Source organism: Polaromonas potterensis (genome assembly GCF_033446725.1).
Lineage (GTDB): Bacteria > Pseudomonadota > Gammaproteobacteria > Burkholderiales > Burkholderiaceae_C > Polaromonas.
The window spans coordinates 450772-505743 of the sequence record NZ_JAWQLX010000003.1; the positions used below are offsets into that span (position 1 = coordinate 450772).

General features: G+C 61.3%; 60 protein-coding genes, 1 tRNA gene, 1 pseudogene and 1 riboswitch (1 of these 63 only partly in view). Of the genes and pseudogenes, 22 read left to right on the plus strand and 40 right to left on the minus strand.

Features of this window, described 5'->3' with window-relative positions; all coding sequences use genetic code 11:
- The first annotated feature begins 113 nt into the window (after positions 1-113).
- On the plus strand, positions 114-350 hold the full coding sequence (locus R6254_RS08175) for a hypothetical protein (protein WP_318405864.1): 237 nt from the start codon (positions 114-116) through the stop codon (positions 348-350).
- Here R6254_RS08175 and R6254_RS08180 read toward each other — a convergent pair.
- The 20 genes from R6254_RS08180 to R6254_RS08275 form a co-directional block, all read right to left on the minus strand.
- Positions 329-405, minus strand: a tRNA-Met gene (locus R6254_RS08180). The two genes, R6254_RS08175 and R6254_RS08180, sit on opposite strands and share 22 nt — an antisense overlap.
- A 27-nt stretch (positions 406-432) precedes the next feature.
- A complete protein-coding gene (gene rplQ / locus R6254_RS08185) occupies positions 433-834 on the minus strand; it encodes a 50S ribosomal protein L17 (RefSeq protein ID WP_318405866.1) in 402 nt (133 codons plus the stop codon).
- Between the two features lie 83 nt (positions 835-917).
- Complete coding sequence (locus R6254_RS08190) at positions 918-1907, minus strand: DNA-directed RNA polymerase subunit alpha (protein WP_318405867.1); 990 nt, start codon at positions 1905-1907, stop codon at positions 918-920.
- A gap of 95 nt (positions 1908-2002) precedes the next feature.
- Positions 2003-2626 carry a 30S ribosomal protein S4 gene (gene rpsD / locus R6254_RS08195; protein ID WP_318405869.1) on the minus strand — a complete coding sequence of 208 codons (624 nt, stop codon included), beginning with the start codon at positions 2624-2626 and terminating at the stop codon, positions 2003-2005.
- Positions 2627-2762: 136 nt separating this feature from the next.
- Positions 2763-3167: a 30S ribosomal protein S11 gene (gene rpsK / locus R6254_RS08200; RefSeq protein ID WP_077592475.1), complete on the minus strand. Its 405-nt coding sequence runs from the start codon at positions 3165-3167 to the stop codon at positions 2763-2765.
- 17 nt (positions 3168-3184) lie between these two features.
- A complete protein-coding gene (gene rpsM / locus R6254_RS08205) occupies positions 3185-3550 on the minus strand; it encodes a 30S ribosomal protein S13 (protein WP_188709716.1) in 366 nt (121 codons plus the stop codon).
- 25 nt (positions 3551-3575) lie between these two features.
- Positions 3576-3689, minus strand: coding sequence for a 50S ribosomal protein L36 (rpmJ, locus tag R6254_RS08210; RefSeq protein WP_011481465.1), 114 nt, complete (start codon positions 3687-3689; stop codon positions 3576-3578).
- A 26-nt stretch (positions 3690-3715) separates the two neighbouring features.
- Complete coding sequence (gene infA / locus R6254_RS08215; RefSeq protein WP_318405892.1) at positions 3716-3934, minus strand: translation initiation factor IF-1; 219 nt, start codon at positions 3932-3934, stop codon at positions 3716-3718.
- 3 nt (positions 3935-3937) lie between these two features.
- Positions 3938-5257 (minus strand): preprotein translocase subunit SecY, encoded by a 1320-nt coding sequence (secY, locus tag R6254_RS08220; protein ID WP_318405893.1) that lies wholly within the window; start codon positions 5255-5257, stop codon positions 3938-3940.
- A gap of 22 nt (positions 5258-5279) precedes the next feature.
- Positions 5280-5711 (minus strand): 50S ribosomal protein L15, encoded by a 432-nt coding sequence (rplO, locus tag R6254_RS08225; RefSeq protein WP_318406089.1) that lies wholly within the window; start codon positions 5709-5711, stop codon positions 5280-5282.
- A 12-nt stretch (positions 5712-5723) separates the two neighbouring features.
- Entirely contained in the window at positions 5724-5906 is a 183-nt protein-coding gene (gene rpmD / locus R6254_RS08230; protein WP_077592479.1) for a 50S ribosomal protein L30, read from the minus strand.
- 11 nt (positions 5907-5917) lie between these two features.
- Positions 5918-6436: a 30S ribosomal protein S5 gene (gene rpsE / locus R6254_RS08235; RefSeq protein ID WP_318405895.1), complete on the minus strand. Its 519-nt coding sequence runs from the start codon at positions 6434-6436 to the stop codon at positions 5918-5920.
- 17 nt (positions 6437-6453) lie between these two features.
- Positions 6454-6819, minus strand: a complete 366-nt coding sequence (gene rplR, locus R6254_RS08240) for a 50S ribosomal protein L18 (protein WP_318405897.1) — start codon at positions 6817-6819, stop codon at positions 6454-6456.
- Positions 6820-6830: 11 nt separating this feature from the next.
- Positions 6831-7364, minus strand: a complete 534-nt coding sequence (rplF, locus tag R6254_RS08245; protein WP_318405898.1) for a 50S ribosomal protein L6 — start codon at positions 7362-7364, stop codon at positions 6831-6833.
- 24 nt (positions 7365-7388) lie between these two features.
- Positions 7389-7784 (minus strand): 30S ribosomal protein S8, encoded by a 396-nt coding sequence (gene rpsH, locus R6254_RS08250; protein ID WP_318405900.1) that lies wholly within the window; start codon positions 7782-7784, stop codon positions 7389-7391.
- 17 nt (positions 7785-7801) lie between these two features.
- Positions 7802-8107 carry a 30S ribosomal protein S14 gene (rpsN, locus tag R6254_RS08255; RefSeq protein ID WP_318405902.1) on the minus strand — a complete coding sequence of 102 codons (306 nt, stop codon included), beginning with the start codon at positions 8105-8107 and terminating at the stop codon, positions 7802-7804.
- 7 nt (positions 8108-8114) lie between these two features.
- Positions 8115-8654, minus strand: a complete 540-nt coding sequence (gene rplE / locus R6254_RS08260; RefSeq protein ID WP_318405903.1) for a 50S ribosomal protein L5 — start codon at positions 8652-8654, stop codon at positions 8115-8117.
- Between the two features lie 2 nt (positions 8655-8656).
- A complete protein-coding gene (gene rplX, locus R6254_RS08265; RefSeq protein WP_318405905.1) occupies positions 8657-8977 on the minus strand; it encodes a 50S ribosomal protein L24 in 321 nt (106 codons plus the stop codon).
- A 9-nt stretch (positions 8978-8986) separates the two neighbouring features.
- The gene (gene rplN, locus R6254_RS08270; RefSeq protein WP_007869247.1) at positions 8987-9355 is read right to left on the minus strand and encodes a 50S ribosomal protein L14; all 369 of its coding nucleotides are present in this window, start codon (positions 9353-9355) and stop codon (positions 8987-8989) included.
- Between the two features lie 295 nt (positions 9356-9650).
- A complete protein-coding gene (locus R6254_RS08275) occupies positions 9651-11237 on the minus strand; it encodes a glycerol-3-phosphate dehydrogenase/oxidase (RefSeq protein ID WP_318405913.1) in 1587 nt (528 codons plus the stop codon).
- A 123-nt stretch (positions 11238-11360) separates the two neighbouring features.
- Between R6254_RS08275 and R6254_RS08280 the strand changes: the two genes are divergently transcribed.
- The 4 genes from R6254_RS08280 to R6254_RS08295 all read left to right on the plus strand — a co-directional run bounded on the left by R6254_RS08280 (position 11361) and on the right by R6254_RS08295 (position 15015).
- Positions 11361-12128 (plus strand): DeoR/GlpR family DNA-binding transcription regulator, encoded by a 768-nt coding sequence (locus R6254_RS08280; protein WP_318405915.1) that lies wholly within the window; start codon positions 11361-11363, stop codon positions 12126-12128.
- A 24-nt stretch (positions 12129-12152) separates the two neighbouring features.
- Entirely contained in the window at positions 12153-13646 is a 1494-nt protein-coding gene (gene glpK, locus R6254_RS08285; protein ID WP_318405917.1) for a glycerol kinase GlpK, read from the plus strand.
- A 79-nt stretch (positions 13647-13725) separates the two neighbouring features.
- Positions 13726-14553: a pyrroline-5-carboxylate reductase gene (gene proC, locus R6254_RS08290; RefSeq protein WP_318405919.1), complete on the plus strand. Its 828-nt coding sequence runs from the start codon at positions 13726-13728 to the stop codon at positions 14551-14553.
- A gap of 228 nt (positions 14554-14781) precedes the next feature.
- Positions 14782-15015 carry a hypothetical protein gene (locus R6254_RS08295; protein ID WP_318405920.1) on the plus strand — a complete coding sequence of 78 codons (234 nt, stop codon included), beginning with the start codon at positions 14782-14784 and terminating at the stop codon, positions 15013-15015.
- A 107-nt stretch (positions 15016-15122) separates the two neighbouring features.
- Here the strand turns inward: R6254_RS08295 and ubiA are convergent, their stop codons facing one another.
- The 3 genes from ubiA to R6254_RS08310 all read right to left on the minus strand — a co-directional run bounded on the left by ubiA (position 15123) and on the right by R6254_RS08310 (position 17774).
- The gene (gene ubiA / locus R6254_RS08300; RefSeq protein WP_318405922.1) at positions 15123-15980 is read right to left on the minus strand and encodes a 4-hydroxybenzoate octaprenyltransferase; all 858 of its coding nucleotides are present in this window, start codon (positions 15978-15980) and stop codon (positions 15123-15125) included.
- Positions 15981-16144: 164 nt separating this feature from the next.
- Positions 16145-16672, minus strand: coding sequence for a Dps family protein (locus R6254_RS08305; RefSeq protein WP_318405924.1), 528 nt, complete (start codon positions 16670-16672; stop codon positions 16145-16147).
- Between the two features lie 118 nt (positions 16673-16790).
- The gene (locus R6254_RS08310; protein WP_318405926.1) at positions 16791-17774 is read right to left on the minus strand and encodes a LysR substrate-binding domain-containing protein; all 984 of its coding nucleotides are present in this window, start codon (positions 17772-17774) and stop codon (positions 16791-16793) included.
- Between the two features lie 786 nt (positions 17775-18560).
- Between R6254_RS08310 and R6254_RS08315 the strand changes: the two genes are divergently transcribed.
- Entirely contained in the window at positions 18561-19049 is a 489-nt protein-coding gene (locus R6254_RS08315) for a DUF6650 family protein (RefSeq protein ID WP_318405928.1), read from the plus strand.
- Positions 19050-19057: 8 nt separating this feature from the next.
- On the opposite strand, the gene recG is transcribed toward R6254_RS08315, so the two are convergent.
- Positions 19058-21193, minus strand: coding sequence for an ATP-dependent DNA helicase RecG (gene recG, locus R6254_RS08320; protein ID WP_318405930.1), 2136 nt, complete (start codon positions 21191-21193; stop codon positions 19058-19060).
- 17 nt (positions 21194-21210) lie between these two features.
- On the opposite strand from recG, the gene queA reads away from it, so the two are divergent.
- From queA to R6254_RS08335, 3 genes are read left to right on the plus strand one after another with little or no spacing between them, the layout of a single operon-like run.
- The gene (gene queA, locus R6254_RS08325) at positions 21211-22278 is read left to right on the plus strand and encodes a tRNA preQ1(34) S-adenosylmethionine ribosyltransferase-isomerase QueA (protein WP_318405932.1); all 1068 of its coding nucleotides are present in this window, start codon (positions 21211-21213) and stop codon (positions 22276-22278) included.
- A complete protein-coding gene (gene tgt / locus R6254_RS08330; protein WP_318405934.1) occupies positions 22272-23423 on the plus strand; it encodes a tRNA guanosine(34) transglycosylase Tgt in 1152 nt (383 codons plus the stop codon). The genes queA and tgt overlap by 7 nt, the downstream gene beginning before the upstream one ends.
- A gap of 38 nt (positions 23424-23461) precedes the next feature.
- Positions 23462-24466: an aldo/keto reductase gene (locus R6254_RS08335; RefSeq protein ID WP_318405936.1), complete on the plus strand. Its 1005-nt coding sequence runs from the start codon at positions 23462-23464 to the stop codon at positions 24464-24466.
- Here the strand turns inward: R6254_RS08335 and R6254_RS08340 are convergent, their stop codons facing one another.
- The 4 genes from R6254_RS08340 to R6254_RS08355 all read right to left on the minus strand — a co-directional run bounded on the left by R6254_RS08340 (position 24467) and on the right by R6254_RS08355 (position 29017).
- Positions 24467-25549 carry a serine endopeptidase gene (locus R6254_RS08340; RefSeq protein WP_318405938.1) on the minus strand — a complete coding sequence of 361 codons (1083 nt, stop codon included), beginning with the start codon at positions 25547-25549 and terminating at the stop codon, positions 24467-24469.
- Positions 25550-25559: 10 nt separating this feature from the next.
- Positions 25560-26423 (minus strand): DUF2145 domain-containing protein, encoded by an 864-nt coding sequence (locus R6254_RS08345; protein ID WP_412103131.1) that lies wholly within the window; start codon positions 26421-26423, stop codon positions 25560-25562.
- 22 nt (positions 26424-26445) lie between these two features.
- Positions 26446-26898 (minus strand): hypothetical protein, encoded by a 453-nt coding sequence (locus R6254_RS08350; protein WP_318405940.1) that lies wholly within the window; start codon positions 26896-26898, stop codon positions 26446-26448.
- A 178-nt stretch (positions 26899-27076) separates the two neighbouring features.
- Positions 27077-29017, minus strand: a complete 1941-nt coding sequence (locus R6254_RS08355) for an MFS transporter (RefSeq protein ID WP_318405942.1) — start codon at positions 29015-29017, stop codon at positions 27077-27079.
- Positions 29018-29279: 262 nt separating this feature from the next.
- On the opposite strand from R6254_RS08355, the gene R6254_RS08360 reads away from it, so the two are divergent.
- A complete protein-coding gene (locus tag R6254_RS08360; protein WP_318405943.1) occupies positions 29280-30011 on the plus strand; it encodes a helix-turn-helix domain-containing protein in 732 nt (243 codons plus the stop codon).
- Between the two features lie 37 nt (positions 30012-30048).
- Positions 30049-30137, plus strand: a riboswitch (glycine riboswitch).
- A 211-nt stretch (positions 30138-30348) separates the two neighbouring features.
- Positions 30349-31704, plus strand: coding sequence for a D-amino acid dehydrogenase (locus R6254_RS08365; RefSeq protein ID WP_318405944.1), 1356 nt, complete (start codon positions 30349-30351; stop codon positions 31702-31704).
- Here the strand turns inward: R6254_RS08365 and R6254_RS08370 are convergent.
- The 3 genes from R6254_RS08370 to R6254_RS08380 all read right to left on the minus strand — a co-directional run bounded on the left by R6254_RS08370 (position 31665) and on the right by R6254_RS08380 (position 34872).
- Complete coding sequence (locus R6254_RS08370; RefSeq protein ID WP_318405946.1) at positions 31665-32945, minus strand: FIST signal transduction protein; 1281 nt, start codon at positions 32943-32945, stop codon at positions 31665-31667. The two genes, R6254_RS08365 and R6254_RS08370, sit on opposite strands and share 40 nt — an antisense overlap.
- An 18-nt stretch (positions 32946-32963) precedes the next feature.
- Positions 32964-33797, minus strand: coding sequence for a PhaM family polyhydroxyalkanoate granule multifunctional regulatory protein (locus R6254_RS08375; RefSeq protein ID WP_318405948.1), 834 nt, complete (start codon positions 33795-33797; stop codon positions 32964-32966).
- A 250-nt stretch (positions 33798-34047) separates the two neighbouring features.
- On the minus strand, positions 34048-34872 hold the full coding sequence (locus R6254_RS08380; protein ID WP_318405950.1) for an enoyl-CoA hydratase/isomerase family protein: 825 nt from the start codon (positions 34870-34872) through the stop codon (positions 34048-34050).
- A 79-nt stretch (positions 34873-34951) separates the two neighbouring features.
- On the opposite strand from R6254_RS08380, the gene R6254_RS08385 reads away from it, so the two are divergent.
- Positions 34952-35365 (plus strand): VOC family protein, encoded by a 414-nt coding sequence (locus R6254_RS08385; protein ID WP_318405952.1) that lies wholly within the window; start codon positions 34952-34954, stop codon positions 35363-35365.
- Between the two features lie 23 nt (positions 35366-35388).
- Here R6254_RS08385 and R6254_RS08390 read toward each other — a convergent pair whose 3' ends face one another.
- Positions 35389-36405 (minus strand): fumarylacetoacetate hydrolase family protein, encoded by a 1017-nt coding sequence (locus tag R6254_RS08390; protein ID WP_318405953.1) that lies wholly within the window; start codon positions 36403-36405, stop codon positions 35389-35391.
- 134 nt (positions 36406-36539) lie between these two features.
- On the opposite strand from R6254_RS08390, the gene R6254_RS08395 reads away from it, so the two are divergent.
- The 3 genes from R6254_RS08395 (at position 36540) to R6254_RS08405 (ending at position 38913) form a co-directional block, all read left to right on the plus strand.
- Positions 36540-37421, plus strand: a complete 882-nt coding sequence (locus R6254_RS08395) for an IclR family transcriptional regulator (protein WP_318405954.1) — start codon at positions 36540-36542, stop codon at positions 37419-37421.
- Positions 37418-38461 (plus strand): DUF3108 domain-containing protein, encoded by a 1044-nt coding sequence (locus tag R6254_RS08400; RefSeq protein ID WP_318405955.1) that lies wholly within the window; start codon positions 37418-37420, stop codon positions 38459-38461. Before R6254_RS08395 ends, R6254_RS08400 begins: the two co-directional genes overlap by 4 nt.
- A gap of 170 nt (positions 38462-38631) precedes the next feature.
- The gene (locus tag R6254_RS08405; RefSeq protein WP_318405957.1) at positions 38632-38913 is read left to right on the plus strand and encodes a BTH_I0359 family protein; all 282 of its coding nucleotides are present in this window, start codon (positions 38632-38634) and stop codon (positions 38911-38913) included.
- 15 nt (positions 38914-38928) lie between these two features.
- Here the strand turns inward: R6254_RS08405 and R6254_RS08410 are convergent, their stop codons facing one another.
- Positions 38929-39993, minus strand: coding sequence for an AbrB family transcriptional regulator (locus tag R6254_RS08410; RefSeq protein ID WP_318405959.1), 1065 nt, complete (start codon positions 39991-39993; stop codon positions 38929-38931).
- A 74-nt stretch (positions 39994-40067) separates the two neighbouring features.
- Here R6254_RS08410 and R6254_RS08415 point away from each other — a divergent pair, with 74 nt between their 5' ends.
- Positions 40068-40874 carry a ChaN family lipoprotein gene (locus R6254_RS08415; protein ID WP_318405961.1) on the plus strand — a complete coding sequence of 269 codons (807 nt, stop codon included), beginning with the start codon at positions 40068-40070 and terminating at the stop codon, positions 40872-40874.
- A 110-nt stretch (positions 40875-40984) separates the two neighbouring features.
- On the opposite strand, the gene aptA is transcribed toward R6254_RS08415, so the two are convergent.
- Complete coding sequence (gene aptA, locus R6254_RS08420) at positions 40985-42325, minus strand: omega-aminotransferase AptA (RefSeq protein WP_318405962.1); 1341 nt, start codon at positions 42323-42325, stop codon at positions 40985-40987.
- A 111-nt stretch (positions 42326-42436) separates the two neighbouring features.
- Here aptA and purU point away from each other — a divergent pair, with 111 nt between their 5' ends.
- From purU to R6254_RS08435, 3 genes are all read left to right on the plus strand, one after another.
- The gene (gene purU / locus R6254_RS08425; protein WP_318405964.1) at positions 42437-43309 is read left to right on the plus strand and encodes a formyltetrahydrofolate deformylase; all 873 of its coding nucleotides are present in this window, start codon (positions 42437-42439) and stop codon (positions 43307-43309) included.
- 151 nt (positions 43310-43460) lie between these two features.
- Positions 43461-44345 (plus strand): LysR substrate-binding domain-containing protein, encoded by an 885-nt coding sequence (locus tag R6254_RS08430; RefSeq protein ID WP_318405966.1) that lies wholly within the window; start codon positions 43461-43463, stop codon positions 44343-44345.
- 152 nt (positions 44346-44497) lie between these two features.
- Entirely contained in the window at positions 44498-46000 is a 1503-nt protein-coding gene (locus R6254_RS08435) for an FAD-linked oxidase C-terminal domain-containing protein (protein ID WP_318405968.1), read from the plus strand.
- 34 nt (positions 46001-46034) lie between these two features.
- On the opposite strand, the pseudogene R6254_RS08440 reads toward R6254_RS08435, so the two are convergent.
- A pseudogene (locus R6254_RS08440) lies at positions 46035-47834 on the minus strand (carboxyl transferase domain-containing protein); the annotation flags it as partial.
- A gap of 155 nt (positions 47835-47989) precedes the next feature.
- Positions 47990-48535: a bactofilin family protein gene (locus tag R6254_RS08445; RefSeq protein WP_318405970.1), complete on the minus strand. Its 546-nt coding sequence runs from the start codon at positions 48533-48535 to the stop codon at positions 47990-47992.
- Between the two features lie 168 nt (positions 48536-48703).
- On the opposite strand from R6254_RS08445, the gene R6254_RS08450 reads away from it, so the two are divergent.
- Positions 48704-49015, plus strand: coding sequence for a hypothetical protein (locus R6254_RS08450; RefSeq protein WP_318405972.1), 312 nt, complete (start codon positions 48704-48706; stop codon positions 49013-49015).
- A gap of 10 nt (positions 49016-49025) precedes the next feature.
- Here the strand turns inward: R6254_RS08450 and putA are convergent, their stop codons facing one another.
- Positions 49026-52100 carry a bifunctional proline dehydrogenase/L-glutamate gamma-semialdehyde dehydrogenase PutA gene (putA, locus tag R6254_RS08455; RefSeq protein WP_318405974.1) on the minus strand — a complete coding sequence of 1025 codons (3075 nt, stop codon included), beginning with the start codon at positions 52098-52100 and terminating at the stop codon, positions 49026-49028.
- A gap of 96 nt (positions 52101-52196) precedes the next feature.
- Here putA and R6254_RS08460 point away from each other — a divergent pair, with 96 nt between their 5' ends.
- Complete coding sequence (locus R6254_RS08460; protein ID WP_318405975.1) at positions 52197-52676, plus strand: Lrp/AsnC ligand binding domain-containing protein; 480 nt, start codon at positions 52197-52199, stop codon at positions 52674-52676.
- A 145-nt stretch (positions 52677-52821) separates the two neighbouring features.
- A complete protein-coding gene (locus R6254_RS08465) occupies positions 52822-53379 on the plus strand; it encodes a DUF3617 domain-containing protein (RefSeq protein WP_318405977.1) in 558 nt (185 codons plus the stop codon).
- A 60-nt stretch (positions 53380-53439) separates the two neighbouring features.
- Here R6254_RS08465 and R6254_RS08470 read toward each other — a convergent pair whose 3' ends face one another.
- The 3 genes in view from R6254_RS08470 to R6254_RS08480 are tightly spaced (at most 9 nt apart) and all read right to left on the minus strand, a layout consistent with a single transcriptional unit that may run on beyond the window.
- Positions 53440-53757, minus strand: coding sequence for a DUF2149 domain-containing protein (locus tag R6254_RS08470; protein WP_318406091.1), 318 nt, complete (start codon positions 53755-53757; stop codon positions 53440-53442).
- 2 nt (positions 53758-53759) lie between these two features.
- On the minus strand, positions 53760-54257 hold the full coding sequence (locus R6254_RS08475) for a MotA/TolQ/ExbB proton channel family protein (protein WP_318405979.1): 498 nt from the start codon (positions 54255-54257) through the stop codon (positions 53760-53762).
- Between the two features lie 9 nt (positions 54258-54266).
- Positions 54267-54972: the 3' portion of a ChaN family lipoprotein gene (locus tag R6254_RS08480; RefSeq protein WP_318405980.1), read on the minus strand. The gene runs 173 nt beyond the window's last position; only the last 706 of its 879 coding nucleotides appear in the window; its start codon lies beyond the right edge, outside the window; its stop codon occupies positions 54267-54269.

Consider the following 54972-nt stretch of genomic DNA (forward strand, 5'->3'; position numbering starts at 1 on the left):
TGCTCAGATCGGAGGCAGATCCAGCGTATGCCGAGCGCTGGCGCTCATGTCTGCTACGGGCCATTCATCATCAAGCACGCTTGATTGATTGATGACGCTAAGAGCGTGAAATGATGCAAAAAAACGAAAATCACGTGGTATCAACGATCTATAACGCCAACAGAAGGCGAGAAATAGATGAAATAAAAACTCATCACCACGCGTTACGGGCGAGACTAAAGTCATTGGACCCAGAATCACTGGCCACAGAAATGACAAATATGAGCCAGAAAGCAAAACGCCCACATGAAGTGGGCGTTTTGGGTACCAGACCTGGTGGTCTGGAGGTTGGTTGCGCGGGCAAGATTTGAACTTACGACCTTTGGGTTATGAGCCCAACGAGCTACCAGGCTGCTCCACCGCGCGATATGTATTTATTATAGCTTACTTTTCTTACTTTGCTTCGGCCACATCAGCTGTAGTGTCTTCCGACACATCAGGACGATCAACCAGTTCAACCAAAGCCATAGGCGCGTTGTCACCCACACGGAAACCCATTTTCAGGATACGTGTGTAGCCACCAGGACGGGCCTTGTAACGTGGGCCGAGTTCGGCAAACAGCTTGACGACCATGTCGCGATCACGCAAGCGATCAAACGCCAGGCGCTTGTTGGCCAGTGTTGGCTCTTTCGCCAATGTGATCATGGGCTCAACAACGCGACGCAGTTCTTTGGCCTTGGGCAAAGTGGTCTTGATGGCTTCATGCTGAATCAGAGAATTCATCATGTTGCGAAGCATGGCCAGCCGATGTGAGCTGGTCCGATTGAGTTTACGAAGTCCGTGTCCGTGACGCATGGTGCTTTCCTTTCAATTTTGTAGTTCAAGTAGCCGTATCAGGTACTACCTGTGCACGCCCTCCCGAAGGAGGATATTTTCAATTACCGCTTGTCGAGACCTGCAGGAGGCCAGCTTTCCAGCCGCATCCCAAGTGTCAGGCCACGAGAGGCCAATACTTCTTTAATTTCATTCAGTGACTTGCGACCTAGATTTGGCGTCTTGAGAAGTTCGTTCTCGGTACGCTGGATCAGATCACCAATGTAATAAATGTTCTCTGCTTTCAAGCAGTTGGCCGAGCGGACCGTCAGTTCAAGTTCATCTACAGGACGCAGCAGGATGGGGTCAAATTGCTGCGAGCTGCGCTGAACCGGCGCATCGAAAGCAGCCAATTCGTTGCCTTCGAGTTGCGCGAACACCGCGAGTTGCTCAACCAGGATTTTAGCCGAAGCGCGAACCGCATCTTCTGCCGTCACCGCGCCATTGGTCTCGATTTCGAGAACCAGCTTGTCGAGGTCGGTACGCTGCTCAACACGAGCGCTTTCAACGGTGTAGCTGACACGCTTGACCGGCGAAAACGAAGCATCCAGAACGATGCGGCCAATCGACTTGGTCGATTCGTCGCCATAACGACGCATGGTGCCAGGAACATAACCGCGGCCGTTTTCAACCTTGATCTGCATGTCGATCTTGCCGCCGTGCGACAGATTGACGATGACATGTTCAGGGTTGATGATTTCAACGTCGTGCGGCGTCTGGATATCGGCGGCAGTCACAGGACCGTCGCCATCCTTGCGCAGGCTCAGAGTAACTTCGTCACGGTTGTGGAGCTTGAACACCACACCCTTCAGATTCAACAGAATGTTGACGACGTCTTCCTGCACGCCATCGATGGAAGAGTACTCATGCAAGACACCGGCGATGGTGACTTCGGTCGCAGCGTGGCCGACCATGGAGGACAGCAAAACACGACGCAGGGCATTGCCGAGCGTGTGGCCATAGCCGCGCTCAAAAGGCTCGAGAGTCACCTTGGCGCGGTTAGGCGCAAGCTGCTCAACGTTAATTGTTTTGGGTTTCAGTAAATTAGTTTGCATGCATTCTTCCTCTCAATACCCTCGGCTCGTTACACCGATAAGGCCGGGTGAAGCGACCCTGCGCCTACAGTGCCCCGTAAGCGCAGGAACGAAAATTAACGTGAATACAGTTCGACGATCAGCGATTCGTTGACGTCAGCAGCAAATTCGTCGCGATCCGGCACTTTCTTGAAGAGACCTTCGCCCTTGTCAATGCTGACATCAACCCAGGCCGGCATGCCGACTTGTTGAGCCAGTTGCAGCGCTTCCGCAACGCGGGTCTGCTTCTTGGACTTGTCGCGAACAGCGATCACATCACCGGTCTTAACCATGTAAGACGGAATATTGACCGAACCACCGTTAACGGTGATCGCTTTGTGCGAGACCAGCTGGCGTGCTTCAGCACGTGTGGAGCCAAAGCCCATGCGGTACACCACGTTGTCCAGGCGGCATTCCAGAATGAACAACAGGTTGGCGCCGGTATTGCCCTTGCGGCGATCGGCTTCCTCGAAATAACGGCGAAATTGCTTTTCAAGCACGCCATACATGCGCTTGACCTTCTGCTTTTCGCGAAGCTGCAAGCCGAAATCGGAGGTGCGGGTACCGGAAGTACGACCGTGTTGACCGGGTTTGGAATCGAACTTCGCCTTGTCGCCGATGGCTCTGCGAGCGCTCTTCAGGAACAGGTCGGTGCCTTCACGGCGGGATAGTTTGGCCTTGGGGCCGAGGTAACGTGCCACTTGAATTCCTTATGTCATCTGCTGCAATATGTCTGCAGGAGCCGTCGGTGTCACCCGAACGGCGGTGGGCTTGAAAAAAAACGTTTTCCGGGTATGGCTGCGCAACTGCGTCACAGCCATCCCGGATAACTCGAACTTAAATGCGGCGGCGTTTTTGAGGACGGCAGCCGTTGTGTGGAACAGGCGTCACGTCAGCAATCGAATTGATCCGAATGCCCAACGCGGCCAATGCACGCACCGATGATTCGCGGCCAGGACCTGGGCCTTTGATTTCAACATCAAGATTCTTGATGCCTTGCTCAATGGCGGCACGACCAGCGACTTCTGAAGCAACTTGAGCTGCAAAAGGAGTCGATTTACGCGACCCTTTAAAGCCTTGTCCACCAGATGATGCCCACGACAAGGCATTGCCCTGGCGATCGGTGATCGTGATGATGGTGTTGTTAAAGGACGCGTGAACGTGAGCGACACCGTCGGCGACGTTCTTGCGAACTTTCTTGCGAACGCGTTGCGCTGCGTTACTGCTTGGGGCTTTTGCCATAACTACCTCTTACTCAATTATTTCTTCAAGGACGCGGCGGCCTTGCGCGGACCCTTGCGGGTGCGTGCATTGGTACGCGTGCGCTGACCGCGCATGGGCAAGCCACGACGATGGCGGAAGCCACGGTAGCAGCCGATATCCATCAAGCGCTTGATGTTCATCGTGGTTTCACGACGCAGATCACCTTCGATGGTGAATTGCGCGATCTGATCACGAATTTTTTCCAAGTCACCGTCTGAAAGATCTTTGACTTTTTTGGAATACGCAATATCACATGCCTCGCAAATTTTGCGTGCACGAGTGCGACCGATGCCGAAAATAGCAGTCAAGCCGATTTCGGCGTGTTGCTGCGGCGGAATATTGATACCAGCGATACGAGCCATGTGCGTCCTCTAAAACTCTTGAAAATCAGCCTTGACGCTGTTTATGGCGTGGGTCTGTGCAGATCACGCGAACAACGCCCTTACGGCGGATGATTTTACAGTTGCGGCAAATTTTCTTAACCGAAGCTGAAACTCTCATTTCTTTCTCCTAAACTTTTACTTTGCTTATTTGGCGCGAAACACGATACGTGCACGCGACAAATCGTAAGGGGTTAACTCAACTGTCACTTTGTCACCGGGAAGTATGCGGATGTAATGCATGCGCATCTTCCCCGAAATATGACCCAAAACAATATGCCCATTTTCCAGCTTCACGCGAAATGTCGCGTTGGGCAAGTTCTCCATGACCTCCCCCAGCATCTGGATGACATCATCTTTCGACATTCATCAACCACCGGGTGAAGTTTTAAAGTTCGCCTTCTTCAACAGGGATTCATACTGCTGAGACATCATGTAGTTCTGCACTTGGGCCATGAAATCCATGGTCACAACCACAATAATCAGTAACGAGGTGCCGCCAAAATAAAACGGCACGTTGTACTTCAAAATCAAAAACTCTGGCAGCAGGCAAACAAAGGTGATGTACACCGCGCCGGCCAATGTCAGGCGCACCAGAATCTTGTCGATATAACGCGCCGTTTGATCACCAGGACGAATCCCGGGAATGAAGGCGCCGCTCTTCTTCAAATTGTCCGCTGTTTCCCGGCTGTTAAACACCAGCGCGGTATAGAAGAAGCAGAAAAATACGATCGCGATAGTGTACAGCAGTACATAGATAGGCTGACCCGGGGTCAAGGTGCTGGCGATATCTTTCAGCCAACGCATACCTTCACCTGCACTGAACCAGCCAACCACGGTTGCAGGCAACAGAATGATCGAGGAAGCAAAAATCGGAGGGATCACGCCGGCCATGTTCAGCTTCAAAGGCAGATGGGAGGATTGTCCGCCATACACCTTGTTGCCAACCTGCCGCCTGGCGTAATTCACCAGTATCTTTCGCTGGCCGCGCTCCACAAAGACAACGAAGTAAGTCACGAGCACCACAACAGCCACAATCACAATGGCGACCAGAATACTCATGGCACCTGTGCGGACCAACTCAAGCAAGCCACCCAGCGCATTGGGCAAACCTGCCGCAATACCTGCAAAAATCAGGATCGAGATGCCATTACCCAAACCACGTTCGGTAATCTGCTCCCCGAGCCACATCAAAAACATCGTACCGGCGGTCAAACTGACCACGGCCGTCATACGGAAACCAAATCCGGGCGCCAGGACCAGGCCTGGCGAGCTTTCCAGCGCAATCGCGATACCCATGGACTGGAACAAGGCCAGACCCAGGGTGCCGTAACGCGTGTATTGCGTGATCTTTCTCCGGCCAGCTTCACCTTCTTTTTTCATCTGCTCAAATGTGGGAACCACATAAGTGAGCAGCTGCATGATGATGGAGGCGGAGATGTAAGGCATGATGCCCAACGCAAACACCGTAAAGCGCGACAAGGCCCCGCCAGAGAACATATTGAACAAGCTCAATATGCCACCCTGCTGGCCACTGAAAAGTTGTTGCAACTGGGACGGATCAATTCCTGGAACAGGAATGTGAGCGCCCACACGGTAAACCACCAGCGCAAGCAGCAAAAATACAAGCCTGTTGCGTAGATCACCGAACTTGCCGGTTTTTGCAATTTGTGCAGAGCTGGTTGCCACTGATAGTTATCCGTGTAAGGTTTTAAGCGAGTACGCCGCCGGCGGCTTCGATTGCGGCTTTAGCACCCGCAGTCGCGCCGATGCCATTGAGTTTGACAGCTTTTGTGAGCTCGCCAGACTTGATGACTTTGACGTTTTTAGCCAGCTGGCCAACCAGACCAGCTGTTTTCAGCGCCAGCAGATCCACTTCGGCCAGACCGAGCTGTTCAAGAGCGGCCAGGGTGACTTCAGCATTGAACTTCAGCAGCTGCGACTTGAAACCGCGCTTGGGCAAACGACGTTGCAAAGGCATTTGACCGCCTTCGAAGCCAACCTTGTGGTAGCCGCCCGAACGGGATTTTTGACCTTTGTGACCGCGACCAGCGGTTTTACCAAGGCCAGAGCCGATGCCGCGACCGACACGGCGCTTGGCATGTTTGGCGCCTTCGCCAGGCTTGATTCCGTTTAATTCCATCATAAGCTCCGCTTACAGCACCTTGACCAGGTAGCTGATCTTGTTGATCATGCCGCGCACAGCGGGCGTGTCCTGCAGTTCGCTCTTGCTGTTGATACCGCGGAGGCCCAGGCCGCGCACGGTGGCGCGATGGGATTCCTTGGTGCCAATCGGGCTGCGAACCAGGGTCACTGTGAGTTTTTTCTCTGTCGTCATTGGGTACCGCCTTAGCCGAAGATCTCTTCGACCGATTTACCACGCTTGGCAGCGATGTCCGAAGCCGTCGTGGAGTTGTTCAGCGCGTCCATCGTTGCACGCACCATGTTGTAAGGGTTGCTGGAACCGTGGCTTTTGGCCACGATGTCAGTGATACCCATCACTTCAAACACCGCACGCATGGGTCCGCCGGCAATGATGCCCGTACCTTTGGCGGCCGGCATCATCATGACGCTGGCAGCACCCCAGTGACCAAACACGTTGTGGTGAATGGTGCCGTTTTTCAACGACACTTTGGTCATGTTGCGACGGGCCTCTTCCATGGCTTTTTGCACGGCCGCTGGCACTTCTTTCGACTTGCCCTTGCCCATGCCGACGCGACCGTCGCCATCACCAACCACAGTCAGTGCAGCAAAACCGAGAATCCGGCCGCCTTTTACAACTTTGGTCACGCGGTTGACCGCGATCATCTTTTCCTTCAGACCATCGTCTGGAGCGTCGTTTTGTGATTTTGCTTGAAACTTAGCCATACTTAATTCCAGTCTGCTTAGAACTGCAAGCCAGCTTCGCGAGCCGCATCAGCCAGCGCTTTAACGCGGCCATGGTACGCAAAGCCAGCGCGGTCAAACGCTACTTTTTCCACACCTGCCGCTTTTGCCTTTTCGGCAATACGCTTGCCAATGGCTTGCGCAGCAGCAACGTTTGCACCTTTGCCCGAAGCGCCAAGCTCCTTGCGCACTTCGACTTCTGCGGTCGAAGCAGAGGCCAGAATTTTGGTGCCGTCGCCAGAAATAACGCTGGCGTAAATATGCAAATTGGTCCGATTCACGGTCAGACGGGCAACACCTTGCGTGGCAATGCGGATGCGGGTCTGGCGTGAACGACGAAGGCGCTGCTCTTTTTTGGTCAACATGGTGCAGCTCCTTATTTCTTCTTGGTTTCTTTGATCGTGATCTTCTCATCCGAATAACGGATGCCCTTGCCCTTGTAAGGCTCAGGAGGACGCACGGCGCGAACTTCGGCGGCAATCTGGCCGACGCGTTGACGATCTGCACCCTTGATCACCACCTCAGTGGGAGTCGGCGTTGCAACCTGGATACCGGCAGGCATATCAAACACCACAGGGTGCGAATAACCAACCGTCAGATTCAACTTGGTACCTTGGGCCTGGGCTTTGTAACCCACACCAACCAGGCTCAGCTTCTTCTCGAAGCCCTTGGTCACACCGGTGACCATGTTGTTAACCAGCTGGCGCATGGTGCCGCTCATGGCATTGGCTTCACGCGACTCATTGGCTGGGACAAAAGTCAACTGGCCGGCATCATTCTTGATGGTGACCAGGGCATTTTGTGCCAGAGCCAAAGCACCGAGGGCGCCCTTGACATTGATCTGGTCATCTTTCATCGCCACGTCCACGCCCTGGGGCACGACGACTGGCATTTTTGCTACACGAGACATTTCAGTTACTCCTCAATGCCGCCGTTAGGCCACGTAGCAAAGCACTTCACCACCGATACCGGTAGCGCGCGCTTTACGATCAGTCATTACACCCTGGGGGGTAGTGACAATGGCGACACCCAGTCCGTTCATGACTTGGGGGATGGCGCCGTGGCCTTTGTAGACGCGAAGGCCTGGGCGGCTGACGCGCTCAATGCGCTCAATCACGGGCTTGCCTGCGTAATACTTCAGGGCGATTTCCAACTGGGGTTTGCCATCATCGGTCTTGACGGAGAAGCCATCGATATAGCCCTCATCCTTCAACACCTGTGCGATAGCGACTTTGACTTTTGACGATGGCACCAACACAACGGCTTTTTCAACCATTTGTGCATTGCGGATGCGCGTCAGCATGTCGGCAATAGGATCACTCATGCTCATTTGTAGTTCTCCTATGCTTACCAGCTTGCCTTGGTGATACCAGGGATATCACCAGCAAAAGCCAACTCACGGATCTTGGCGCGAGCCAAGCCGAATTGACGGAATGTGCCACGTGGGCGGCCCGTGATCGCGCAGCGGTTACGCTGACGTGTCGGGTTCGCATTACGGGGCAACTTTTGCAACTCCAGACGGGCCAGGGCGCGCTCTTCATCGGAGCGTTTGGCGTCGTTGGAAATTGCTTTGAATTCTGCGTGTTTCTTGGCGAACTTGGCGACCAGTTTGTCGCGCTTCAGTTCACGTTGCAATAAAGCTTGTTTTGCCATGTCCGCCTCAGTTCTTGAACGGAAAACGGAAAGCGGTGAGAAGTGCCTTGCACTCTTCATCGGACTTGGCCGTTGTGGTGATGCTGATATTCAGGCCGCGCAAGGCATCCACCTTGTCGTACTCAATTTCAGGGAAAATGATCTGCTCTTTCACGCCGATGTTGTAGTTTCCGCGGCCATCGAAGGCACGACCGGAAATACCGCGGAAGTCACGAACACGCGGCAGAGCCACGGTCACGAAACGATCGAGGAATTCATACATCTGAACGCCGCGCAGAGTCACCATGCAGCCAATAGGCAGATCTTCGCGGATTTTGAAACCAGCGATAGCCTTCTTGGCTTTGGTGACCACAGGCTTTTGGCCAGCAATCTTGGTCATGTCGCCGACGGCGTTGTCCATGACCTTCTTGTCTGCAACAGCCTCGCTCACACCCATGTTGAGTGTGATCTTGGTGATGCGGGGAACCTGCATCGGCGTTGTGTAGCCGAATTTTTCAATCAGCGCAGGTGCGATTTTCTCGCGGTATTGATCTTGCAAGCGTGCCATGTTTACGCAGCCTTAATTTCGTCGCCACTGGACTTGAAGACGCGCACTTTTTTGCCGTCAGCCAGAAGCTTGATACCAACACGATCCGCCTTGCCCGTTGCGGCATTGAAGATGGCCACATTGGATTGGTGAATCGGCATGCTTTTTTCAACAATGCCACCGGTGGTGCCCTTGAGGGGGTTTGGCTTGGTGTGTTTTTTCACCAGGTTAAGGCCCTCAACCAGCACATAACTGTCGTCCTTGCGGAGCGAAATCGTGCCGCGCTTGCCCTTGTCGCGGCCTGCGATGACGATGATTTCATCGCCTTTGCGAATCTTGTTCATGGCGTGTCCTTACAGAACTTCAGGAGCCAGGGACACGATCTTCATGAACTTTTCAGTGCGCAACTCGCGCGTCACTGGTCCGAAGATGCGGGTGCCGATAGGCTCCAGCTTGGCGTTAAGCAACACTGCTGCGTTGCCATCAAATTTGACGAGGGAGCCATCGCCGCGGCGGATGCCCTTGGCAGTACGAACGACCACAGCACTGTAAACCTCGCCTTTTTTGACGCGGCCACGTGGAGCGGCTTCTTTGATACTTACCTTGATGACGTCACCAACGCTGGCGTACCGGCGCTTGGATCCGCCCAGCACTTTGATGCACATCACGGATTTAGCACCCGTGTTGTCAGCAACATCGAGTTTGGATTGCGTTTGAATCATTTAAATTAGTCCCAACTTGCACCAGCGCCTTTTCCCACAACAGGAAGACTTGCCAGTCAGTCTTGGGCCCGTCGTCCACACCACAAACCACTTGCGATGCTTCCGTTAGGCAGAATTCTTAGCTCTTTCAAGCGAAGCCCACGATTATTATCAAATTGCCACGCCTTGTCAACACCTCTCCTTGCAAATTCTTCGTGTTTAGACGGGTATTCGCCAAAATATTGATCAAAACAGGCTTTAGCCCTTTACAGATGGGCGCAAGCAGCTATCAATTTCAAAGCAAGCAACAGCCCGCTCAGGCCGGCAACAACAGGTATTGATCCGCCAGCTTCAGGAATTCAGCGAGTTGGGGGTCTGTTTGATTTTCCTCGGCCAGCAACTCGGCCACAGCGCCCGCCAGCGATTTGGCCAGCGCGGCATCCAGAAACAGCAGGCGGGATCGCCGCGCCAGCACATCCTCGACCGTCCGGGCGTATTCGTAACGCGCCGCAAACCGCACCATGGCCTCCGTCAGGCCGCCGCCCAGAACCCGCTCTGCCCCCGGCAAGGCCAGCACCCCTGCCGCGTCGCTGCCATATAAGTGCAGGCCGGGCGCCTCGCTGATCTTATGGGTAGACGTCTGGGCGCCGACCAGTTTGAGATCAACGGTCACACCGCCGGGGCGCTTGGCCAGCAAATCCGCGGCAAAACAATGGTCCAGCACGTCTTCGGCCATGGCCCGGTAAGTGGTCCATTTGCCGCCAGTCACGGTCACCAGGCCGCTTTTGCTGACCAGCACCGTGTGTTCGCGCGACAGCGCCTGGGTGCTGTCGCCATCATCTTCGGGCGGTTTCACCAGGGGCCGCAACCCCACCCAGATACTTTTGATGTCGGCCGGCCCCGGCGCCTTGCTCAAGTAGCGCGCCGACTCACCCAGGATGAAATCAAGCTCTTCGCGGAAGGCCAGTGGTTCGCGCGCCAGGTCGCTGCGCGGCGTATCGGTGGTGCCCAGAATGGTTTTGCCCAGCCAGGGCACGGCAAACAACACCCGCCCGTCAGCGGTTTTTGGCACCAGCAAGGCATGGTCGGTCGGCAAAAACGAGCGGTCGACCACGATATGCACCCCCTGGCTGGGCGCCACCATGGGTTTGGCCTCACGGCCTATGGCCTGGCCATCCAGCAGGCGCAGCTGATCGACCCAGACGCCGGCCGCGTTGACGACACATTTGGCCCTGAGCGTAAGTGCCTGCCCACTTTCATGATCCATCACCGTCAAGCCCACCAGCTTGCCGCCCTCATGGACGAGGCCGGTGGCGGCGCAATAGTTGACCAGCAGAGCGCCGGCACGGGCGGCGCTGCGCGCCAGCGCCAAGGCCAGACGTGCATCGTCAAATTGACCGTCCCAATACTTGACGCCACCTTTGAGCCCGTCCTGGCGGGCGGTCGGCAGGCAGCCCAAGGTCTCACTGCGATTCAGAAACTCGGTGGGGCCCAGCCCGGCCTTACCGGCCAGGGCGTCATACATCTTGAGGCCGACACCATAAAACGGCGTCTCCCAGAACTTGTAGGAAGGCATCACAAAAGGCAAGGGCTGGGCCAGATGGGGGGCATTGGCCAGCAGGTGTGTGCGCTCATGCAGGGCTTCGCGCACCAGGGAAATATTGCCCTGCGCCAGGTAGCGCACACCGCCATGCACCAGCTTGGTGGCGCGCGACGAGGTACCTTTGGCAAAGTCGTGGGACTCCACCAGGACCACGGAAAACCCACGCGCCGCGGCATCCAGCGCGACGCCCAGCCCGGTGGCGCCGCCGCCAATGATGGCCACGTCGTAGGTGTGGGGCGCTTTCAGGCGCGCCATCAGATCGGCACGTTGCGTCGGCAACGGAGTGGATTCAAAAGTCATGCTCGCCTTGGTTCGAATTTTTTCGAATAATGTTCTCTTCTGCGCGATTTTAGTAGATACCATCCCTTATTTACTTCTTTTTGCTTCGCTATACAGTCGATTCACTCTCAAACCGAATCCCGCGTGAATTCCAATCCCCGCCAACTCAAACTTCTGGACGAGGTCCGCGCGCGCGGCTCCGTCACGGTCGAACAGCTCGCCGAGACCCTGTCGGTCACGCTGCAAACGGTGCGCCGCGACATCCAGCGCCTGGCCGATGCCGGCCTGCTGGCGCGTTTCCATGGCGGCGTGCGGGCGCCCAACTCGACCATTGAAAACCTCGCCCACCGGCAGCGCGAAAACCTGCATGCCGAGGGCAAGGCCCGGATTGCACGCGCCGTCGCCGCCGAAGTGCCGGACAACTGCTCGTTAATCCTCAACATTGGCACCACCACCGAAGCCATTGCCCGGGCGCTGCTGCACCACAAGGGTTTGCGCGTCATCACCAACAACCTCAATGTCGCGGCCATCCTCAGCAGCAATACCAGCAGCGAGGTGATCGTCGCCGGCGGGGTGGTGCGCGCCCGCGACCGCGGCATCGTCGGCGAAGCGGCGGTTGACTTCATCCGGCAATTTCGGGTCGACATCGCGCTGATCGGGATTTCGGGCATCGAAGCCGACGGCTCCTTGCGCGACTTTGACTACCGTGAAGTAAAAGTCGCGCAAACCATCATGACCCACGCACGCGAGGTCTGGCTGGCCGCCGACAGCAGCAAGTTCAACCGGCCGGCCATGGTCGAACTCGCCACCCTGGCGCAAATCGACCGCCTGTTCACCGACCAGCCGCCGCCAGCCCCCTTCCCCGCCCTGCTCGCCGAAGCCGGCGTAAGCTGCGACGTGGCCCCACCCTGACCCCCTCTTTTTTCGACCTCCACCATGACTTACCTGCTTGCCCTGGACCAGGGCACCTCCAGCTCCCGCAGCATCGTTTTTGATGCCCAAGGCCATATCGTGGCGATGGCGCAGCTAGAGCTGCCGCAGATCTACCCCAAACCGGGCTGGGTCGAACACGACCCCATGGAAATCTGGCGCACCCAGCTCGCCACCGCGCGCGAGGCCCTGGCCAAAGCCGGCATCAAAGCCGGCGACATTCGCGCGCTGGGCATCACCAACCAGCGCGAAACCACCGTGGTCTGGAACCGCCAAACCGGCCAGCCGATTCACCACGCCATCGTCTGGCAGGACAGGCGCGCCGAAGCCACCTGCGCCCGGCTGCGTGAAGACGGCAAGGCCGGCCTGATCCAGGCCAAAACCGGCCTGCTGATTGATGCCTATTTTTCAGGCACCAAACTCAAATGGCTGCTCGACAACGTGCCGCAGGCCAGGGCTCAGGCCGAGCGCGGCGAACTGGCCTTCGGCACCATCGACAGCTGGCTGATGTGGCAACTCACAGGCGGCAAAGTCCACGCCACCGATGTCAGCAATGCCTCGCGCACCCTGCTGTTTAATGTGCGCAGCAACACCTGGGACGACGAACTGCTGGCCTTGCTGGACATTCCGCCCAGCCTGATGCCCGAGGTCAAACCCTCCAGCGCGCATTACGGCGAGCTGCTGCCGACGCTGCTGGGTGCGGCCACTCCCATCGCCGGCGTGGCCGGCGACCAGCAAAGCGCCTTGTTCGGCCAGGCCTGTTTCAAGGAGGGCATGGCCAAAAACACCTATGGCACGGGTTGTTTCATGCTGATGCACACGGGCGAGAAGTTCCAGACCTCGCACAACGGCCTGCTCACCACCAGCGCGGCGCAGGTCACACGGCAAACCGAATATGCGATTGAAGGCAGTGTGTTTGTCGGCGGCGCCGTGGTGCAGTGGTTACGCGACGGCCTACATGCGATCAAGGGCAGCGGCGAGGTGCAGGCATTGGCCGAAAGTGTGCCGGATTCCGGCGGCGTCATGGTCGTGCCGGCCTTCACCGGCCTGGGCGCGCCCTACTGGAAACCCGATGCGCGCGGCACCATTACCGGCCTGACACGCGGCACCACGCTGGCCCACATTGCGCGCGCCGCGCTGGAAAGCATTGCCTACCAAAGCGCCGCCCTGCTGCAGGCCATGAGCCGCGATGCGGTGGCGGCCGGCGCCGCGCCGGTGGCCGAGTTGCGTGTCGACGGCGGCGCCTGTATCAACGACTTGTTGATGCAGTTCCAGGCCGACCTGCTCGGCATCCCGGTGGTGCGGCCGGCCGTCACCGAAACCACCGCCCTGGGCGCGGCCTACCTGGCGGGCCTATCCAGCGGCGTTTATCAAAGCACGGCCGAACTCTCAGGCTTGTGGCGCAGCGAACGCCGCTTTTTGCCGACCCTGGGCACCGACCGCGCCGCCGAACTGATGGCACGCTGGGAACATGCGGTGCGCCAGACCGTGGCCGAATAATCCCGCGCTAGACTTTGGGCATCGCACCTCTTTTTTGACCTCGGCCGGGCCCGTGCCCGCCTTTCCTGGACACCCACCCATGCGCTCCTCCACCCTTGAAAACATCGCTTTTATAGGCGGCGGCAACATGGCCAGCGCCATCATTGGCGGCCTGCTCCAGCAGGGCCTGGCGGCCAGCCAGATCCAGATCGTCGAACCGTTTGACGAACAACGCGCCAAGCTGCAGGCGCAGTTCGGCATTGCCGCGCAAGCCGCGCCCGGTGCGGCGCTGGCCTCGGCCGGCCTGGTGGTCTGGGCCGTCAAGCCCCAGACTTTCCAGGAAGCCGCGCAGCAGGCCGGCCCGCACACCGGCCAGGCCTTGCACCTGAGTGTGGCGGCCGGCATCCGCTCGGACAGCATCGCCCGCTGGCTGGGCAGCGAACGTATCGTGCGCGCCATGCCCAACACGCCGGCGCTGATCGGCCAGGGCATGACCGCGCTGTTTGCGCGCCCTGCCGTGACCGACCAGCAGCGGCAAGCTGTCGAAGCCGTCATTGCCACCACCGGCCAGCATCTCTGGCTGACCGAGGAACAACAGCTGGACGCGGTGACGGCCTTGTCCGGCTCCGGCCCGGCTTATGTGTTTTATTTCATCGAGGCCATGGTGGCAGCCGGTGTGCAAATGGGTTTGACGCCGGCGCAGGCCCACACCCTGGCCGTGAGCACTTTTGTCGGGGCGTCCGCGCTGGCCGCAGCGTCCGAGGACCCGCCCGAGGTCTTGCGCGCCCGCGTGACCTCCAAAGGCGGCACCACCTACGCCGCGCTCACGGCCATGGAGCAGGCCGGCCTCCAGCAGCAGTTCATGCGTGCCATCGAAGCCGCCCGGCAGCGCGCCGTCGAGCTGGGGGACGAATTTGGTACCCGCTGAAAGTTAAGGCATTCAATTGGCCTCCAGCCCTTGATGGACGGGCGCAAGCAGCTATATTTTTTATAGCGACGGGCAATCCCTGTCAGAAAAATGTGCGGCCGGCGCCAACGGCCCTGCGACTTGCGTCAACCGCCCAAGGCGGGCAAACGTTGAGAACAGGCGACCCTGTCACTGGCCCCCCGGCTCTGCGGCAGGCGCATTAAAATTTTTCTAACATCCGGAGTCCCCATGAAAAAAATCCTGTCCATCCTTGCCAGCGCTGTTGTTCTTGCCATGCCTTTGGCCGTGATCTCCACGCCAGCCGCAGCCCAGACCAGCGCTCCCGCTGCTGCGCCGGCCGCCGCACCTGCTGCTGCACCCGCCGCTGAAAAAATGGCCCCAGCCAAAGCCAAGGCAAAACCCAAGGCCAAGCACAAAGTCAAAGCCAAGGCCAAAGCCAAGCCCGCTAAAAAAGCCGCCTGATAGGTCCCAGAGGTTTCACGGATGAGCCGGGGCCCCGGCCAGTCCGCTGAAGCATCGGATTCAAAAGCCCGCCGCGCGCGGGCTTTTTCACGCCTGGCCGATCCGGATCAAACGCCCAGGTAAGACAGGGCGATGCCGGCAAACACCGTGAAGCCCAGCCAGTGGTTCAGGCGAAAAGCCTTGAAGCAGCCTTCACGCTCACGCCGGCGTATCAGCCAGCCGTGCCACAAGGCCTGCGCCAGCGCCACGCCTATCGCTATCCAATAGATAGCAGGTCGCGCCATGTTCATCAGGGCAAAGGCCCAAATGGACAGATACAGCAGATAACTCGTCATGACCCCGGCCACATCAAAGCGCCCCAGCGTGATGGCCGAGGTTTTCATGCCTATCTTGAGGTCGTCGTCGCGGTCCACCATGGCGTATTCGGTGTCGTAGGCAATCACCCAGAACAGGTTGCCCAACAACAAGACCCAGGCCAGCACCGGCACACGCGACTGCACAGCCGCAAAAGCCATGGGAATACCAAAACTGAAAGCCACACCCAGCACCGCCTGCGGCATGGACACATAACGCTTGGCAAAGGGGTAGATCAGGGTCACGGCAAGCGCGGCAAACGACCAGGCGATGGTCGCGCGGTTGGTCGTGAGCACCAGGCCAAAAGCCAGCAGCGCCAGCACCGCGCCTACCCCCAGGGCTTCCTGGCTGGAGAGTTTGCCGCTGGTCACCGGCCGCTGCGCCGTACGTTTGACGTGGCGGTCAAAGTCGCGGTCGGCCACATCGTTCAGGCAGCAACCAGCGCTGCGCATCAAAAAGGTACCCAGCGTAAACACCAGCACCAGATGCCAGCCAGGAAAGCCATGCGCGGCCACCCACAGCGCCGACAAGGTGGGCCACAGCAGCAGCAGCCAGCCCGCCGGGCGGTCCCAGCGGATCAGCTGCAAATAAAGACAGCGTTTATTTTTCAAGCGGCGATATTAATGGCTGCGCGGTACGTCCAGCAATTCAGATTTTCGGGATGAAGTGCGAGACGCCCGGAGCGGAGCCACCGGAATGTACTTGGGTACATGAGGATGGCGAGCACCAGGCAACGACGCAATTCGCCCGAAAAATGGATGGGTGGGCCTGCCGCTTATTCTTCAAGGAGCGAGCGCAGCATCCACGCGGTCTGCTCGTGAACCGTCAGGCGCTGCGTCAACAGGTCGGCCGTGGGCTCGTCGCCGGCCTTGTCGGCCACCGCGAACAGACCACGGGCCGTGCGGGCGACGGCTTCGTGGCCTTGCACCAGGATACGCACCATTTCCAGCGCTTTCGGCGGTGTCACGGGCGCATCGGGCACCGACGCGAGTTTGCTGAACTGGGCGTACGAGCCGGGCGCCGGGTGACCCAGCGAACGGATACGTTCGGCCACCGGGTCCACCGCCGCCCACAGCTCGGTGTATTGCGTCATGAACATCGCGTGTAACGTGTTGAACATGGGCCCCGTCACATTCCAGTGGAAATTGTGCGTGGTCAGGTACAAGGTGTAGGTGTCGGCCAGCAAGTGGCTCAAGCCCTTGGCGATCGCGGCGCGGTCTTTTTCGCCGATGCCGATGTTGATGGGCGGCGCGCCGACCCGGCCGGCGGATGCGGAGGAAGCTTTCGGAGAAGATTTGGCCATGGATTTTTCCTTGTTTAAAACTTCAGACATCGTTCCAGGCCATCCGCGTGCGCACGGCAGCAGACGAAAAAGCAGCGCCTGGACAGACACATCATAAAACCGCGCTGTGACCCGGGGTTCAGGACAGCCGCGTCACGCCCGGCAACTCGCAGGCATAAATCGCATTGCGCAGCGCCGCAATCGCCTCGTAACGCGTGAAACTGCGGCGCCAGGCCAGCACCACGCGGCGCGAGGGCACATGGCCGGAAAATGGCAGGTACTTGATGTACGAAGGCAACTCCGGAACCTCTTTGCCTCTGGACTTGGCCGGGGTTTTGACGGGCGGGGTTGGCAGCAAAGCCTCTTTGGGCACGCTCAAACGCGGCACCAGCGTCACACCCATGCCAGCCGCCACCATGTGTTTGATGGTTTCCAGCGACGAACCTTCAAACGTCTTGCGTATGCCTTCGGCATTGCTGGAAAAACGTGCGAACTCGGGGCACACCTCCAGCACATGATCGCGAAAACAATGGCCGGTGCCCAGCAGCAACATGGTCTCCTGCTTCAGTTCCTCGGCGGTGATGCTGTCGCGCGCGGCCAGCGGATGGTTGCTGGGCACAGCGGCCATGAAAGGCTCGTCGTACAGCGGCGCAATCGCCAGGTTGGTATCGGGAAAAGGCTCGGCCAGGATGGCGCAGTCGATCTCGCCGGTGCGTAGTTCTTCAAGCAGCTTGACCGTGAAGTTTTCCTGCAGCATCAGCGGCATCTGCGGCATGGCCGCAATCGTCTGGCGCACCAGGTCCGGCAGCAGGTAAGGGCCTATCGTGTAAATCACGCCCAGGCGCAAGGCGCCGGCCAGCGGGTCCTTGCCACGCTTGGCGATCTCGCGAATGCTCTCGGCCTGCTCCAGCACACTTTGCGCCTGGCGGATGATTTCTTCGCCCAGTGGGGTGACCGTGATTTCATTGGCGTTGCGCTCAAACAGCTTGACCTGCAACTCCTCTTCGAGCTTCTTGATCGCCACACTTAAGGTCGGCTGCGACACGTGGCAGGCTTCCGCGCCTTTGCCAAAGTGTTTTTCACGGGCGACGGCGACGATGTATTTGAGTTCGGTGAGCGTCATGGGGTGATTGTGCTGGTTTTCGTGCCTGGATTTCCAGCGTTTGTGACTTAACCACCAAGCCGGGTCTCGCCCCGGCGGGCGAGGCACTTTGTCTTTGCTTCGCCAAAGAAAAGTACCCAAAAGAAAGGCGACCCGCAGTCTGGGTCCCTGCGCTGCGCTACGGGCAACTTGTGCTGCTCGAAGGTGACGGAAATTTTAGAAACTTGTCGGCTTCGCCGCCTTCGGACATCTAAAATTTTTGCCCATCCCCTCCTGCGCTGCTCAGCCCAGCCAGGACGGGGTTGAGAGGAAAAATTCGGAATCGGGGAGCAGAACGCGCAAAGCGCGTTCTGCGGAATTTGGCTGTTGGTATTTGTTCCCCACCCCCTTCTGTATGCGCTGAGGAGCACAGGGCCAGACGGATCAGGGCTCGCGATTGTCTGAGCCGCAGGCGAGTTCGAGCGAGACCCCGGCTGGACCGAGCACCGCAAGGTACCCGTAGCGCAGCGAAGGGTCGCAGACAGTAGGGTCGCCTTCTCTTTGCTTACTTTCTCTTGGCGACGCAAGAGAAAGTGAGTCGGCCGCCGGGCCGAGACCCGGCTTGGTCGTGCACCAACAAGGCCGGAAACAAAGAAGGTCCAGACGGGCTTCTAAGGCAATAATGGCCATGAGTTCCACCCAAGTCACTTGATGAACAGTCAGACCTTTCCATCGTGGCACTTTGATGCCGTTTGCCTCAAATCTCACGACGCACGGCTAGTTTGGGCGGGAGAAGTCCCCTTCATTCGTTTACGCTCAGGAGCACCAATGAAATTTCACGAAGTCGTCTCCCGCGTCACCGGTCTCAGCGTCCCCATCTTCGGAGTTCAATGGAATCCGCCCGAGGCGGAGTGTGTCGTGGCTCGACGCATCCTCGCATTCTTAGAAGACCGGCGCGTCCTGTTCGTTCCGTCCGAGATGGAGGTACCACATCACTGCGTTGATTCCATTCTCCTCATTCGAGAGTTTCTCACCACGGAACTCGGAAAACTTGACGCAAAGAAGGATCTAGCACTCGGTCTTCGTGCGATGCGTGCCGCATGCCGAAAATTCCTCTCCACAGTAGAGACCGATGATCGGTGTGCCGTTCGGTTTGGCGCAACCCAAGGCCACCATGCAAGCTGGGTCTTCAATGGTGCAGTGGGTGAGTTGCGTGGCGTTTTTGGCGTTCACATCGCACGGCTCGCTGCGTCGCATGGCTTAGATATTGAAGGGGACTTGGCCTCAATCATCCCGGCGCCGCCAGATGAACATTGACTTGTCAGTCAAGCCTTCAAAAACTCAGCCTTCCCCCCCAGCCACCGCAAAATATGCCGATGCGCCAGGTCGGCGTACTGATCCAGCATTTGCGGCGCCAGTTCCCGCGCCCAGGCCAGTAGCGCGGTATCCGTTTCCAGGTCGGCAAACCGCAGCAGCGGCGCACCCGACTGGCGAGCCCCCAAAAACTCGCCCGGGCCACGAATGTCCAGGTCGCGCCTGGCAATCTCAAAACCGTCTTGCGTTTCCACCATGGCTTTGAGCCGGGCGCGAGCGGTTTCGCCCAATCGCGGCGCATCACCGGTGGAATACAGCAACACGCAGGCCGAGGCCGCGGCGCCGCGCCCGACCCGGCCGCGCAGTTGGTGCAACTGACTCAGGCCAAAACGCTCGGCATGTTCAATCACCATCAGCGAGGCATTGGGCACGTCCACCCCCACCTCGATCACCGTGGTGCTGACCAGCACGCCGAGCTGGCCGCTGGTGAACAACGCCATCACCGCCTTTTTCTCGGCCGGCGGCATGCGTGAATGCAGCAGGCCGACCGGCGTGCCGGGCAGGGCTGCGCTCAAGGCTTCGTGTGTCTGGGTGGCGTTGATCAGGTCGACCGATTCGCTTTCTTCAATCAGCGGGCAGACCCAATACACCTGCCGCCCCTGGTCCAGTTGCGCACGGATACGCTCCACCACCTCGTCGCGTCTGGCCTCGCTGACCACCTTGGTCACAATGGGCGTGCGGCCAGGCGGCAACTCGTCAATCGTCGAGACGTCGAGGTCGGCGTAATAACTCATGGCCAGGGTGCGCGGGATGGGCGTGGCCGTCATCATGAGTAAATGCGGCTCCTTGCCGCCTTCGCTCATCTTGCTGCGCAGGGCCAGCCGCTGCGCCACGCCGAAGCGATGTTGCTCGTCGATGATGGCCAGCGCCAGGTTTTTGAAAACCACCTTGTCCTGGATCACCGCATGGGTGCCGACCACCAGGCCGGCGGCGCCGCTTTCAATCATGGCAAGCGACTCGCGCCGCTCCTTGGCTTTCTGGCTGCCGGTGAGCCACGCGGTCTGGATGCCCAGCGGTTCCAGCCAACTAATCAGCTTGCGAAAGTGCTGCTCGGCCAGGATTTCGGTGGGCGCCATCAACGCGCATTGCCAGCCGGCATCTATACAACGCGCCGCGGCCAGCGCCGCCACCACGGTTTTGCCGGAGCCGACATCGCCCTGCAGCAAACGGTGCATGGGAATACTTTTTTGCAGATCGGCGGCGATCTCGGCGCCCACACGTTGCTGCGCCGCCGTCAGGCGAAAAGGCAGGCGCTCCAGCAACTGCGCTTGCAAGCTGCATTGGGGGCCGCGCATCGCCGCCCCGTTCAAGGCCGGCGCACGCATGGCCGCCCGCACGCGGCGCGCCTGCAACTGCGACAACTGCTGGGCCAGCAACTCCTCGGCCTTGAGCCGTTGCCAAGCCGGGTGGCTGCGGTCTTCGAGCGCGGCCAGCGCCACATCGGGCGTGGGATGGTGCAAAAACAATAGCGCCTCACGCAAGCTGGACAAGGGCTGGGGCAAGTTTTTGCTTAAATATTGCGCAGGAATGGTTTCCCGCAGGTCGGCGCGGGCCAGGCCACCCAGCACCGCCTTGCGCAAATACGCCTGCGGCAAGCCGGCTACGGTGGGGTACACCGGCGTCAAGGCAGCCGGCAAATCACCACCGGCCGAGCGAAAGCTGGGGTGTACCATTTCCCGGCCCACAAAACCACCGCGCAGCTCGCCGCGCACACGCACACGGGCGCCTACGCTCAGGGTTTTCTGGTGTGAAGGGTAAAAGTTGATGAAGCGCAGCACACAAGTGTCGCTGCCGTCGTCTACCGTCACCCGTAGTTGGCGGCGCGGCCGCAGGGTGATCTCGCTGTGGGTCACCTCGGCCTCGATTTGCACGGTTTCGCCGTCGCGCGCGTCGGCCAGCCGGGTGATGCGGGTTTCGTCTTCGTAACGCAGCGGCAGGTGCAGGGCCAGGTCGATGTCGCGGCGCAGACCGAGTTTTTCCAAGGCTTTCTGGGCCGGCGACTTCTGTGCCGGCTTGGGCGCGGTCGGGCTCCCAGCCCCGGCTGCGGCCTGAATCACTTTTCGGGAAGAGGCACCAGGGGGCGACATGGGACAATTGTGCCTTCATGAAGACGCATTTCAGCCTCAGTGACTTTGATTTCACACTCCCCGACGAATTAATCGCCCAGCAACCCACGGCCGAGCGCCGCGGCTCGCGCCTGCTCGACGGCCGCGTCAGCCCGCTCGTGGACCGGCAGTTTGCCGATTTGCCCGAGCTGCTCCAGCCAGGCGACCTGTTGGTGCTCAACGACACCAAGGTGGTCAAGGCCCGCCTGTTCGGCCAAAAAAGCAGCGGCGGCCGGCTCGAGCTGCTGATCGAACGGGTCTTGTCCTCGCCTCAGGATACGGTCCACGAAGTGGCCGCCCACATGAAGGTCAGCAAAAAACCCTTGCCCGGCGCCGTTATGCAAATGGACGGCGGCTTTACCGCCACCCTGCTGGGCCGCTGGCCCAATACCAACGGGCCGCTGTACCGCTTTGCCCTGAGTAGCGAGCCTTATGCGCTGATGGAAGGCCACGGCCATGTGCCGCTGCCGCCTTACATCACGGACAGCGATACGGCGACCGACGAGCGCCGCTACCAGACCGTGTTTGCCAAACACCCGGGCGCCGTGGCGGCACCGACCGCAGCCCTGCATTTTGACGATGCCATGCTGGCGCAACTGGCGGCCAAAGGCGTGTCGCGCGCCACCGTCACGTTACACGTGGGCGCCGGTACCTTCCAGCCCGTGAAGGCCGAAAACATCGCCGACCACGTGATGCATTTCGAACGGTTTGAAGTGCCACCGGCGACCTTGCAGGCGATTGCCGACTGCAAGGCGAGAGGCGGGCGTGTGGTGGCTGTGGGCACCACCACCGTGCGGGCGCTGGAGTCCCATGCGAAATTCGGCGCCGACTGCAAGGACACCAACATCTTCATCACGCCCGGTTTTGAGTTTGCCGTGGTGGATATGTTGCTGACGAATTTTCACCTGCCCAAAAGCACGCTGATGATGCTGGTCAGCGCGTTTGCCGGCTACGACCACATCATGGCGCTGTACCGCCATGCCATCACGGAACGTTACCGTTTCTTCAGTTATGGTGATGCCATGCTGCTGCAAAAATCCACCCCGGAGGCCATCGCGCCATGCTGAATTTTGAAGTCCTGAAAACCGATGCAGCCGAAGGCGCTTACCTCGGCTCCTACGCCCGCCGCGGCACGCTCACGCTGAACCACGGCGTGGTGCAAACCCCCATCTTCATGCCTGTGGGCACCTATGGCACCGTCAAGGGTGTGATGCCGCAATCGCTGCACGAGATGGGCGCACAAATCATTCTGGGCAATACCTTTCACCTGTGGATGCGTCCGGGGCTGGACGTGATGCAGCAGTTTGGCGGCCTGCACAAGTTTGAAAGCTGGCACAAACCCATACTCACCGACAGCGGCGGCTTCCAGGTCTGGTCGCTCGGCGAGATGCGTAAGATTTCCGAAGAAGGCGTGAAATTTGCCTCGCCGGTCAATGGCGACAAGCTGTTCCTGACACCCGAGATCTCGATGCAGATCCAGACCATTCTGAACAGCGACATCGTCATGCAGTTTGACGAATGCACGCCTTACGACACCAAGGGCCACATCACGACCGAGTCCGAGGCGCGCACCTCGATGGAGCTCAGCCTGCGCTGGGCCAAACGTTGCGTGGCCGAGTTTGAAAAGTTGAACAACCCCAACGCCTTGTTTGGCATTGTCCAGGGTGGCATGTTTGAGAACCTGCGCCAGGAGTCACTGGATGCGCTGGTGGAGCTGGACTTGCCCGGTTATGCGATTGGCGGCGTCAGTGTCGGCGAGCCCAAGGAAGAAATGCAGCGCATCATGGCGCACACGCCGCACCGCCTGCCAGCCAACAAACCGCGTTATTTGATGGGTGTGGGCACACCGGAAGACCTGGTCGAAGGTGTGGCGGCTGGCGTGGACATGTTCGACTGCGTGATGCCGACACGTAACGCGCGCAACGGCCACATGTTCACGCGTTTTGGCGACCTGAAAATCCGCAATGCCCGCTACAAGACCGAAGATGCGCCGGTTGACGCGACCTGCAGTTGCTACACCTGCAAAAACTTCTCGCGCGCCTACATGCACCACCTGGACCGCTGCGGCGAAATGTTAGGCCCCATGTTGTCCAGCATCCACAACCTGCACTACTACCTGAACCTGATGCAGGAAGTGCGTGATGCGTTGGATGCCGGGCAGTTTGGCGCCTTTGTGCTGCAGTTCCGCCAGGACAGGCAACGCGGCGTTTAGGTCTAGCCCCACAAAAAATCACCGACAAGGAAGTCCCCATGCAGTACCGCCGTCTTGGAACAAGCAACCTGAAGGTCTCCGCCCTGTGTCTGGGCACCATGATGTTCGGCCAGCAGACACCCGCGGACGAGGCGGCGCGTATCATGGCTTCCGCCCGCGAACACGGCATCAACTTCATAGATACGGCCGACGTCTACAACGAAGGCCGGGCCGAAACCCTGCTGGGCCAGTTGCTGGCGGGCCAGCGTGACCATTGGGTGCTGGCCAGCAAGTTGGGCAACCGCATGGGCCAGGATGTCAACGCAGGCCATTATTCGCGCCGCTGGCTGATACAGCAGACCGACGCCATCCTGGCGCGCCTTGGAACCGACTACCTGGACATCCTCTACCTGCACCGCGACTTCCACGATGAAAACCTCGAGGAAGCCGTGTCTGCGCTGGGCCATTTGATACGCGCCGGCAAAATTCGCAGTTTTGGTTTGTCCAATTTTCGCGGCTGGCGCATCGCTGAAATCATGCGCCTCTGCGAAAAAATCGGCGTGCCGCAACCGGTGGTCTGCCAGCCGTATTACAACCTGCTCAACCGCGGCCCGGAAGTCGAAATTCTGCCGGCCTGCGGCCACTACGGCCTGGGTGTTGTGCCCTACAGCCCGCTGGCGCGCGGTGTGCTCACCGGCAAATACCCGCCCGGCCAGCCGCCGGCCGAAGGCACACGGGCCGGCAGCGGCGACAAACGTATTCTGGAAACCGAATTCCGCGAAGAGTCGCTGCTGATCGCGCAAAAAATCAAGGCACGTTGCGACGCCAAGGGCTGGGTACCCGGCCAGTTCGCCGCCGCCTGGGTGCTGGCCAACCCCTTGGTCAGCTCGGTGATCGCCGGTCCGCGCCTGTTGTCACATCTGGAAGATGTTTACGGCGCGACCGACCTGGTGCTGGACCGCGAGGACGAAGCCTTTGTGAATGAACTGGTCATTCCCGGCCATGCGTCCAGCCATGGCTACAACGACCCGAGTTATCCCTTTTTCGGCCGGCCAGTGGGCTGATCAGCCGGGCGCGCCGGTCGGCACGGCCGGCTTGGGCGGCGCCTGGCGTTGGTCCCCCGGTGCGCCACAAGCGTGGCAAAACTTGGCAAATGCACTCTTGCGGGTGGTGCAGACAGCACAGTGGTCGTGCAGGCCAATGCCGCAATGCGGACAAAAATCAATCGCGGTGTTTTTCAAATCGACCGGGCGCTCGCAGCCCGGGCAGACACTTTTGGCCAGACGTGCCAGCGCGGTGTCGTAACTCAGCTCTTCACGCCGCTGCGCGTCGGGCAGTTGTTCGGCCAGGCGCTGCCGCTCCAGGTAGCGGTTCAGCGAGACGATGGCCTGCCGGCCCACCAGCACGGTCACGAGGATGCCGACCACGTAACGCACGTAGCCGCCGTAACTCGGCAAGTAAGGCACGAGTTCAACAAAGAAGGCGAACAGCGCAAAAAAGATAAAGCCCCAGACAAATGGCCAGTAAGTGCTTTTACGTTTTTTGGCAAACAGCCAGCCAGCGGCCACCAGCAAGGGCAAGGTGAGCGCCAGGCGGTACAAAAACACGCGTAATTCCTGCGCACGGCGGGCGCTCTCCCATTTGACTTGTGCCGCGCGCTCCAACTCATTGAGCTGATCGTGAGTGCGCACCGAACTCTGACTCGCGTCCAGCGCCTTTTGCTGCTGCGCCTCCAGCGCGGCCAGGGCCTGCCGCTCGGTCGCTTTCAGGCTGTCCAGCGCCCGGGTGCGCGCCAGCAACTCGGGGTCTTGTTCGGCCCGCTCGGTGGCGCGCCGTGTGGCCAGCCAGTTGTTAAAGGTTTCGCTGGCCGAACGTGTATTGGCCTGCGCCACCTTGAGTTTGAGTCTGGCCTGCTCCAGCGCCTCTTGCGCATCGCGGCCGTTGCGCTCCGCTGTTTTGAGCGTTTCGCGCAACTCCGATGCGGCCGGTTGCGCGATGAAGTCCTCCATCGACAGCGATTTTTCGACCTGCGGCAGGTCGCCCACCAGGGTACCGCCCAACCCGATCAAAAAGCCGGCAAACACCAGGGCCACCAGCCACAGGCCGCGCTGAAACCACTTTTCCGACAGTCGTAGAGTTTTGCTCATCAGGGCTCTTTCAAGGTTGGCGCAAAGTGACGGGTGCCGCGCCCAGACCGGTACGTTGCATCCACAGGAACACGGAATCCACGGTCACGGTTTCGATGCGGTCTGCAAACCGTTTTTCGTTGGGATGATCGTCGAAGGCCACATTGGCGGCGGTGGCACGCCCGCCCAAGCGGGTCAACGCCCGGATGTGGAGCGGCGTGGGCTCGTAAGCCTTGAACTGCAGCCAGGCCTGGGCCTGCTCGCGTGATTTGATTTGCGGCTCCATCGCCAGCGCCAGGGTTTCGATCGCCCACTGGTTGGACTGCTGGTATTTGCGGCCCCAGGCGTAACTGACGACGCTATAGGGCTTGTGGTTCAGGCTCAAGGCCCGGCCGTCCTGCGAAACATCCAGCAGCAGAGGCAGCAAACGCTCTTGCACCTCACGCGCCGGCACCACCCAAGCCGCTTCAAAGCGCCAGAGGTCATCCAGGAAAAATTCTCCCAAGCCCTGGCGGTAGACGGCAGAGTCCGCCGTGCCACATTGGTTGAGCTTGTGCAACACGCGCCAGACATGGCCATTTTTTCCATCCGGCGTGAGCTGGGGCTGCTTGTAGGCAAAACCCAGATGCGAGTAATACAGGCCGTATTTGCTCAAGTCCTGCCCGGCGCGCGCCAGCACCACCACTTGCTGGCCGCTGGCATCCAGCGCGGCCAGTGTGCGTGCGGCCAGGTTCAGGCTGCGTTCCACGGTTTGGGCCTGAGGCGGCTTCGCCTCCTCGCAAGAGCGCCCGGCATGTGCGGCCGGACCCACCAGCAGCAGCACCCAAGCCAGCAGGCCGGTGCGTCGCATGACGGCGCGGCAGGCAAGCTGCGCCCGGGTCATCCATGTGTTCATCAACATCCCTTTATTTACTTACTTAGTTGGTCAGGCGCTGGTTATGCAGCAAGGCGCGCCCCAGCTCATTGGGAATAAAGGCGATGGCCTGGCCCGCCGCCGACAGCACCACACCAGCCGTGATGGCACTGACCGTGACCGCTGTACCCACTGCCAACGAGGCCGTGCCCACCCCTTTGCCCACCATTTCCACGCTGGCCTTGGCGCCATCGGACACCCGTTCCAGCACATACACCGTGCCGCGCGCCGACACCTCCACCGTCTTCACGACCAGCACCGCGCCGGCGGCGGACAGCGCCAGGGGCACGGCGGCCAACTGGCCGGCGGCCGAACTGGCCACCACCGAGGCCAAAGGTACGGCCGACACGGCGCTCAAGGCCGACGCCTCGCTTTGCGCCTTGGCATCAAATGAGGCTCCAGCCCCCGCTACTGTTACGCAGACAGCTATCAATAATGCAGCAAATGACCTTTTCACGAAACTTTCCTTTTGAACGTTAAAACCGTTGGCGATGGGCAGCTTGAGGAATCGCATGGACATAAAACCCTTTGAAAAAGTGGAAGTACTGCCAATGTGCCCCGGCCGCGCCGCCAACAAGGCAAATAGAGATACAACGATTCAATAATGAACTGATCGTACCTTTATTTGATACTTTTCAGGCCTTGAGCAAGGCCATGACCCGGGCCCGCAAGGCCTCGGGCTGCACCTGCGCCGGCGGCATGGCGGCTCCGGCATTCAGGCCCACCCGGCTCAGCAAGCCGCGCCGGAAGGGCCGCACCATGGCTCCGCCCTGCTCGACCCGGCTAAAGAACGAGCCCCACAAATTGGTCAGCGCCATGGGCACCACCGGCACGGTCAGGCCGTCCCGTTCGGCGTTTTCCAGAATTTTCATGATGCCGCCCTTGAACTCTTGCAAGGTGCCGTCCCGGGTGATGCCGCCCTCCGGGAAGATGGCCAACAAATCCCCGTTGCGCAACACCTGGGCCGCCGCTTCAAACGCAGCGTCATAGGCCGCCGGGTCTTCGCCGCGCGGCGCCACCGGAATCGCCTTGGCCAGCCGGAACAACCAGCCCAGCACCGGCATTTTGAAAATGCGGTGGTCCATCAAAAAATAAATCGGCCGGGGGCTGGCGGCCATCAACAACACCGGGTCGACAAAACTCACGTGGTTGCAGGTCAACACGGCCGGCCCCTGGACGGGGATGTTGTCCTCGCCCCGGACCTTGAAGCGGTAGACACAACGCGAGGCGAACAAGGCGATAAACCGCAGCAGGTATTCAGGCACCAGCAGGAAGATGTACAAGGCCACCACGGCATTGGCCAGGCCAACCAGCAAAAATATCTGCGGGATCGTCATGCCAAGTTGCAGCAACACTCCCGCGATCACCGAGCTGGCGATCATGAACAGCGCGTTGAGAATATTGTTGGCCGCGATGATGCGGGCACGGTGCGTGGCTTGTGCACGCAGCTGGATCAGCGCGTACATGGGCACGCTGTACAGACCGGCGAACAGCGACAACAAGGTCAGGTCGGCGAGCACGCGCCAATGCGCCGACGCGGCGAGAAATTCCGTCAGGCTCAGCGCCGTGGCTGCGGGCGGCAGGCCGCGCGACGCAAAATACAGGTCCACCGCAAACACACTCATGCCAATGGCCCCCAGCGGCACCAGGCCGACTTCCACGTGGCGACGGCTCAGCATTTCGCACAGCAGCGAGCCGGTGCCGATACCAATGGAAAACACCACCAGCAACAAGGACGCGACCTGCTCGTTGCCATGCAACACTTCCTTGGCAAAACTCGGGAACTGGCTCAGGAACACCGCGCCGAAAAACCACATCCAGCTGATGCCCAGCAGGGAGCGGAAAACCACGATGTTCTCGTGGGCGAGCCGGAGATTGCGCACGGTCTCGGTGAACGGGTTCCAGTTGATCTTGAGCCCCGGATCGGTCGCCGGTGACACCGGAATATAGTGCGCGACCGCACGGCCCAACAGGGCCAGGCCGACACAGCTGAAACCCACATGGTGGGCGCCGATTTCGGGCACGGCGATGATCAGGCCGCCGGCGACATTGCCCAGCAAAATGGCCACAAAGGTGCCCATCTCCACCATGCCGTTGCCGCCCATGAGTTCGCGCTCGCCCAGGTGTTGCGGCAAATAGGCGAACTTGACCGGCCCGAACAAGGTGGAATGCAGGCCCATGAGGAAGGTGCAGCCCAGCAGGATAGTCACGTCGGCGCTGAAAAAGCCCCAGGCCGCCAGCGCCATGATCAGCATCTCCAAGCGCTTCACAAAAACAATCAACGTGCGTTTTTCGTACTTGTCGGCCAGTTGCCCGCTGGTGGCCGAAAACAGCAGAAAGGGCAGGATGAACAGCGCACCGATCACCAGCCCCGCCATCGCGGGCGGCAGCCAGCTGACTTGCAACTGGTAGGTCACCATCACGGTGAAAGCGAACTTGAACAGGTTGTCGTTGGCGGCGCCGGAAAACTGGGTCCAGAAAAACGGGGCAAAACGGCGCTGCTTGAGCAGCGCGAACTGGTTCGGGTGTTCGTTGGCAGACGGGGGGGGCACCGGTGCGGCGGGATCAACACTCATGACGGACTCCTCTTTTCAGTGCTTGCGCGGCAAGCTCTTGCGGCTGCCTGGATGGCCTGCCCGGTTGGCAGGTCAGTGCCCCGGATTCTGCCCTGATTTTTCCGGTTCCCTGGATCCTTGGTTTTTCGAAGATCAATGTCATGCGCAGCCCTTTCAAGGTGTGGGCGCAGTCTGCTCTCACCAACGCCCTCTGCACTTCGTTATCGATACAAGACCACGTCAGAGGACTTAAAGTATCGACCATCGATACCAAGGAGTTCTGATGAGCACAAGCGCTGACCTGGTGACTGCCTTGAAAAAGGAGCTCAAATCCGCCCAGATGACGTATGCCGATCTGGCGCGCGCACTCGGCATGGCCGAGTCCAGCGTCAAACGGATGTTGTCCCGGGGTGACATGCCGCTGTCGCGTGTGGACGCGATTTGCCGCGCCCTGAAACTGGACTTTGCTGATCTTGCGCGGCGGGTGGCCGATAGCCAACCCTTGCTGGCGGAACTCACCGAAGCGCAGGAAAAAGCCGTGGTGGCCGACAAGAAGCTGCTGCTGACCGCCATTTGTGTGTTGTCGCAATGGACGTTGGAGCAGATCACGGGCAGCTACCGCCTTACAGAGACGGAATGCATCAAATATTTCGCGCAACTCGACCGCATCGGCATCATCGAACTCAAGGCCCTGAACCGTTACCGGCTCAAACTCGCCAAAACTTTTCGCTGGCGGCCGCATGGCCCGGTGATGGATTATTTTCGCGACAACGCCTTGCTGGACTATTTTTCCGGCGGCTTCGACGGCAGCGGTGAAGGTCTGCTGCTGGTGCACGGCGCCATCAGCCGCGGCCTGGCACCTTCGTTTCTGGAACGTATGCAACGCGTGGCACAGGACTTTGCGCAGCAACACCAGGCCGACCAGAAACTGGCCGACAAGGACCGCGAAGGCTACACCTTGCTGCTGGCCATGCGCAGCTGGGAGTTCGAGGCATTTACGGCCTTGCGGCGTTAAACATTTTGACAAGCCGGCCCGGCTTCGGTGAGAATCGGGCTCTCATGCAGGAGAGTGGACGCCCCAGGCGTCCCACCGAAGGCGCAAACTCCCATACACGCTCAGGTCCCGTACTGCATGCTGAAAATAGCCGTCTGGAGAGCCTTTGCATCACCTTGATGCATCGCACCGAAGGAGCAAACCCGCAGCGCCCGCTGCGGCGTGAATCTCTCAGGTACCAAGGACAGGGGGAGCGGCAACCAACAGAACGACACCCGTTGTCGGCGTCAACACGCTATCCATTTGATAGCTAGATACGCCCATTCTGCTTGGACCCACTGTCTAAAAGGTTCTCAATATGCGCGTTATTGTTCTCGGCAGCGGCCTGCTCGGCGTCAGCTCGGCCTGGTATTTGTCCCAACTCGGCCATGAGGTCACCGTCATTGACCGGCAAACCTCGCCGGCGGCGGAAACCAGCCACGCCAACGGCGGGCAAATTTCGGTCAGCCACGCCGAACCCTGGGCCAACCCCAGCGCCCCGTTCAAGGTGCTCAAATGGCTGGGCAAGGAAGATGCACCGCTGCTGTTCCGCTTGCGGGCCGATACCCGGCAATGGGCCTGGGGCCTGCAATTCCTGCGCGAATGCACACCTGCCCGCACGCGCCACAACATCCGCCAGATCGTCCAGCTCGGCAGCTACAGCCGGGACATGCTGCAGCAGCTGCGGCGAGACACCGGCATAGACTACGACCAGCGCACGCAAGGCATTTTGCATTTCTACACCTCGCAGCAGGAGTTCGAAGGCGCGCTGGAGCCTTCGCGCCAGATGCGCGAGCTGGGCTGTGAGCGCCGGGTGATCTCGGCCGACGAAGCGGTGGCGATAGAGCCCGCGCTGGCCACCCTGCGCGGCCAACTCGCAGGCGCCACCTACACCGCCGAGGACGAATCGGGCGACGCCCGCAAATTCACGTTAGCCCTGGCCAAACTCTGCGAGGCGCGTGGCGTGCGCTTTTTGATGGGCCACCACATCACGCGCCTGCTCAAGACCGGTAACCAGATCACCGCGGTGGAGGCCACCGATCCACAAGGCCGCTACCTGCAACTGACCGCCGACAGTTATGTGCTGGCGGCCGGCAGTTTCAGCGCGGCGCTGGCCGAGCCCCTGGGCCTGAAGTTACCGATTTATCCGGCCAAGGGTTATTCGGTCACCTTGCCGGTGATAGAACCCACACGCGCTTACCAGGTGTCATTGACCGACGACGAGTTCAAGCTGGTGTTCAGCCGCTACACCACGCCGGGCAGCGACGGTGAGGCCGAAGACCGGCTGCGTATTGCCGGCACCGCCGAGTTCAACGGCTACGACCGCCAGCTCAATGCGGCCCGCTGCCAGGCGATTGTGCGGCGCGTGCAGCAACTTTTCCCCGGCGCAGCCGATGTGAACCGCGCGCAATTCTGGAGCGGCCTGCGTCCGGCCACGCCAAGCAATGTGCCCTTGATTGGCCAGAGTCGCATCAGCAACCTGTTCCTGAATACCGGCCACGGCACCCTGGGCTGGACACACGCCTGCGGTTCGGGCAAGGCGCTGGCCGATATCGTGAGCGGCCGCAGGCCCGAGCTTGATTTTGCGTTCCAGGGCGCTGTGCCCAAACGCTCGCCGGGGGCTGCTGGCCGTTCTCAGGCGCCCGTGGTGAACACCGTCAAGACGCCGGTGTAACCATAAAGCTGGTGGCGGGCAATCTCGCCGCCGGCAAAAAAACCCACCAGCGGCACATCGCCCAGCGCACGCCGCACAATCTGCAGCTCGGCGCTGGACGCACCGAAGTGTGGTCCGCCACGCCCCGAGCAACTGACATATATCGCGCCGGCGATACGCCGGGCCGGGTGCGGCGCTGCGTCGGCGTGTAAACCGCTGAGGGCGCTGGCGACGTCGAGGCTGACTTCTTCGGGCTCCAGCTCTTCGCGGATTTCGGCACAGACACGCACCAGGTCGGCGCGCGCCGCCTCGGCGTTGCGTTCGCAAAAAGCCAGCTTCATGCCCAGGCTGGGCACGTCGGCAATCGCGATGCCGCTGCGCGCCGGGTCCAGGCCGATGATGTGGCGCACCACCACGTCGGCGCCAAACTGGCCGGGCCGCTGCACGCGGCCGTCTTGCAAGGCGGCGTCGGCGCTGCGCAGGCCGACCAGGGTGGTGCGTACCTTCTCCAGCGCATCACGCGGCTTGTCCAGCGAGACGCCGAGGTCGGCCAGCATCACGTCCAGCGCGCTCTCGCCGTCCAGCGCCGTGACCACATTGGCGTCGCAGGCGGTGATGTCATGTTCGCCGGAAATCGGCTGGCAGCCCTGGGTCACACGCGACATCAAGGCCGCGCCTTGGGCAAACGCCACACCGCTCAGGCCGCCGCTGAAGACCCCGCCGGCAGCGCCCTGCCCCTTGACATTGCCGTTGCCGCTGAGTGCGAACTGCACCGCGTTGCTGCGGCTGGACGCCAGCCCGCCAAACACATAACCACTGCCGGTGCGCTGGGCCATCTCGTCTATCAGCTCGGCCACATCGGGCGTGCTGGCGTCGGCATGCACCAGCGCGGTATACGCCTTGAAATGGGTGGCGCTGGCCGGCGGCAAAGGCGAGACACCGGAAAAGACGCGGTACTGGTCGCTGGGCAGGCCGCACAACATCACCGCCAGCGCCGGTTCGTCGAAATATTCAACGTTGTTGGACGCGATGCCTATGCCCACCGTGCCGGCCCAGTCCGTGATCTCGGGCAACTCGCCGCCCAGAAAATCCAGGATCTCCTGCGCCTGCGCGGCGTAGTGGTCGGTGATGTAAAGCAAACCCAAGGTGGGCGCACTCGCATACGCCGGCAAGGCCATGTGGGCACGCAGCTGGGCCAGCACGAGACCAGCCGCCATGCGCCATTGCGGATGGGTGGCGTGGCCGTAGGGGAAAAGTTTCATGGAGTCCCGAGAGGAAAATCAGCGCGCCGTTTTAGGCGCCGTCTTGCGCGCGGTTTTACGCGCTGCGGTTTTGGGTTTGGCTTTGGCTCGGGTCGTGGTGGACGCAGCCGGTGCAGGCCAGGCCTGCGCGCCGCGCAGCGCGGTGTTCATGGCCGAACGTGCGCCCTGGGCCATGGTTTTGCCCGCCGAATCGGCCATGCCTCTGGCCATGTCCTTGGCCATGCCGGTCGCGCCTTTTACGGCGTCTTTCGCCAGGCCGGTGGCCATGTTTTTGGTGGCGCTCATGGCGGTTTTTTTGGCCGCGTCCTGCATGGCCGTGGTCGCGATGTTCTGGAACTGCTGCGTCAGCGCGCCCCACCACTGCATCGGGTCCACCACCCCAGGGGCCGCTGCGTCGGCTTTGCCAGCTTTGGTTTTGGCCTTGCCCGGCTCGGCGTCGGGGGCCGGGGTCTCCAGGCCCGAGAAGGACTTGGCTTTGTCGGCAACCTTTTGCACGCTGCCAGCCACCGTGTCGGCGACCTTGAGCTTGAAGGCATTGGCGACGTCACCCATGTTGAAGTTCATGCCCTTGAGCGTGGCCAGGGTCATCTTCTGCACTTCCAGCGCCTGGATGGTGGCTTTCAGCGCCATGGCGTTCTGGTCCAGCCAGAACTGCACGGCCTTGAGTTCTTCGATACGTTTGTCCAGTTCTTCGACATTCAGCGTGGGCGCGACCCAGTTGCCCAGATTGGGCAGCTGCGGGATGTTTTGCGCGGCGCTGCCGGCAGCCTGTTTGGCCAGGTTTTGCAAAAAATCAAACCCGGGGACCAGCTTGCCAAACCCGGCAAAAGAAGGGTTGTCTGCGTCACTCATGGTGTCTCCTGGTAGGTATAAAAGGCGGCCTCAACAGTGAACGAGCGCTGAACTCAGGCGCGTCGCACGCTTGGCCTCATTGTGCAGGGTCGGAGCAACACGTCAACCCGTTTTTGCAAAGGCAACACCGGGCGTGCAGGCAGCCCGTCGCTCATAACACGGCCAGCCCAACGGCGCTTGCTTATAAGGAAATAATGCCTGCAACCCTTATATGACGGGCGCAAGCAGCTACTTATTTAGGAGCGACCAGTCAGACTTTCGGACCATAACTGGGCGGACGGCGCTCGCGCAGGCTGGCCACACCTTCGCGCACATCCGGCCCGGCAAAGCCCATGAACTCCAGCGCCAGCGAAGCGTCAAACGCCGGCCCGGCCTGGCGCAGCCAGTTGTTCAGCGCGTATTTGGTCCAGCTGATGGCGCTTTGCGAGCCCTTGGCCAGGCGGTCCGCCACCTCGTAGGCCTTGGGCAGCAGATCCTCGTCATTCACCGCCAGCGAGACCAGGCCAATCCGTTCGGCCTCTTCGCCGCTGATGGGCTCGCAAAGCATCAGGTAATACTTGGCCTTGGCCATGCCACACAGCAGCGGCCAGACGATGGCGGCGTGGTCACCGGCGGCCACACCCAGGCGCGTGTGGCCGTCCACAATCTTCGCGCTTTTGGCGGCGATCGAAATGTCCGCCAGCAAGCCGGCCACCAGCCCGGCACCTACCGCCGGACCGTGCAGGGCGCTGACAATCGGCTTGTCGCAGTTGATCACGTTGTAGACCAGGTCGCGCGCTTCCTTCCAGACCCGGGTGCGGGTGGCAAAGTCGTCGGCCATGTCCTGCACCAGGGCCAGGTCGCCGCCGCCGGAAAACCCCAGGCCTTCGCCGCGCAAGACCGCGCAACGCACCGAGTCGTCGCTGCCCACGTCGCGCCAGATTTGGGCCAGTTCGCGGTGGCCGTCATGGCCGGCGGTCGGCAGCTTGCCGTTGGCGGCTTTCATCTGGATATCGAGCACGCAGCCCAGGCCGTTCATCAAGGAACCGCGGCGGGTGATGGCAAGGGTGGTGTAAGTGTTGTAGTCGGGGTTCATGCCGGCCATCATGCCCCGGCCAGGCACGCGCGGGAATCAGGGATCGCCCTGCCGGGCTGACCTTTGATAAGCTTGAGGCATGAAAAGCCTGTTTCACTTTGCCTTCAACGTCACCGACCTGGACCAAGCCCGCCGTTTTTACGGCGATGTGCTGGGTTGCACCGAGGGACGCAGCACGGACACCTGGGTCGATTTCGACTTCATGGGCCACCAGCTGTCCCTGCACCTGGGCCAGCCCTTCAAAACCGAACGCACCGGCCATGTCGGCGACATCCTGGTGCCCATGCCGCATTTCGGGCTGGTCCTGGCGCTGCCGGACTGGCAGGCCATGGCCGAGCGCCTGCTGGCCGCCAAGACCGACTTCCTGTTCGCACCGCAAGTGCGTTTTGAAGGCCAGCCGGGCGAGCAGTGGACCATGTTTTTCTGCGACCCCTTTGGCAACCCGCTGGAGATCAAGGGCTTTCGGGATCTAGCGGCGGTCTACGCCGCCTGAAGCCCCGGCCCCGCTGGCCTGTTTTATTCGGCCGGGACGGCTTCCACGATCTGCTGATTAATCGCGCCAAACAGCGGCCCGCCATCCAGGCCCTTCATTTCAATCCGTATGGTGTCGCCGTATTTCATGAAGGCTGTGGAAGGTTTGCCGTCCTGGATGGTTTCGATCGCGCGTTTTTCGGCGATACAGCTGTAACCCTTGGGCCATTCGGTCTTGCCCTTGACCTCAACGCCCTTGTTGCTGACCGTGCCGGAGCCGACGATGGAGCCGGCACGCACATTGCGGGTTTTGCAGATATGGGCGATCAGCTGGCCGAAGTGAAACGTCATCTCGGGGCCGGCGTCACACATGCCGACCTTGCGGCCGTTCCAGGTGCTTTGCATGGTCAGGTTGAGACGGCCCTTGTCCCAGGCCGCGCCGAGTTCGTCCAGCGTCACGGCGACCGGGCTGAAGGCCGTGGCCGGCTTGCTCTGGAAAAAGCCGAAACCCTTGGCCAGCTCGCCGGGGATCAGGTTGCGCAGGCTCACGTCGTTGGCCAGCATCACCAGGCGTATGCCTTCCAGCGCCTGTGCCGGTGTGCTGCTCATGGACACGTCGCCAGTGATGACCGCCACCTCGGCTTCAAAGTCGATGCCGTAGTCCTCGCTGGGGCAGACCACGTCGTCACAGGGGCCAATGAAGTCGTCGCTGCCGCCCTGGTACATCAGCGGGTCGCTGTAGAAGCTGCTGGGCACCTCGGAGTCACGCGCTTTGCGCACCAGCTCCACGTGATTGATGTAGGCCGAACCGTCGGCCCACTGGTAGGCACGTGGCAGCGGCGCCATACATTGCGCCGGGTCAAAAGGAAAGGCGTGGCGGGCCTTGCCGTTGTTCAGGGTGTCGGACAGGTCTTGCAATTGCGGCGCCAGGAAGTTCCAGTCGTCCAGCACCTGCTGCAATTTGCTCGCAATGCCCGTCGCATAATGAGCCGTCGTCAGGTCGCGCGAGACAACCACCAGTTGGCCGTCACGTGAACCGTCTTTGTATGTCGCGAGTTTCATCAGTTTCTTTCTGGTTAGAGGGCGGATGGATCAGGCTGACCACACATTGCGCCGACTGGCCGCGACCCCGCACTGGAGTTACGATAAGTGAAATCAGTTTACCTAAATGTAATTTTAAATTTTAGTCGAATTCCATGACAGAGCGCAAAACATCTCCAGAAGACGACTCCCCGCCTGACAGCTCGCCCGCCCAGCGCGCCGGCATCCAGTCGGTGGAAGTCGGCTTCAGTTTGCTGCAGGTCTTGGGCGCCTCGCCCGGGCCGCTGATGTTGCGCGACCTGGCCTCGGCGGCCGGCATGAGCGCGGCCAAGGCCCACCGCTACCTGGTCAGTTTCCAGCGCCTGGAGCTGGTGACCCAAGACGCGGGCACCACGCGGTATGACCTGGGCCCGGCTGCCCTGAAGCTGGGCCTGGCCTCGCTGTCGCGGCTGGACAGCGTGAAACTGGCGCGCCAGCGCATGGGGCCGCTGATGGAGCAGATCGGCCAGACCCTGGCGCTGGCCGTGTGGGGCAACCAGGGTCCAACCATCGTGCATTGGGAAGAGTCGCCGCAGGCCGTGACCGTCAATTTGCGCCTGGGCGATGTGATGCCCCTGCTGTCTTCGGCCACCGGCCTGTGTTTTTCGGCGTTCATGGCCCTGCCGCCGGGCCAGCGCGGCGACAGCCACACGAAAAACAGCCACCACCTGCAGGACCGTTTGTCCCCCCTGCTCAAGGACGAGTTGGCCCGCACGCACAAACTGGCGCGCAAGGATGTGCCCACCACCATGACCGAAGTCACCGCCCTGCTGGACGAGGTGCGGCGCCGCGGCCTGGCCCGCGTGGTCGACACCTTGCTGCCGGGTGTGGCCGGCTTTTGCGCCCCGGTGTTTGACGCCGACGGCCACCTCGCCCTGGGCATCGTGTCCATGGGCTCGGTCGCCACCTTCGATACCGCCTGGGACGGCGCCGTGGCCAAGCCGCTGGTGCAGGCGGCGCGCCAGCTCAGCAGCGACCTGGGCTACGCCGCCCCATGAACACCGGTACGGCGCTGCCGCCGCGCCGCCTGATCGTGCTGACAGCCATTGTGGTGCTGGTCCATGTCCTGATCCTGCAAGCCGCGCCATCGCAATGGGGCATGGCCGCCGACCCGGGCAAAAACCAGCGCCCCTTCATCACCCGCACGATTGACATCAAGCCGGCGCCCGTTGTGGCCGCCGCCGCGCCGATGCGCCCACCCATCGCTCGCCGCAGCGCCCCCAAATCACAACCAAACAAGGCCCCAGCCATTGATACATATACGCAAGCAGCTACTGAATCCATAGCGACGCCGGATCCCGGCAACACACAGGCGGCGTCCGAAGCCGCTACCGTGGCCGCCGCAGAGCCGACGCCCGCGCCACCCGCAACCGCCGAGCCCATGGCCGTGGCCACCGCGCTGACCATCCCCGGCTCGGTGCGCCTCAAATACACCATGACCGGCCGCGCCAAAAACATGGACTACAACGCCTCGGCCGAATTGGACTGGCTGCAGGACGGCCAGACTTACGAGGCCAGGATGCTGGTCAGTGCCTTGTTTCTGGGTTCACGCTCCATGAGCAGCAGCGGCCGCATCACGGCCGACGGCCTGGCGCCCACGCGTTTCCTGGACAAGTCGCGCAGCGAACGCGCGGCGCATTTTGCCCCCGACCAGGGCAAGATCAGCTTCAGCGCCAACACCCCCGACGCGCCCTGGGCCAAGGGCGCGCAAGATCGCGTCAGTGTGTTTGTGCAGCTGGCCAGCCTGCTGGCCGGCGACCCGCGCAGCTACCCCGCCGGCAGCAGCGTGTCGCTGTACACGGTGGGCCCGACCAATGCCGATACCTGGACCTTTGAGGTACAGGCCGAAGAAACACTCAAGCTGCCCGCCGGGGAAATGACCGCCGTCAAACTCACTCGCAAGCCCCAGCGCGACTACGACCAGACTGTCGAAGTCTGGCTCGCACCGTCCCTGGCCTGGCTGCCGGTGCGCAGCCGCATCACCCAGCACAACGGCGACTTTATCGACCAGCAGTTGCGGGTCGCGGAGCAGCCCTAAGACGCGTAGCGAGGGGCCCCGCTTGCGGGGATAGCCCAGCGTAGCGGCTGGCGAGAAGCACAGACCTGTGCAAACCCCTTTTCAGTGATTATTTTTGCATCTCACGTTTTCCTTGTCCCCCTTGAATTGGGCTCAGTCGTTGTTATCTGATGGACAAGGACAAAACATCTATGCAAATGCTCTACGACTCCGACTCTTTTGTGGTGGTGCAGATTCACGCCAATGCGCCCGAAGAATCCGCGCCCAAGCCCACCGTTCCGCAACTGGCCCGCAACGGCTTTGAAATTGTGGACAAACGCTCGGGCAAAGAGGTTTACCTCGATGGCTCCTGGGCAGAAATGTTCCAGCAGCGGGTCACGGCCTGGCAGCAAAACACGCCTACCCAGGAAGAAATCGAAGACACGCTCGAAGGTTACGCCGAGCTGGCACACACCCCCATCTCGCTGCACTGAGGCAGCAACGAGCAGCTAGTCCCGCAGGGTCGGGTACAACCAGCGGTACAGTGGTGCCACCAGGATCAACACAGCCACCAGCCGGCACACCTGAAACGCCGTCACCACCGGCACCCCCAGTTGCAAGACCTTGGCGGTGATCGCCATTTCGGCGATACCGCCGGGCGAGGTGCCCAAAATCAGCGTAGCCAGCGGCAAGCCGGTGCACCAGGCCAGCAGCCAGGCAAAGCCGCAACACAAGACAATCATGCCGACCGTGCCCAGCAGCACCGACACCAGCCAGCGCGGCGCCGCATGCAAAAAAGCCTTTGTAAAACGCACACCCAGCCCCGTGGCGATCAAAAGTTGCGCGGCATTGGTCAACCACTGCGGAATGCCCGACAGATGAATGCTGGCCATGGTCAGGCCCATACACACCAGCAAAGGGCCCATGAACCAGGGATTGGCCCGCCCCAGCCGCTGCATCAGCCAGGCGCCCAGGCCGGTGGCCAGCACCAGCCCGGCAAACCCGGTCCAGCTCACCGTACGCAGTAGCGGCGGGTGCAGGTCCAGGCCGTGTAACCCGCTGTATTGCATGGCAAACGGCACGGTCACCGTGACCAGCAACAAACGCAGGCCGTGGGAGGCCGCGACCAAATCGGTGCGTGCATGGGCACGTTCGGCCAGCAAGGTCATCTCGGAGGCGCCGCCAATCGCACCTGCAAAATAACTGGTGGCCCGCATCGCCGGTGCCGCCACATCGCCCATGTACGGCGCATTGACGCGGTGCAGCCAGACACCAAAGACCCAGCCCAGGCCCAAGGCCCAGACAATCGCCAGCCCAATCGCCCACCACAGGCTGCCGACCAGCGCCGTCACCTGAGGCGTGAAATACAGGCCTAAGGCGATGGCGATCACCCACTGCCCGCTGTTGCCCAGCGGCCGCCAACTGGCCGTGCGTGCGCCGGCCATGGAGGCGATGGCGGTGGCCAGCAACGGGCCAATCATCCAGGGCAGCGGGGTGCGGAGAAAAACACACAATCCGGCGCCGGCCAGCGCCAGCAACAGGGTCAACACAACGGGCACAGGCTTGACAGGCATCGGCAACAAAACAACAAAGAAGGTAAGAGGGAACAGGGTCTAATGAGGCTCCAGTATCGCCTTGGTCCTGCCCCATGATTGATTTGAAGCACTCCCCACCCGGCAAGCGCTGGGCCGCCCCCCTGCTGTTCGTGCTGCTGACGGCCTGCAGCACGCTGCCCCCACCCCTCACGGCCCGCACCGATGCCTTGTTGCCGACCGAGGTGATCCTGCTCGGCGAGCAGCACGATGCATCAGCGCACCAGCAGATCCACCAGCAGGTCGTCGCCCACCTGGCGGCGCGCGGCCAGTTAAGTGCCGTGGCGCTGGAGATGGCCGAGGCCGGCCGAGGCACGGCTGGACTGCCCGCCAACAGCAGCGAACAACAAGTGCAGGACGTACTGGGCTGGAACAACAAAAGCTGGCCCTGGGCCGCGTATGGTCCGGCGGTGATGACGGCCGTTCGGGCCGGTGTACCGGTGCTGGGCGCCAACCTGCCGGCCGCGCAGATGCGCGACGCCATGGCCGACAACCGGCTGGACCAGCAACTGCCTGGTCCGGCCCTGAAGGCGCAGCAGCAACTGATACGCCTGGGCCATTGCAGCCTGTTGCCAGAGGACAGGATTTCACCCATGACACGGATTCAGGTCGCGCGTGACATGCACATGGCGCGCACCGTGGAGAAGGCGGTCTTGCCCGGCAAGGTGGTGGTTTTGTTGGCCGGCAGCGGCCACGTCAACCGCGTGTTGGGTGTGCCACAACACCTGCCGCCAGAATTAAAGATCCAAGCCGTGTTGCTGAGGGCCGGGCCGGAGACTGCTGCCGACACCGGCGCATTCGACGTGGTGTGGAACACGCCGGCCCTGCCGGTCAAGGACTATTGCGGGAGCCTAAAAAAATAGAGCCCCCACGCTTGTCACTGCGTGTACTGCGCTGCCCCCCGAGGGGGCCGCTGCGCCTGCGGCCCGGCGAAGCCGGTTCCGCGGCCCCTGCTGGAATCTACGGGGCCAGCTCAGGCGTTCTTCTTGATTGAATCCGCGACCACATTCACGAGGTGATCAATCTGTTCGCGCTCGACGATATAGGGCGGGCAAATCACGATGTTGTCGGCCGCCGGGCGTACCAGCACGCCGTGTTTGAAACAATCCATGAAGATGTCGTAAGCGCGTTTTCCCGGGGCGCCGGCCAGTGGCGCCAGCTCGACCGCACCGGCCAGGCCCAGGCTGCGGATGCCAATCACATTCGGCAGGCCCTTGAAACCGCTGTGCAGGGCGTCGCCCAGCACAACCCCCATCTGCCCGGCGCGTTCAAACAACTTTTCTTCCTTGAAAAGTGTCAGCGTGGCCATGGCCGCCGCACAGGCCACCGGGTGGCCCGAGTAGGTGTAGCCGTGGAAAAACTCGATCGCGTGTTCGGGGCTGCCCGCGTTGGCCTCCATCATGGTGTTGTAAATGCGGTCGGTGCAGATCACGCCGCCCAGCGGAATCACGCCGTTGGTCACACATTTGGCGAAGTTCAACATGTCCGGTACCACGCCGTAATAATCCGCCGCGAAGTTGCAGCCCATACGGCCAAAACCGGTGATCACCTCGTCAAAAATCAGCAGGATACCGTGTTTGTCGCAGATCTCGCGCAGACGTTTGAGGTAACCCTGGGGCGGCAAATACCAGCCGGCGCTGCCGGCCACCGGCTCGACAATCACGGCCGCAATGTTGCTGGGGTCGTGTAACGGCAAGATGCGCTGTTCCAGCTCCAGCAGCAGGTCTTCCTCCCACACCGGCTCGGCGCCGTGGATATAAGCGTGTTTCACCGGGTCGTGGATAAAACGCAGGTGGTCCACCCGCGGCAAAAAGGCCGAGCCGTAGACTTTGCGGTTGGACGGAATGCCGCCCACACTCATGCCGCCAAAACCGACGCCGTGATAACCCTTCTCACGGCCGATAAACACGTTGCGATGGCCTTCGCCGCGGGCACGGTGGTAGGCCAGCGCCACTTTCAGCGAGGTGTCGGCCGCTTCCGAGCCGGAGTTGCAAAACAGCACCTGGTTCAAATCGCCAGGCGCCATGGCGGCAATCATTTCGGCGGCCTTGAAGGCCTGGTCGTTGCTCGCCTGGAAGGCGGTCGCGTAGTCCAGGGTGTCGAGTTGTTTTTTGATGGCCTCGTTGATCGGCTTGCGGTTGTGGCCCGCGCCCACACACCAGAGGCTGGAGATGCCGTCGAGCACCTGCTTGCCGTCATGGGTGGTGAAATACATGCCGTCGGCCGCCACAAAAACACGCGGGTCCTTCTTGAAGCTGCGATTCGGCGTGAAGGGCAACCACTGATGGTCCATGTTCAAATCTTGATAAGCCATTCGAAAATCTCCTGCTTCAAGTAAGGACTAGCCGTTTTTAGAGCGTCACGGCACATTCTGGCATTCTTGGCGACAATCTGTGGCTTACCGCCACCTGCGACAATTCTGCCCATGAGCCCTACTTATATCCTCAACCTGTCCTGCCCGGATCGACCGGGCATTGTTCATGCGGTTTCCGGCTTTTTGTTTGAGCGGGGTGGCAACATCCTGGAAGCGGCGCAGTTCAGCGACGACAAACGCGACGATCCCGCCGCGGACGCCACCGGTCTGTTTTTCATGCGGGTCAGTTTTTCCTGCGCGCAACTGCCTTTCGAGGCGCTGAAAGAACAACTCGGCGCGTTGGGCACCCAGTTCGACATGCGTTGGAGCCTGAACCAGGCCGCACAACCCATGCGCACCGTGTTGCTGGTCAGCCGCGAAGGCCATTGCCTGAACGATTTGTTGTTCCGCTGGAAGTCTGGCCTGCTGCCGCTGGACATACGCGCCATCGTCTCCAACCACCGCGATTTTTACCAGTTGGCCGCCAGCTACAACGTGCCTTTCCACCACATTCCGGTGACGGCCGCGACCAAGGCCGAGGCCGAAAAACGCCAATACGACATCATCCAGGCCGAAGGCGCCGAGCTGGTGGTGCTGGCGCGTTACATGCAGATCCTGAGCGACGACTTGTGCAAAAAACTCGCCGGCCGGGCCATCAACATCCACCACTCGTTTTTGCCCAGCTTCAAGGGCGCCAAGCCGTATTACCAGGCCCATGCGCGCGGCGTGAAACTGATAGGCGCTACCGCCCATTACGTGACCGCCGACCTCGACGAAGGCCCGATCATCGAGCAGGATGTGGCGCGCGCCGATCACAGCAAAACCGTGGAAGCCCTGACCGCCATGGGCCGCGACACCGAAAGCCAGGTGCTGGCCAGAGCCGTGTTGTGGCACAGCGAACACCGCGTGCTGCTGAACGGACACAAGACCGTCATTTTCAAGTAGATATGGCCCCCACGCTTGTCACTGCGTGTACTACGCTGCCCCCCGGGGGGGCCGCTGCGCCTGCGGGCCGGCAAAGCCGGACCCGCGGCCCCTGCTGGCAAAGAAATGCAGCCCCGCGTGGCTCAAAGCGCTTACCTGTGTCTCAATAGACATGGCCGCCGCCGCCCGCATCCCGCCCATCCAGTGCCTGCTGACCTTTGAAGCCCTGGCGCGGCTGCGCAGCGTCACGCAGGCGGCGGAAGAGTTGCATGTCACGCCCAGCGCCGTCAGCCACCGCGTCAAGCAGCTGGAACAAATCATCGGCACCAAGCTGTTTGGCCGCGCCGATTTTTCGCTGACTACCGAAGGCAGCGAGTACCTGGCCCATGTGCGCGAAGGCCTGGCCATCCTGCAGAAATTCCCCGGCGCCGCCGGCCAGAGCGGCACATCGGGCAAACGCAAGTTGCGCCTGGCGGTGACGCCGACTTTTGCACGCTCCATCCTGATCCCGCGCCTGCGCCAGTTCACCGACGCCTACCCCGAAATCGACCTGACCTTGCAGGTGTCGATTCCACTGCTGGACGTGGTGGCCGAAGACGCCGACCTGGTGGTGCGTTTTGGCAGCGGGCGTTATGCCGATGTCGAACATGTGTGTCTCATGAAAGACGAGGTCACCCCGCTGGCCTCACCCGCCTATGTGCGCGAACACGGGCCGTTTGAAACGCCGGAGGACCTGGACGGTGAAGCCCTGCTGCGTTCGCCGCTGGAGCCCTGGCGCACCTGGTTTGCCGCGCACCAGCTGGACTGGCCGGAACCGGTGGATGGCTCGCAGTTCAACGACATCGGCCTGATGTGTGACTGCGCCGCGGCCGGCATGGGGGTGGCGCTGGTGCGGCTCAAGCTGGGCGCGCCCTGGCTGGAAAACGGCTCGCTGGTGCGCCTGTATGAACGCAACGTGCCCAGCCCCCACGCCCACTACCTGTGCTGGCGCACCGGCATGATGGACCGCTGGGAATGTGCGGCTTTTGCCGACTGGCTGAAAAAATCAGTCACCTGAGCCCTGCCGCCGCAAGTCTTAAGCCTTTTAGGCCCCTAGCCCTTGGTTGACGGGCGCCAGCAGCTATTGAATTTATAGCGCTTCGTTTTTCACAGACCGCCGCCATTTTCTTCACGCCGGCCGCCTGCGCTTTGCCTTAAAGTGTTTGCTCCATGAATACAACTTTAGACACCCTGCCCGCACAAACGCTGGACCGCGCCCAACACCAGGCCCGTGTCGTCAGCGCATTACAAGCCGTGCTGCCGGCCCATGCGCTGCTCTGGCACAAAGAAGACACCACACCGTATGAATGTGACGGCCTGACCGCCTACCGCCAGCGTCCGCTGGTGGTCGCCCTGCCCGAAACTTATGCCCAGGTGCAAGCCGTGTTGCGCAGCTGCCATGCACTGGACGTGCCGGTGGTGGCGCGCGGCGCCGGCACTGGCCTGTCCGGTGGCGCCATGCCGCACCAGCTGGGCGTGACCCTGTCGCTGGCCAAGTTCAACAAGATATTGAAAGTGGACGCGGCCAGCCGCACCGCCGTGGTCCAGGGCGGTGTACGCAACCTGGCCATCAGCGAAGCCGCTGCGCCCTTGGGCCTGTATTACGCGCCCGACCCGTCCAGCCAGATCGCCTGCACCATAGGCGGCAACGTCGCCGAAAACTCGGGCGGCGTGCATTGCCTCAAATACGGCCTGACCTTGCACAACGTGCTCCAGGTCAAGGGCTTCACCGTGGAAGGCGATGAAGTGGTGTTCGGCAGCGAAGCCCTGGACAGCGCCGGTTACGACCTGCTGTCGGTGGTCATCGGCAGCGAAGGCATGTTGGCCGTGACCACCGAAGTGACCGTCAAGCTGGTGCCCAAGCCGGTGCTGGCGCGCTGCATCATGGCCAGCTTTGACGACTTGCGCAAGGCCGGCGACGCGGTGGCGGCGGTGATTGGCGCCGGCATCATTCCGGCCGGCCTGGAGATGATGGACAAACCCATGACCGCCGCGGTCGAAGACTTTGTCCATGCCGGTTACGACCTCCACGCCGAAGCGATTTTGCTCTGCGAAAGCGACGGCACACCGGAAGAAGTCGAGGAAGAAATCGGCCGCATGAGCGCGGTGTTGCGCCAGCACGGCGCCACGGCAATTGCGGTGAGCCAGAACGAGGCCGAACGCCTGCGTTTCTGGAGCGGCCGCAAAAACGCCTTCCCGGCCTCGGGCCGCATCAGTCCCGACTACATGTGTATGGACTCGACGATTCCGCGCAAACGCCTGGCCGACATCCTGCTGGCCATCCAGGCCATGGAAAAGAAATACGGCCTGCGTTGCGCCAATGTCTTTCACGCCGGCGACGGCAACCTGCACCCGCTGATCCTGTTTGATGCCAACGACGCCGACCAGTTGCACCGCTGCGAACTGTTTGGCGCCGACATCCTGGAAACCAGCGTGGCCATGGGCGGCACGGTCACCGGTGAACACGGTGTGGGTGTGGAAAAACTCAACTCCATGTGTGTGCAGTTCTCCGCCGCCGAAAACGCACAGATGCTGGGTGTCAAACACGCTTTTGATGCCAAGGGCCTGCTCAATCCCGGCAAGGTGATCCCGACCCTGCAGCGCTGCGCCGAATACGGCAAGATGCTGGTGCGCGGCGGCCAGCTCTCACATCCGGACTTGCCGCGTTTCTAGCCACGCAGGGACGAAGCGACTTCGCTCCTGAAAATTACCAGGTGTCGATGTATGGGCGCGCGCCCAACGGCCTGAGTTTCGCCGACTGCAAGCCGGCCACCAGCCACGGCCGCGTCTGCGCCGGGTCAATCACCGCATCAATTTCCAGGGTGGCGGCCATCTGCAGGGCGCTGCCTTTGGCGTAATGCTGCTCCACCAGTTTCTGATACAGCGCCTCGCGCTCTGGACCTTCGGGCAAGGCTTCCAGTTCCTTGCGGTAACCAAGCTTGACGGCACCTTCCAGGCCCATCGCGCCAAATTCGCCGGTAGGCCAGGCCACCGTGAACATGGGCGCATGAAAACTGCCCGCCGTCATGGCCATGGCACCCAGGCCATACCCCTTGCGCAAGACCACGCTGAAAAATGGCACACGCAAAGCCGCAGCGGCCACAAACAGGCGGCTGGCATGGCGCACTTGGGCTTGTGCTTCGATCTCGGGGCCGACCATGAAACCCGGCGTGTCGACAAAACTCAGCAGCGGCAAACCGTGGCTATTACACAGCTGCATCAAACGTGCGGCCTTATCGGCGGCATCCGCGTCAATCGCGCCGCCCAGGTGTTGCGGGTTGTTGGCCAAAATGCCGACGGCACGCCCTTCGATGCGGGCCAGCGCCGTGTGAATGCCCTGGCCAAAACCGCTGCGCAAGACCAGCAGGCTGCCGCTGTCCACCACACCTTCAAGCACGGCGCGGGTGTCGTAGACCCGCAGGCGGTTTTCCGGCACGGCATCGCGCAGCGCTGCGGCATCGGGCGCCGTCCATGTCTTGAGCGAACCCTGGAAAAACGACAGGTAGTGGCGCGCCGCCGCCACCGCTTGTACCTCGTCGTCCACCAGCACGTCGATCACGCCATTGCCGTGCTGCACGGCGCTGGGGCCAATCTGCTCGGGCGTAAACACCCCGAGGCCACCACCTTCGACCATGGCCGGGCCGCCCATGCCGATGTTGCTGTTTTTTGTGGCGATGATCACGTCGCTGCAACCCAGCAGCGCCGCATTGCCGGCAAAACAGCGCCCGGCCACGATGCCGATCACCGGCACCTGGCCCGACAGACGTGCATAACTGGCAAAGGTGCTGATATGCAGGCCAGCGACGATGGGCATGTCGGTGTCCCCGGGCCGGCCGCCGCCGCCCTCGGCAAACAAGACCACGGGCAATTTATTCTCCAGCGCCAGACCCAACATGCGATCGGTTTTCTGGTGGTTGCGCATGCCCTGCGTGCCCGCCAGCACGGTGGCGTCGTAAGCCATTACCACGGTGCGACTGGCCTCCGCACCGAACAAACCGCCATTGATGCTGGCGATGCCCGTGACCATGCCATCGGCCGGTGTGTGGGTGATCAGGTCTTCTTCGCTGCGGCGGCTGCGCTGCGCGGCCACGGCGAGGGCGCCGTATTCAACAAACGAACCTTCATCACACAAATCGGCGATGTTTTCGCGCGCGCTGCGCAAGCCCAGGGCATGGCGTTTGGCGATGGCCTCGGGCCGGTTGGCATCCTGCGTTTTGGCGTGACGCGCCAACACAGCTTGCAGATCAGGCCGCAGGTCTTGTGATGCAACGCGGTCCATGTTGGGTACAGGTTGCGCGACCGATACGGCAGCAGTCGAAGCCGCGTGCAAGGTCGCCAGCAAGGCGCCCGCTTCCACCAATTCTCCGGCCGTGAAAAAAAGCTGGTCCACCTGGCCAGCGTCCGCCGCACGGACTTCGTGCTCCATCTTCATGGCTTCAAGAATCAGCAGCAAGTCCCCAGCCTGAACGCTGTCGCCAGGCTGAACCTGCCATTGAACAATCTGGGCTTGCAGGGGGGAATGGATGGCGGGCATGCGCTGATTTTGCGCCCGCCCGAGGGGCAGCCCCCGTCAACTGCGTGACAAGGGCGCCCGTCTAGCCCGTCTACACACGCGCTACGCAGGCCTGCGACGCGCGCTACTTACCAGGACGAAGTCGCGGCTCAGGCCACCTGCAAACCGGGTTTGCCCACCAGTGTGGCTTTGGGCGTGCTGGCAGCGCCGAACAGAATTTCGCCGGCAAGCTGGCCGCCTTCTTCAATCACCAGCTTGCCGTAACGGATCTTGCCGGTGACCTTGCCGGTTGCGTAAATCACCAGCTTCTGGCGCACGGTCAGGTTGCCATCAAACTCGCCGTGAATTTCCGCGATGTCGATTTCAGCCGAACCCTTGAACGCACCGTTCTCGGAGATCTGCATCACACGCGAGTCCATCGTGGCTTCGACCAGACCTTCGACCACCAGGGTGTCGCAGTCGGTGATTTCCACGCCTTTGAGTTTGATGTTGGGTCCCACCGTCAGCTTGCTGCCGCCTTCGCGGGTGCTGCTGGTCGATGGGGGGGTGCTGGCAGCGGCTGCGGATTGTGCGCTGCTGGCGGTGTTGCTGGTGTTGGTCGCTGTGCCGTTCGAGTAAGGATTGGGATTCGGGCTGCCGTGACGCAAGGTGGTGGGCTCATCTCGCTTGCCAAAGAACGGGGATTGCAGTGCCATGTGGTTTCCTTCAAAAGAACCTGATGGTACGGAGACACATTTCAAAAGTCTCCACTGCTAATGCAAGATGAGTAACGAAATTAATTTGCGGATACAAGCCCACACACCACATCGTCGTCATTTGCCGCGTCGAATCGTCGTGAGCTCTGGCGCTTATAAACTTGCGGCATGCACTACACGGTCAAAATTTTTCACGACGACGATGTCTCCGACGCGGAACGCGAGGCTGCGGTGCGGCGCTTTTGCGCCGCGCTGGACAACACGCTGGGGGATGCCAGCCTGGTGGCGCCGGTCTACCGCGCCTACCTGCGTTTGCTGCAGGCCCACGGCGAACACGCGCGGCCCTGGGACCTGAGCCCGTCAGAGCAATTGCTGGCCGACCAGTGGGAAGCCTCGGAACTGGCCGCCACCCAGGCCGCTTTCGGCTCCGAGCGCTACATGGGGGATGCCCATTACGAGCTGGACATCGGGCCGCGTTAAGAGCCCGCCATCACATCGCTGCTTGACCTGACAACAGCGCCACATTGCCACCGGCCGCCGTGGTGTTGATAGTCACGGTTTGTTCGGCGCAAAAACGGTAGAGGTAATGCGGACCGCCGGCCTTGGGGCCGGTGCCGGACAGGCCATGACCACCAAAAGGCTGCACACCCACCACCGCACCAATCATGTTGCGGTTGATATAAATGTTGCCGACCTGCGCGTGTACCGCCAGCGCCTGCGCGCGCGCGTCGATGCGGGTCTGAATGCCCAAGGTCAAGCCGTAGCCCAGGGCATTGATCTGGTCGACCACCGCCTGCGGATCGCCGCGCCAACGCACAATTTGCAACACCGGGCCGAAAATTTCCTGCGTCACATCGGCGATGCGGGCGACTTCAAACAGGCGGGGGGCCAGCAGATGCGGCACAGCACTCGCTATCGAATCAGGAGCTGATAGCGCCCATCCACCCTGGGCCAAAGACCGATTTGATGCTGAACCCAGGCGCAGACAGTGTTGCTGCAGATTTTCAAATGCTGCGCGGTCTATGACCGGCCCGACATCGGTGGCCAAGTCGGCCGGATCCCCCAGTACCAGTTCCTGAACCGCACCGGCCAGCATGCTGATCACGTTGTCGGCAATCGCTTCATGCACACACAAGAGGCGCAGCGCCGAGCAGCGTTGGCCGGCGCTGCGAAACGCACTTTGCAACACTGCGTCCACCACCTGCTCGGGCAACGCGCTGCTGTCCACCAGCATGGCGTTGATGCCGCCGGTTTCGGCAATCAGCGGAACAATGGGGCCGTCTTTGGCGGCCAGGGCGCGGTTGATGGTTTTGGCCACCTCCGTCGAGCCGGTGAACACCACGCCGGCGATCTGCGGTGCGGCGACCAGGGCCGCGCCCACGGTTTCACCGGGGCCATGCAAGAGTTGCAACACACCTTCGGGCACACCGGCGGCATGCAAGAGCTTCACCATTTCCCAGGCCACGGCGGGGGTTTGTTCGGCCGGTTTGGACAGCACGGTATTGCCGGTGGCCAGCGCCGCCGCGACCTGGCCGGTAAAAATCGCCAACGGAAAATTCCAGGGGCTGATGCAGACCCAGACGCCGCGCGCCGTCAGGCGCAACTCGTTGCTTTCGCCGGTCGGCCCATCAAGCCGCACCGGCGCCATGATGCGTTCGGCTTCGTTGGCGTAATAACGCAAGAAGTCCACGGCTTCGCGCACTTCAGACACCGCGTCGCCCCAGGTCTTGAAGGCTTCTTTCACCAGCAGCGCGCAGAACCTGGGCAGTTGCTGTTCCAGCGTATCGGCCGCTTGGCGCAAGATGACGCTGCGTGCCGCCACGCCCAAGGCGCTCCATTTTTGATAGCTGCTTGCGCCCGTAATGACTGGGCCAGAGGCCAATTTGGCATCAAACATCGGCACCTGCGGCAGTGACACGGCGGAATAAGCGGCCAACAGCGGGGCCCGCATGCCTTCGACCGTGAGGTCCAGTCCGGCGCTGTTTTTGCGGCTCGGGCCATAGAGGTCGGCGGGCAAGGGCAGCGAGGGTTGCGGCGCCAGCCACAGCGGCGAGGTCAAGAGCTGGTCCATGCCCACAGACTCGTCGATCAACTGGTGCACAAAGGAAGAGTTGGCGCCGTTTTCCAGCAGGCGGCGCACCAGGTAGGCCAGCAGGTCGCGGTGCGCACCGACGGGGGCGTAGACGCGGCAAGCGATGTTGGGATTTTTCAGCAGCTCGCGATAAACACCTTCACCCATGCCGTGTAATCTCTGTAACTCAAACTGTGCCGCTGCGTGTTTCTCCGACGGGCCGCCCCTAGGAGAAACAGCCCCCTCGGGGGGCAGCGCAGCACGCGAAGCGGCAAGCGTGGGGGCACGTTCAGCCATCTGCAAAATTGCTGCGATGGTGCCGGCGTTGTGCGTTGCAAACTGCGGGTAAATCACATCGGGTGCGGCCAGCAAGGCCTGGGCGCAGGCCAGGTAAGACACATCGGTGTGGTGTTTGTGCGTGAACACCGGATAACACGGCAGACCCAGTTCCTGCGCGCGCTTGATTTCCGCGTCCCAATAGGCGCCCTTGACCAAGCGGCACATCAGGCGCAGCTTGTGTTGGCGGGCGATGGTGACGACATGTGCCACCAGCTCCAGCGCACGTGTCTGGTAGGCCTGCAGCGCCAGGCCAAAGCCACACCACTGCGGGTGCTGCTGCGCCACCTGCGCGGCCAGCGCGTCGAACACGTCCAGCGACAGCTCCAGCCGCTCGACTTCTTCAGCGTCTATGGTCAGGTTGATGTTGGCCTGCGCGGCCAGCACGCACAAGCCCCAGACACGCGGCACCAGTTCGGCCATGACGCGCGGGTGCTGCGCATCCTCATACCGCGGATGCAAGGCGCTGAGCTTGATGGAGATGCCGTCATTGGCCTCCACCGCCCCGTTTGCCTGCGCGCGGGCCGCGATGGCGGCTATCGCATGGGTATAACTTGCCAGGTAACGCCGCGCGTCTTCCTCGGTGCGTGCGCCTTCACCCAGCATGTCGTAACTGAATCTGAGGGCCGCCGCCTTTTTTCGCGTCGCGTCCGCTTCGTTCATGGCGTCAGCGATGGTCTGGCCCAGCACAAACTGCCGCCCCAGCAGTTGCACCGCGCGCAAGGTGGCGGCGACCACGGCGCGTGCGCCCAGCTTGCGCATGACGCTGCTGTGACCGTGTTCCGGTAAAAACTTTTTGGACAACGCAATCGCCGAGGCCGACACATGTGCCAGCACGCCCTCGCCAGCCGTCTCAAAATCGGCCCGGCCGAGCTGGTCGGCCGTCAGCGCAATCGCGGTGTCGGCATCGGGCACACGCAAGAGCGCTTCGGCCAGGCGCATCAGCGCCAGGCCTTCGGCACTGGAAATCGGGTACTCCTTGAGCAGGCTTTCCATGGCCCAGAACGGCGGCGGGTTGTGACGCACGGCCTGCACCCAGGGCTGTGCCGCCTGCGCGGCCAGCGCCCAGTCCAGGGTGCCGGCCAGTTGGCGCAGGCGGTCCGACACAACGCCGGCTTCGGGCCGGTAGGGGGAAGGCAGGTGGGGACGGCGATGCATAAAAACTCCATGACTTGGTGAATAAGGCCATGGTGGCTTGAATAGTCACGAATTTCTCGCTAAATTTGACGAACAAAACCGAATAATTAACCAGCCATGACCGACTCCAGCCCCGACCTTGACCGCATCGACCTGAAAATACTGAATCTTCTGCAGCAGGACGGCCGCCTGTCCAACCTCAAGCTGGCCGAAACCGTGGGCCTGTCACCCACGGCGGTGCTGGCGCGCGTGCAGCGTCTCACGCGCGATGGTTTCATCCTGGGCTACGAAGCGCGGCTGAACCCGCTGCAACTGGGCGCTGGCATGATGGTGTTTGTCGAGGTGCTGCTGGACCGCACCACACCCAACGTGTTTGAAGCCTTCAAGGCCGCGGTGCAGGTGCACCCCGAAATCATGGAATGCCACATGGTGGCCGGTGGTTTTGACTATTTGCTCAAAACACGCATGGCCGACATGGCGGCCTACCGAAATTTTGCCGGTACGGTCTTGTGGCAATTACCCGGCGTGCGTGAAACGCGGACCTATGCGGTGATGGAAGAAGTCAAAAACACCACCCGGCTCGCGCTGGGGCTGTGACAGCCGGGTACGGCAGGGTTACCCATCCCTGTGGCGACCCAAGCCCCTCACCAACGGGGGATGTGCAAAGCAGCGCGGGCTGGCAATAATGCGGGTTGTCTGCTCCAGACCTTGTCAGTTCCAGCCCTTCATCACGGGGAACACCATGAAAATCAGCACCCTCTTTCAGGCAAGCCTGGCCGCCCTGGCCTTTGCCGCGCCCGCCCTTGCCCAGACCATGAAGCCCGGCCTCTGGGAAAGCACCAACAAGATAGGCGGCAGCCCGGAGATGGACAAGGCCATGGCCCAGATGCAGCAGCAGATGGCCAGTATGCCGCCGGCACAGCGCAAGCAGATGGAAGACATGATGGACAGGCAGGGCATGCGCATGGGCGGCACGTCCAACGGTGGCGTGGCCATGAAAATGTGCATCACCAAGGAAATGATCGAGCGCAACCAGTTGCCGCTGCAGCAACAGGGCAACTGCAGCACCACCATCAGCGACAAGACCAGCAGCGGCATGAAGGTCAGGTTCACCTGCACCAACCCGCCTTCCAGCGGTGAAGGGGTCTACACCTTTCAGGGTGACAACGCTTACGCCATGACCATGAATATCACCAGCATAATCAAAGGCGTTCAGACAAACACCTCCATCGCGGCAGCCGGCTCATGGCTGGGCAGCGATTGCGGCACCGTCAAGCCGCTCAGCCCACCTCAAAAATGACTGGAGGGCAGGACAGTCCGGCGGCCGCGACGCTTAGTGCCGCAGCCCCAAGCGCCAAGCCTACTCTTTGACCTCGGGCACGTAGACGATGGAGCCATCTTTCATGCGGTAGGCCACACCGGCCTTGGCGCCTTCGCCTTGCCCGATCGCGCCGCTGGATTTGTAGCGCTCTATCTTCTCGCCCTTCTTGATCATCATCTCCATGGTCGGTTTGCCGGCGTCGGTGATAACGGTCACATCCTGCTTGGAGAGCTGGCTCAGCATCGGGTTCTGCGCCACGGTGATCAGCAGCGCCGCAATGATGACCAGGAAAATATCGATGATGTTCACCACCGACAGCAGCGGGTCGTCGTTTTCGATCTCATGCAGCAATTTCAGGCTCATTTCACGCCCCGGGCTGTCTGGATCTCCAGCAGTTCTTCAGCCAGCCAGCGCCGGCGCACATTGGAAATCCAGTAGGTCACACTGGCGGCGATCAGTGCAATGATGACCACCGAAAAGGCGACTGTGAGGTTGCCGGACACCTGCGCGAGGTTGCCGTCGGCCAGCGACTTCAGCGCCGGGCCCATGGGAATCATGGTGCCGACCAGGCCCAACATGGGCGCGATACGGCTGGCCAGGCGAGCGGTCTCCAGCATCTTGTGCGCCTTCAGGTCGAGTTCGTCGAACGAAGCCTCGGGACGGGCGCGCACATAGGCCAGCAGGGGAAAGCCGGCCAGCGAGGCCGTGCGCTTGCGGCGCTGCAGGGCCTGCACGGCAAAGGTGCCCAGCGCATACAGCGCATAAGCAAACATGGCGGCCACCAGCAACAGCACGGGCAGCAGAAACAACTGCCCGACCTGGTACATCAGCAGTTCGAGGGTGGTGGATTCGGTCATGGGGTTTCCTTATTTTTGGGGAAAGACGATGGGGGCGACAGAGCCGGGCAGGGGTTTGTCGCAAGGGTTGCTGCGCCCTGCCACACGCGGGGTGAACCACAGCAGGTCAAAGCCTGCGGCGTCATAGGTCTGCGGCGTCTCCTGGCCTTCGGCCACTTCCACGTAGGCGATGGTCAGGGCACGCTCGCCATCCTTCAGATAACGCGGCACGGCGCGGTCGCGCCGAACATGGCCGGCGCCGGCGATCAGCACCACGGGGCCGGCGGCTGACACCAGCGCTTCGGCCATGCGTGCGTCGCGGGCGCGTTGCGCCGTGACGATGGCCTCCAGGCGATCTTGCGGCGGACGTTGCCCACAGTGGCCCTGCACAATCTCCGCCTCCATCGCGGCCAACTGGGCGGCATCGGCCGGTGGCAACACGGGCTTGACCTTGCCCAAGGCGATCTCGCGGGCGTCGGTGCGCGACAGATTCGCCGCGATCAGCGGCCAGCCCTGGCCTGCGGCGAAGGCGATCATGTCCTTGTACATGGGCCAGCGCCAGCCCTTGCGGTTGAGCTGGCCGGCATCCGCAAGCTGCTCGGCGTCTTTCGCGCCAGCGGCCTGCGCGGCACTGAGCGCCGCTTGGTGCTCGCGGTCGAACTGCTCCAGCGCCAGGACGGGTTGACGTCCACGCTGGCCCAGGGCCTGCAAGGCCTCCAGTTGCAAACGGTGGTGG

Bases quoted from the DNA above. Each gene is read 5' to 3' on its own strand.
- queA (WP_318405932.1), top strand. From the start codon at position 21,211: ATGAAGACGCATTTCAGCCTCAGTGACTTTGATTTCACACTCCCCGAC.
- rplE (WP_318405903.1), bottom strand. From the start codon at position 8,654: ATGGCACGCTTGCAAGATCAATACCGCGAGAAAATCGCACCTGCGCTG.
- R6254_RS08415 (WP_318405961.1), top strand. From the start codon at position 40,068: ATGATTGATTTGAAGCACTCCCCACCCGGCAAGCGCTGGGCCGCCCCC.
- proC (WP_318405919.1), top strand. From the start codon at position 13,726: ATGCGCTCCTCCACCCTTGAAAACATCGCTTTTATAGGCGGCGGCAAC.
- rplO (WP_318406089.1), bottom strand. From the start codon at position 5,711: ATGGAATTAAACGGAATCAAGCCTGGCGAAGGCGCCAAACATGCCAAG.
- R6254_RS08275 (WP_318405913.1), bottom strand. From the start codon at position 11,237: ATGACTTTTGAATCCACTCCGTTGCCGACGCAACGTGCCGATCTGATG.
- rplQ (WP_318405866.1), bottom strand. From the start codon at position 834: ATGCGTCACGGACACGGACTTCGTAAACTCAATCGGACCAGCTCACAT.
- R6254_RS08400 (WP_318405955.1), top strand. From the start codon at position 37,418: ATGAACACCGGTACGGCGCTGCCGCCGCGCCGCCTGATCGTGCTGACA.
- rplN (WP_007869247.1), bottom strand. From the start codon at position 9,355: ATGATTCAAACGCAATCCAAACTCGATGTTGCTGACAACACGGGTGCT.
- R6254_RS08360 (WP_318405943.1), top strand. From the start codon at position 29,280: ATGAGCACAAGCGCTGACCTGGTGACTGCCTTGAAAAAGGAGCTCAAA.
- rpmJ (WP_011481465.1), bottom strand. From the start codon at position 3,689: ATGAGAGTTTCAGCTTCGGTTAAGAAAATTTGCCGCAACTGTAAAATC.
- aptA (WP_318405962.1), bottom strand. From the start codon at position 42,325: ATGGCTTATCAAGATTTGAACATGGACCATCAGTGGTTGCCCTTCACG.
- R6254_RS08385 (WP_318405952.1), top strand. From the start codon at position 34,952: ATGAAAAGCCTGTTTCACTTTGCCTTCAACGTCACCGACCTGGACCAA.
- recG (WP_318405930.1), bottom strand. From the start codon at position 21,193: ATGTCGCCCCCTGGTGCCTCTTCCCGAAAAGTGATTCAGGCCGCAGCC.
- R6254_RS08370 (WP_318405946.1), bottom strand. From the start codon at position 32,945: ATGAAACTTTTCCCCTACGGCCACGCCACCCATCCGCAATGGCGCATG.
- R6254_RS08390 (WP_318405953.1), bottom strand. From the start codon at position 36,405: ATGAAACTCGCGACATACAAAGACGGTTCACGTGACGGCCAACTGGTG.
- rpsK (WP_077592475.1), bottom strand. From the start codon at position 3,167: ATGGCAAAAGCCCCAAGCAGTAACGCAGCGCAACGCGTTCGCAAGAAA.
- R6254_RS08375 (WP_318405948.1), bottom strand. From the start codon at position 33,797: ATGAGTGACGCAGACAACCCTTCTTTTGCCGGGTTTGGCAAGCTGGTC.
- R6254_RS08335 (WP_318405936.1), top strand. From the start codon at position 23,462: ATGCAGTACCGCCGTCTTGGAACAAGCAACCTGAAGGTCTCCGCCCTG.
- rpsM (WP_188709716.1), bottom strand. From the start codon at position 3,550: ATGGCTCGTATCGCTGGTATCAATATTCCGCCGCAGCAACACGCCGAA.
- R6254_RS08365 (WP_318405944.1), top strand. From the start codon at position 30,349: ATGCGCGTTATTGTTCTCGGCAGCGGCCTGCTCGGCGTCAGCTCGGCC.
- putA (WP_318405974.1), bottom strand. From the start codon at position 52,100: ATGCATCGCCGTCCCCACCTGCCTTCCCCCTACCGGCCCGAAGCCGGC.
- rpmD (WP_077592479.1), bottom strand. From the start codon at position 5,906: ATGACGACAGAGAAAAAACTCACAGTGACCCTGGTTCGCAGCCCGATT.
- R6254_RS08465 (WP_318405977.1), top strand. From the start codon at position 52,822: ATGAAAATCAGCACCCTCTTTCAGGCAAGCCTGGCCGCCCTGGCCTTT.
- rpsN (WP_318405902.1), bottom strand. From the start codon at position 8,107: ATGGCAAAACAAGCTTTATTGCAACGTGAACTGAAGCGCGACAAACTG.
- R6254_RS08410 (WP_318405959.1), bottom strand. From the start codon at position 39,993: ATGCCTGTCAAGCCTGTGCCCGTTGTGTTGACCCTGTTGCTGGCGCTG.
- R6254_RS08405 (WP_318405957.1), top strand. From the start codon at position 38,632: ATGCAAATGCTCTACGACTCCGACTCTTTTGTGGTGGTGCAGATTCAC.
- glpK (WP_318405917.1), top strand. From the start codon at position 12,153: ATGACTTACCTGCTTGCCCTGGACCAGGGCACCTCCAGCTCCCGCAGC.
- rpsE (WP_318405895.1), bottom strand. From the start codon at position 6,436: ATGGCTAAGTTTCAAGCAAAATCACAAAACGACGCTCCAGACGATGGT.
- purU (WP_318405964.1), top strand. From the start codon at position 42,437: ATGAGCCCTACTTATATCCTCAACCTGTCCTGCCCGGATCGACCGGGC.
- infA (WP_318405892.1), bottom strand. From the start codon at position 3,934: ATGTCGAAAGATGATGTCATCCAGATGCTGGGGGAGGTCATGGAGAAC.
- rplR (WP_318405897.1), bottom strand. From the start codon at position 6,819: ATGTTGACCAAAAAAGAGCAGCGCCTTCGTCGTTCACGCCAGACCCGC.
- rpsH (WP_318405900.1), bottom strand. From the start codon at position 7,784: ATGAGCATGAGTGATCCTATTGCCGACATGCTGACGCGCATCCGCAAT.
- R6254_RS08460 (WP_318405975.1), top strand. From the start codon at position 52,197: ATGACCGACTCCAGCCCCGACCTTGACCGCATCGACCTGAAAATACTG.
- R6254_RS08430 (WP_318405966.1), top strand. From the start codon at position 43,461: ATGGCCGCCGCCGCCCGCATCCCGCCCATCCAGTGCCTGCTGACCTTT.
- R6254_RS08340 (WP_318405938.1), bottom strand. From the start codon at position 25,549: ATGAGCAAAACTCTACGACTGTCGGAAAAGTGGTTTCAGCGCGGCCTG.
- R6254_RS08305 (WP_318405924.1), bottom strand. From the start codon at position 16,672: ATGGCCAAATCTTCTCCGAAAGCTTCCTCCGCATCCGCCGGCCGGGTC.
- R6254_RS08475 (WP_318405979.1), bottom strand. From the start codon at position 54,257: ATGACCGAATCCACCACCCTCGAACTGCTGATGTACCAGGTCGGGCAG.
- R6254_RS08175 (WP_318405864.1), top strand. From the start codon at position 114: ATGCAAAAAAACGAAAATCACGTGGTATCAACGATCTATAACGCCAAC.
- R6254_RS08355 (WP_318405942.1), bottom strand. From the start codon at position 29,017: ATGAGTGTTGATCCCGCCGCACCGGTGCCCCCCCCGTCTGCCAACGAA.
- tgt (WP_318405934.1), top strand. From the start codon at position 22,272: ATGCTGAATTTTGAAGTCCTGAAAACCGATGCAGCCGAAGGCGCTTAC.
- R6254_RS08345 (WP_412103131.1), bottom strand. From the start codon at position 26,423: ATGAACACATGGATGACCCGGGCGCAGCTTGCCTGCCGCGCCGTCATG.
- R6254_RS08315 (WP_318405928.1), top strand. From the start codon at position 18,561: ATGAAATTTCACGAAGTCGTCTCCCGCGTCACCGGTCTCAGCGTCCCC.
- R6254_RS08395 (WP_318405954.1), top strand. From the start codon at position 36,540: ATGACAGAGCGCAAAACATCTCCAGAAGACGACTCCCCGCCTGACAGC.
- R6254_RS08310 (WP_318405926.1), bottom strand. From the start codon at position 17,774: ATGACGCTCACCGAACTCAAATACATCGTCGCCGTCGCCCGTGAAAAA.
- rplF (WP_318405898.1), bottom strand. From the start codon at position 7,364: ATGTCTCGTGTAGCAAAAATGCCAGTCGTCGTGCCCCAGGGCGTGGAC.
- R6254_RS08295 (WP_318405920.1), top strand. From the start codon at position 14,782: ATGAAAAAAATCCTGTCCATCCTTGCCAGCGCTGTTGTTCTTGCCATG.
- rplX (WP_318405905.1), bottom strand. From the start codon at position 8,977: ATGAACAAGATTCGCAAAGGCGATGAAATCATCGTCATCGCAGGCCGC.
- R6254_RS08435 (WP_318405968.1), top strand. From the start codon at position 44,498: ATGAATACAACTTTAGACACCCTGCCCGCACAAACGCTGGACCGCGCC.
- R6254_RS08450 (WP_318405972.1), top strand. From the start codon at position 48,704: ATGCACTACACGGTCAAAATTTTTCACGACGACGATGTCTCCGACGCG.
- R6254_RS08445 (WP_318405970.1), bottom strand. From the start codon at position 48,535: ATGGCACTGCAATCCCCGTTCTTTGGCAAGCGAGATGAGCCCACCACC.
- R6254_RS08190 (WP_318405867.1), bottom strand. From the start codon at position 1,907: ATGCAAACTAATTTACTGAAACCCAAAACAATTAACGTTGAGCAGCTT.
- R6254_RS08380 (WP_318405950.1), bottom strand. From the start codon at position 34,872: ATGAACCCCGACTACAACACTTACACCACCCTTGCCATCACCCGCCGC.